53 protein-coding genes are annotated in these 52937 nt (G+C 42.1%); 36 read left to right on the top strand and 17 right to left on the bottom strand.

Going from position 1 to position 52937, the window contains the following annotated elements:
* Positions 1–45: 45 nt before the first annotated feature.
* The 3 genes from rpmG to ACE01R_RS14615 form a co-directional block, all read right to left on the bottom strand.
* Entirely contained in the window at positions 46–201 is a 156-nt protein-coding gene (gene rpmG / locus ACE01R_RS14605; protein ID WP_001205031.1) for a 50S ribosomal protein L33, read from the bottom strand.
* Between the two features lie 12 nt (positions 202–213).
* Positions 214–450 (bottom strand): 50S ribosomal protein L28, encoded by a 237-nt coding sequence (gene rpmB, locus ACE01R_RS14610; RefSeq protein ID WP_000048256.1) that lies wholly within the window; start codon positions 448–450, stop codon positions 214–216.
* A 162-nt stretch (positions 451–612) separates the two neighbouring features.
* Positions 613–2061, bottom strand: coding sequence for a coniferyl aldehyde dehydrogenase (locus tag ACE01R_RS14615; RefSeq protein ID WP_395552111.1), 1449 nt, complete (start codon positions 2059–2061; stop codon positions 613–615).
* A 116-nt stretch (positions 2062–2177) separates the two neighbouring features.
* On the opposite strand from ACE01R_RS14615, the gene ACE01R_RS14620 reads away from it, so the two are divergent.
* From ACE01R_RS14620 to ACE01R_RS14640, 5 genes are all read left to right on the top strand, one after another.
* Positions 2178–2879 (top strand): TetR/AcrR family transcriptional regulator, encoded by a 702-nt coding sequence (locus tag ACE01R_RS14620; protein WP_395552113.1) that lies wholly within the window; start codon positions 2178–2180, stop codon positions 2877–2879.
* 78 nt (positions 2880–2957) lie between these two features.
* Complete coding sequence (purU, locus tag ACE01R_RS14625) at positions 2958–3824, top strand: formyltetrahydrofolate deformylase (RefSeq protein ID WP_395552114.1); 867 nt, start codon at positions 2958–2960, stop codon at positions 3822–3824.
* A gap of 213 nt (positions 3825–4037) precedes the next feature.
* Positions 4038–4811: an energy transducer TonB gene (locus ACE01R_RS14630; RefSeq protein ID WP_395552115.1), complete on the top strand. Its 774-nt coding sequence runs from the start codon at positions 4038–4040 to the stop codon at positions 4809–4811.
* 20 nt (positions 4812–4831) lie between these two features.
* A complete protein-coding gene (locus tag ACE01R_RS14635; protein ID WP_395552116.1) occupies positions 4832–5452 on the top strand; it encodes a MotA/TolQ/ExbB proton channel family protein in 621 nt (206 codons plus the stop codon).
* On the top strand, positions 5452–5856 hold the full coding sequence (locus tag ACE01R_RS14640) for an ExbD/TolR family protein (RefSeq protein WP_395552120.1): 405 nt from the start codon (positions 5452–5454) through the stop codon (positions 5854–5856). Before ACE01R_RS14635 ends, ACE01R_RS14640 begins: the two co-directional genes overlap by 1 nt.
* A gap of 64 nt (positions 5857–5920) precedes the next feature.
* Here the strand turns inward: ACE01R_RS14640 and msrA are convergent, their stop codons facing one another.
* From msrA to thyA, 5 genes are all read right to left on the bottom strand, one after another.
* Entirely contained in the window at positions 5921–6445 is a 525-nt protein-coding gene (gene msrA / locus ACE01R_RS14645; protein WP_395552122.1) for a peptide-methionine (S)-S-oxide reductase MsrA, read from the bottom strand.
* 114 nt (positions 6446–6559) lie between these two features.
* Positions 6560–7021 carry an META domain-containing protein gene (locus ACE01R_RS14650; protein WP_395552123.1) on the bottom strand — a complete coding sequence of 154 codons (462 nt, stop codon included), beginning with the start codon at positions 7019–7021 and terminating at the stop codon, positions 6560–6562.
* A gap of 112 nt (positions 7022–7133) precedes the next feature.
* On the bottom strand, positions 7134–8183 hold the full coding sequence (locus tag ACE01R_RS14655) for a DUF4105 domain-containing protein (protein WP_395552124.1): 1050 nt from the start codon (positions 8181–8183) through the stop codon (positions 7134–7136).
* A gap of 28 nt (positions 8184–8211) precedes the next feature.
* Entirely contained in the window at positions 8212–8724 is a 513-nt protein-coding gene (locus tag ACE01R_RS14660) for a dihydrofolate reductase (RefSeq protein ID WP_395552126.1), read from the bottom strand.
* Positions 8725–8804: 80 nt separating this feature from the next.
* Complete coding sequence (thyA, locus tag ACE01R_RS14665; RefSeq protein WP_395552127.1) at positions 8805–9647, bottom strand: thymidylate synthase; 843 nt, start codon at positions 9645–9647, stop codon at positions 8805–8807.
* A 591-nt stretch (positions 9648–10238) separates the two neighbouring features.
* On the opposite strand from thyA, the gene ACE01R_RS14670 reads away from it, so the two are divergent.
* Positions 10239–10760, top strand: coding sequence for a CHAP domain-containing protein (locus ACE01R_RS14670; RefSeq protein ID WP_395552128.1), 522 nt, complete (start codon positions 10239–10241; stop codon positions 10758–10760).
* Between the two features lie 62 nt (positions 10761–10822).
* On the opposite strand, the gene ACE01R_RS14675 is transcribed toward ACE01R_RS14670, so the two are convergent.
* The 3 genes from ACE01R_RS14675 to ACE01R_RS14685 are packed head-to-tail and all read right to left on the bottom strand — an operon-like array spanning position 10823 to position 15563.
* Entirely contained in the window at positions 10823–12226 is a 1404-nt protein-coding gene (locus tag ACE01R_RS14675) for an efflux transporter outer membrane subunit (RefSeq protein ID WP_395552131.1), read from the bottom strand.
* An 11-nt stretch (positions 12227–12237) separates the two neighbouring features.
* On the bottom strand, positions 12238–14217 hold the full coding sequence (locus tag ACE01R_RS14680; RefSeq protein ID WP_395552179.1) for a MacB family efflux pump subunit: 1980 nt from the start codon (positions 14215–14217) through the stop codon (positions 12238–12240).
* Between the two features lie 2 nt (positions 14218–14219).
* A complete protein-coding gene (locus ACE01R_RS14685; RefSeq protein ID WP_395552132.1) occupies positions 14220–15563 on the bottom strand; it encodes a MacA family efflux pump subunit in 1344 nt (447 codons plus the stop codon).
* A 580-nt stretch (positions 15564–16143) separates the two neighbouring features.
* On the opposite strand from ACE01R_RS14685, the gene ACE01R_RS14690 reads away from it, so the two are divergent.
* Positions 16144–16593 (top strand): bacteriohemerythrin, encoded by a 450-nt coding sequence (locus ACE01R_RS14690; RefSeq protein ID WP_395552133.1) that lies wholly within the window; start codon positions 16144–16146, stop codon positions 16591–16593.
* Here the strand turns inward: ACE01R_RS14690 and holA are convergent.
* From holA to ACE01R_RS14710, 4 genes are all read right to left on the bottom strand, one after another.
* Positions 16590–17585 carry a DNA polymerase III subunit delta gene (gene holA, locus ACE01R_RS14695; protein ID WP_395552134.1) on the bottom strand — a complete coding sequence of 332 codons (996 nt, stop codon included), beginning with the start codon at positions 17583–17585 and terminating at the stop codon, positions 16590–16592. The two genes, ACE01R_RS14690 and holA, sit on opposite strands and share 4 nt — an antisense overlap.
* Before the next feature lie 17 nt (positions 17586–17602).
* Positions 17603–18139: an LPS assembly lipoprotein LptE gene (gene lptE, locus ACE01R_RS14700; RefSeq protein WP_395552135.1), complete on the bottom strand. Its 537-nt coding sequence runs from the start codon at positions 18137–18139 to the stop codon at positions 17603–17605.
* A gap of 230 nt (positions 18140–18369) precedes the next feature.
* On the bottom strand, positions 18370–20991 hold the full coding sequence (gene leuS / locus ACE01R_RS14705; RefSeq protein WP_395552136.1) for a leucine--tRNA ligase: 2622 nt from the start codon (positions 20989–20991) through the stop codon (positions 18370–18372).
* A 402-nt stretch (positions 20992–21393) separates the two neighbouring features.
* Complete coding sequence (locus ACE01R_RS14710) at positions 21394–21720, bottom strand: DUF4124 domain-containing protein (protein WP_395552137.1); 327 nt, start codon at positions 21718–21720, stop codon at positions 21394–21396.
* A 787-nt stretch (positions 21721–22507) separates the two neighbouring features.
* Between ACE01R_RS14710 and ACE01R_RS14715 the strand changes: the two genes are divergently transcribed.
* The 17 genes from ACE01R_RS14715 (at position 22508) to ACE01R_RS14795 (ending at position 39657) form a co-directional block, all read left to right on the top strand.
* Positions 22508–24235 carry an acetolactate synthase 3 large subunit gene (locus tag ACE01R_RS14715; protein WP_395552138.1) on the top strand — a complete coding sequence of 576 codons (1728 nt, stop codon included), beginning with the start codon at positions 22508–22510 and terminating at the stop codon, positions 24233–24235.
* Positions 24232–24723, top strand: a complete 492-nt coding sequence (gene ilvN / locus ACE01R_RS14720; RefSeq protein WP_086173954.1) for an acetolactate synthase small subunit — start codon at positions 24232–24234, stop codon at positions 24721–24723. Before ACE01R_RS14715 ends, ilvN begins: the two co-directional genes overlap by 4 nt.
* A gap of 108 nt (positions 24724–24831) precedes the next feature.
* A complete protein-coding gene (gene ilvC, locus ACE01R_RS14725; RefSeq protein WP_395552139.1) occupies positions 24832–25848 on the top strand; it encodes a ketol-acid reductoisomerase in 1017 nt (338 codons plus the stop codon).
* Between the two features lie 383 nt (positions 25849–26231).
* Positions 26232–27059: an XAC2610-related protein gene (locus ACE01R_RS14730; protein WP_395552143.1), complete on the top strand. Its 828-nt coding sequence runs from the start codon at positions 26232–26234 to the stop codon at positions 27057–27059.
* Positions 27060–27368: 309 nt separating this feature from the next.
* Entirely contained in the window at positions 27369–28652 is a 1284-nt protein-coding gene (locus tag ACE01R_RS14735) for a glycosyltransferase family 4 protein (protein ID WP_395552145.1), read from the top strand.
* Positions 28653–28683: 31 nt separating this feature from the next.
* A complete protein-coding gene (locus ACE01R_RS14740) occupies positions 28684–29235 on the top strand; it encodes a phosphatase PAP2 family protein (RefSeq protein ID WP_395552147.1) in 552 nt (183 codons plus the stop codon).
* Positions 29236–29324: 89 nt separating this feature from the next.
* The gene (iscX, locus tag ACE01R_RS14745; protein WP_092819025.1) at positions 29325–29525 is read left to right on the top strand and encodes a Fe-S cluster assembly protein IscX; all 201 of its coding nucleotides are present in this window, start codon (positions 29325–29327) and stop codon (positions 29523–29525) included.
* Between the two features lie 111 nt (positions 29526–29636).
* Positions 29637–30068 (top strand): nucleoside-diphosphate kinase, encoded by a 432-nt coding sequence (gene ndk, locus ACE01R_RS14750; RefSeq protein WP_078189614.1) that lies wholly within the window; start codon positions 29637–29639, stop codon positions 30066–30068.
* Between the two features lie 122 nt (positions 30069–30190).
* Positions 30191–31426: a 23S rRNA (adenine(2503)-C(2))-methyltransferase RlmN gene (rlmN, locus tag ACE01R_RS14755; RefSeq protein WP_395552148.1), complete on the top strand. Its 1236-nt coding sequence runs from the start codon at positions 30191–30193 to the stop codon at positions 31424–31426.
* A 60-nt stretch (positions 31427–31486) separates the two neighbouring features.
* Positions 31487–32248: a type IV pilus biogenesis/stability protein PilW gene (gene pilW / locus ACE01R_RS14760; protein WP_395552149.1), complete on the top strand. Its 762-nt coding sequence runs from the start codon at positions 31487–31489 to the stop codon at positions 32246–32248.
* Positions 32239–33030: a helix-turn-helix domain-containing protein gene (locus ACE01R_RS14765; RefSeq protein WP_395552150.1), complete on the top strand. Its 792-nt coding sequence runs from the start codon at positions 32239–32241 to the stop codon at positions 33028–33030. Before pilW ends, ACE01R_RS14765 begins: the two co-directional genes overlap by 10 nt.
* A gap of 24 nt (positions 33031–33054) precedes the next feature.
* Positions 33055–34170, top strand: coding sequence for a flavodoxin-dependent (E)-4-hydroxy-3-methylbut-2-enyl-diphosphate synthase (gene ispG, locus ACE01R_RS14770; protein ID WP_395552152.1), 1116 nt, complete (start codon positions 33055–33057; stop codon positions 34168–34170).
* On the top strand, positions 34167–35462 hold the full coding sequence (gene hisS, locus ACE01R_RS14775; protein WP_395552155.1) for a histidine--tRNA ligase: 1296 nt from the start codon (positions 34167–34169) through the stop codon (positions 35460–35462). Before ispG ends, hisS begins: the two co-directional genes overlap by 4 nt.
* Before the next feature lie 29 nt (positions 35463–35491).
* The gene (locus tag ACE01R_RS14780) at positions 35492–36193 is read left to right on the top strand and encodes a YfgM family protein (protein ID WP_395552156.1); all 702 of its coding nucleotides are present in this window, start codon (positions 35492–35494) and stop codon (positions 36191–36193) included.
* Positions 36193–37341, top strand: a complete 1149-nt coding sequence (bamB, locus tag ACE01R_RS14785; RefSeq protein ID WP_395552180.1) for an outer membrane protein assembly factor BamB — start codon at positions 36193–36195, stop codon at positions 37339–37341. The genes ACE01R_RS14780 and bamB overlap by 1 nt, the downstream gene beginning before the upstream one ends.
* A gap of 164 nt (positions 37342–37505) precedes the next feature.
* Positions 37506–38918, top strand: a complete 1413-nt coding sequence (der, locus tag ACE01R_RS14790) for a ribosome biogenesis GTPase Der (protein WP_086195373.1) — start codon at positions 37506–37508, stop codon at positions 38916–38918.
* Positions 38919–39009: 91 nt separating this feature from the next.
* Positions 39010–39657: a 4'-phosphopantetheinyl transferase family protein gene (locus tag ACE01R_RS14795; protein ID WP_395552157.1), complete on the top strand. Its 648-nt coding sequence runs from the start codon at positions 39010–39012 to the stop codon at positions 39655–39657.
* Between the two features lie 202 nt (positions 39658–39859).
* Here the strand turns inward: ACE01R_RS14795 and ACE01R_RS14800 are convergent, their stop codons facing one another.
* Entirely contained in the window at positions 39860–40279 is a 420-nt protein-coding gene (locus tag ACE01R_RS14800) for a hypothetical protein (protein ID WP_395552158.1), read from the bottom strand.
* A gap of 682 nt (positions 40280–40961) precedes the next feature.
* Here ACE01R_RS14800 and ACE01R_RS14805 point away from each other — a divergent pair.
* Genes ACE01R_RS14805 through ACE01R_RS14815 form a run of 3 tightly spaced genes read left to right on the top strand, consistent with a single transcriptional unit; the run spans position 40962 to position 45223 of the window.
* A complete protein-coding gene (locus ACE01R_RS14805; protein WP_395552159.1) occupies positions 40962–42467 on the top strand; it encodes a hypothetical protein in 1506 nt (501 codons plus the stop codon).
* Positions 42458–44518 (top strand): hypothetical protein, encoded by a 2061-nt coding sequence (locus ACE01R_RS14810; protein WP_395552160.1) that lies wholly within the window; start codon positions 42458–42460, stop codon positions 44516–44518. Before ACE01R_RS14805 ends, ACE01R_RS14810 begins: the two co-directional genes overlap by 10 nt.
* 12 nt (positions 44519–44530) lie before the next feature.
* Entirely contained in the window at positions 44531–45223 is a 693-nt protein-coding gene (locus ACE01R_RS14815) for a hypothetical protein (protein ID WP_395552161.1), read from the top strand.
* Positions 45224–45338: 115 nt separating this feature from the next.
* Here the strand turns inward: ACE01R_RS14815 and ACE01R_RS14820 are convergent, their stop codons facing one another.
* Complete coding sequence (locus ACE01R_RS14820) at positions 45339–46112, bottom strand: SDR family oxidoreductase (protein WP_395552164.1); 774 nt, start codon at positions 46110–46112, stop codon at positions 45339–45341.
* Positions 46113–46232: 120 nt separating this feature from the next.
* Here ACE01R_RS14820 and mazG point away from each other — a divergent pair, with 120 nt between their 5' ends.
* The 9 genes from mazG to yjgA all read left to right on the top strand — a co-directional run bounded on the left by mazG (position 46233) and on the right by yjgA (position 52882).
* Positions 46233–46994 carry a nucleoside triphosphate pyrophosphohydrolase gene (mazG, locus tag ACE01R_RS14825; protein ID WP_395552166.1) on the top strand — a complete coding sequence of 254 codons (762 nt, stop codon included), beginning with the start codon at positions 46233–46235 and terminating at the stop codon, positions 46992–46994.
* Positions 46995–47005: 11 nt separating this feature from the next.
* Positions 47006–47416, top strand: a complete 411-nt coding sequence (locus tag ACE01R_RS14830) for a ComEA family DNA-binding protein (RefSeq protein WP_395552170.1) — start codon at positions 47006–47008, stop codon at positions 47414–47416.
* A gap of 136 nt (positions 47417–47552) precedes the next feature.
* Positions 47553–49013 carry a polynucleotide adenylyltransferase PcnB gene (pcnB, locus tag ACE01R_RS14835; RefSeq protein WP_395552173.1) on the top strand — a complete coding sequence of 487 codons (1461 nt, stop codon included), beginning with the start codon at positions 47553–47555 and terminating at the stop codon, positions 49011–49013.
* A complete protein-coding gene (gene folK / locus ACE01R_RS14840; protein ID WP_395552174.1) occupies positions 49010–49498 on the top strand; it encodes a 2-amino-4-hydroxy-6-hydroxymethyldihydropteridine diphosphokinase in 489 nt (162 codons plus the stop codon). Before pcnB ends, folK begins: the two co-directional genes overlap by 4 nt.
* A 47-nt stretch (positions 49499–49545) precedes the next feature.
* Entirely contained in the window at positions 49546–50355 is an 810-nt protein-coding gene (gene panB, locus ACE01R_RS14845) for a 3-methyl-2-oxobutanoate hydroxymethyltransferase (protein WP_395552175.1), read from the top strand.
* 2 nt (positions 50356–50357) lie between these two features.
* Positions 50358–51203: a pantoate--beta-alanine ligase gene (panC, locus tag ACE01R_RS14850; protein WP_395552176.1), complete on the top strand. Its 846-nt coding sequence runs from the start codon at positions 50358–50360 to the stop codon at positions 51201–51203.
* Positions 51204–51228: 25 nt separating this feature from the next.
* Positions 51229–52080 (top strand): RNase adapter RapZ, encoded by an 852-nt coding sequence (rapZ, locus tag ACE01R_RS14855; protein ID WP_395552177.1) that lies wholly within the window; start codon positions 51229–51231, stop codon positions 52078–52080.
* Entirely contained in the window at positions 52077–52346 is a 270-nt protein-coding gene (locus tag ACE01R_RS14860; protein WP_086198359.1) for an HPr family phosphocarrier protein, read from the top strand. The genes rapZ and ACE01R_RS14860 overlap by 4 nt, the downstream gene beginning before the upstream one ends.
* A 2-nt stretch (positions 52347–52348) precedes the next feature.
* Positions 52349–52882, top strand: a complete 534-nt coding sequence (gene yjgA / locus ACE01R_RS14865; RefSeq protein ID WP_395552178.1) for a ribosome biogenesis factor YjgA — start codon at positions 52349–52351, stop codon at positions 52880–52882.
* Positions 52883–52937: the final 55 nt, after the last annotated feature.

Raw genomic sequence — 52937 nt, forward strand, 5'->3', positions numbered from 1 at the left:
AAAAAAAAACACGACCCAGAGGGCCGCTTTTTTAAGAAGTCAAAATTATTTAATTTTAGCTTCTTTGAAGATTACGTGTTGACGGATTTTTGGATCAAATTTTTTGATTTCCATTTTTTCCGGCATAGTACGTTTGTTCTTAGTCGTAGTATAGAAATAACCTGTACCAGCTGAAGAAACTAGGCGAATTTTATCACGCATTGTACTGACTCCTTAGATCTTTTGACCTTGAGCACGAAGATCAGCAACAACCTTTTCAATGCCCAATTTGTCGATAATACGCATACCCTTAGTGGTTAAACGAAGACGTACGAAACGTTTTTCGCTTTCTAACCAGAAACGGTGGTGATGCAGGTTCGGCTCGAACCGGCGTTTGGTTTTGTTATTGGCGTGCGAGACGTTGTTGCCAACGACTGGACGCTTGCCGGTAACTTGGCAAACCTTAGACATGGTGAACTCCATTGCTAGACAGCACCGATTGTGCGGCTAGTCATTAAAAGTAAACGGATGAAATCATTCAAGGGGCGTTTTATACCAAAAATACGCTTAAAAGACAAGCGAATTTAAGAAAAACGCGGCATGATCAGGTGTGATAGATCATGCCTTGATCAGTTATCGAAGAAGGGTCTTGGAAATCAGTTTGTGAATTGGCTTATTAAACGGTGGGAGAATGAATTTTAAGCTATAGAGCTTTGGCTTAGACATCACTGACCGTTCATGCGACAAACTGAAGAATCCTTCTGGACCATGATATTTCCCCATACCTGAAGCACCGATCCCACCAAAAGGTAAGTCATCCTGTGCCACATGGGTCAATACCATATTCTGCCCGAAATGCCCTGAATGAGTATGCTGTGCGACATAGTCAGCACGCGCCTGATCAAAGTCGAAATAGTATAATGCAAGTGGACGCGGACGGCTATTAATAAAGTCAATCACATCGTCAATTTGATCATATTCTAGAATAGGAAGGATCGGGCCAAAAATTTCCTCTTTCATAATCCGCATTTCCGTGGTGACACCGGTCACAACGGTTGGCGCAATTTTCCGGACTTTGCTTAAATCTTCATGTGCCGGATTTAATTCAATAATTTTAGCACCTTGAGTACGGGCATCTGCCAGATAGCCTTGCAGACGGTTGTATTGTTTGTCATTAATAATGGAGGTGTAATCCTGATTGTACTCAATACTCGGATACATCTCGTCAATACAGGCCTTATAGTGCTCAATAAACTCAGCAGTTTTACCTTTAGGCAGGAACATATAATCTGGAGCTACACAGGTTTGACCTGAATTCCAGAGTTTACCCGCAGCCAGACGCTGTGCAACATCTTCTAATTCAATAGAAGGGTGAACCAGTACTGGAGATTTGCCACCCAGCTCTAAAATCACCGGCACCAGGTTTTCTGAGGCAGCCGCCATTACTGTTTTACCGATTTCGGTTGAGCCGGTAAAAATAATTTTATCAAAGGCTAAATGGCTAAAGGCATCGGAAACTGGTCCACCGCCATTGATGACGGCAACAAGTTCAGTCGGAAATGCCTCGCCTAAGGCTTTTTCCAGGGCACGACCAAAATGGCTTGAAGCACTGGAAATTTTGATCATGGCATGGTTGCCGGCCGCGATTGCACAAATCAGTGGACCAACCGACAATAATAATGGATAGTTCCATGGGGCAATAATCCCGATCACGCCTAGGGGTTGATATTGAACCCAGGCTTTTGCCGGCTGATGGATAATTCCAATATGGCGTTTGGAAGGTTTCATCCAACCGGTTAAATGCTTGCTATAATATTTAATCTGTTCAAGACAGGTGAGTAGTTCCCCGATTTTGGTTTCGCCCACAGAACGGTTACCATAGTCTTGATTAATTGCTTCAGCAAATTGATCTTGATATTTAACTAAGATACGCTTGAGACGCGCTAAACGATCGATACGCTCTTTTGCCGATGGAAAAGAATGACGTAGATAAGCGTGCTTTTGCTGTTCTAGCACGTCGTGTAAGTGCTGAATATTAAACGAATGTGGTGTCATTGAAGTTGTTTTTGTTTGACTGTTCATGACCTGCTACCATTAAATAAAAAGCGATTAATTTAATTTTTAGAGTAAAAGCTCTAAATAGTCAAGTTACTTTATGTGTTAGCTCGCTAACCTATTGAATGAATGGTTACTTTAGGATGTCTCACTCCAAAACGGTGAAAACCAAAGAACGTATTTTACAGCTCAGCTTACAGTTATTTAATGAGCGCGGTGAGCGTTCAGTAACAACCAATCATATTGCAGCTGAGCTGAATATGAGTCCGGGTAATTTGTATTACCATTTTCGTAATAAAAACGAAATCATCAAAGAGTTGATGGAACAGTACCAAAGCGAAACTTTGGAGATGCTGGCATTGCCTGATGATCGTTCGCTCGATGCCAACGATAAAATTCGCTATTTCCAGGTGCTGAGCAGTCAGCTTTGGGCCTATCGCTTTTTACATCGTGATGTTTATCATTTAGTTGAAAATAATGAAGATTTTCGAAAAATGTATCCACGCTTTGCCGGTCAGGTGATGCAGCAGGGGCAAAAAATCTATAAGGCCTTTGTGAATGCAGGCTTAATGGAAATGACGGATTCAGAAATTGAAGCCTTGATTATCAACTTGTGGATTGTTTTGACCAACTGGACCAACTTCCTGTACATGTCAGGTCATATTACCGATTCGAACCATCTGGAAGAAAAGTGGGTGTGGCAGGCATTGCGTCAAATGGTGTTTCTGGAAGGGGCTTACTTACGTGGTGAAAGCCGTCAAACCTATGAACATTTACTCGAAACACTGGGTCCGTCAGAGCTTTTTGAAAGTTTATCGTCCAGTAAAAAACACGATGCGGGCTAGCCTATTTAGAAAGCATGAAAAAAGCGTTAGAATACTCGGCTTGTTTTTCAATTTAACTGATTAGTGATATTAACCAACATGAATATGTCCACTGCTAACACAGCACGTTTACTGATTACTTGTGAAGATAAGCCAGGTATCGTGCAAGCTGTTTCGAGCTTTTTGTATCATCAGGGAGCAAATATTACCGCACTTGATCAATACGCAACTGAAGCTCAGGGCGGGCGTTATTTCATGCGTGTTGAGTTTGAACTGGACAATCTGCAAAGCCGTAAAGAAAATCTGCCCCAGACTTTTGCAACCAATGTTGCCGAGCGCTACGACATGCACTGGCGTCTGGCACTGGTTAGTGATGTGAAAAAAGTGGGTATTCTGGTTTCTAAAGTGGATCACGCCTTGCTAGAACTGTTATGGCGTCATGCACGTGGCGGTTTACCATGCGAAATCACCAAAGTGGTATCCAACCATGAAACCTTGCGTGAAGCCGTAGAAAACTTCGGTATTCCCTTTGAAGTTGTTCCAGTCAATAAAGAAAACAAACGTGAAGCCTATAGCAAGATTGATGAAATCATGCAGGGTAACGATTTACTGATCCTCGCGCGTTATATGCAGATTTTGGACGAAGAGTTCGTGCAAAAGTGGGAAATGAAAATTATCAACATCCACCATTCCTTCTTGCCAGCGTTTGTCGGTGCAAACCCGTATAAACAGGCCTATGAAAAAGGGGTGAAACTGATTGGTGCAACAGCGCATTATGTGACTGCTGACCTGGATCAGGGCCCGATCATTGAACAGGATGTAGAACGTGTAAATCATGATTTTACCGTTGAACAGTTGCGTGAACTGGGACAAGATGTGGAACGAAATGTTTTGGCCCGTGCAGTAAAATGGCATCTGGAAGATCGTATTATTGTCGATGGCAATAAAACCGTAGTCTTCCAATAAAACAACATTGACTAATTTTTAAAGAAAGGCATACTTAAAGTATGCCTTTCTTGTTTTATTGATTAAAAAAACTCATCAAAACTTACGATTTAATAGTTGCAAATGAAAACACTTCTCATTTATTATTGCGGTGCTTTAATTGTACTAACCGATGAGCTTGATTGCTGAAATCTTAATTGATCTACAATCGCTTTAATTAGGTAACTGATTTTAATGAGTCAATCTCCCGCTCTAAATATGCAAACTCCCAATCCGATGAAAAAGAAAATTATCACAGCGCTTATCGCCGTTGTGGTCGGTCACATGGGCGTGTTGTGGGCGGTGGGGCAAATGAAAACCCCTGAACTGAAACCGATTGAAAAAGAACCGTTAAAGGTTCGGTTTGTAAAAATTCAAGAACCTCCAAAACCATTACCGCCTAAGCCAAAAGCTGAACCAAAAAAAGAGCAGCCAAAGCCTAAAGAAGTGAAAAAAGTTGAAATTGTCAAAAAACAACTTTCACCACCACCGAAAAAGGTTGAAAAGGTTCAACAAGTTAAAAAAGCAGAAACACCAAAACCCGTGATCAAACCGGTGGAAGCACCACCTAAACCTACAGTGACCACCACGATTTCTGAAACCAAAGTGGTTAAACCTGCTCCGGTGACACCGCCTGCACCAGCACCGGTAGCACCGCCTGCGCCGCCATCACCAAAAAATGTTTCTATTGGTGGTTCTGGAGTGCAATGGAGCCGTTCGCCTAAACCGTCTTACAGCAATAGCGACTTGGAAGGTCAAACGCGTACTGCCATGGTGTATATTGAAGCGAATGAAAAAGGGGTGATTACCTCAGCGCGTATGGTGCGTTCGACGGGTGTTCCTGCTTTAGATGAAAAGATTTTACGCTCAGTGCGTAGTTCCAAATTCAAACCGTACAAAGAAAATGGTGTGGCTTATCCAATCAAGGCTAACCTCCCATTAGAATTGACAGTGAATCCACGCGGCTAACATTTATTAGGAGTTCGAGTATGAACTTTTCAGTTTATTGGCAACATGCTGATGCAGTGAGTAAAACACTGTATTTCGTGTTATTGGCAATGTCGATTGCGACATGGACCATCTTCGTTTTACGTATAATGGGGACTCGCCAACTGAAGCAACAAGCTTATGCTCAACTTTCCCAAGCGTTAAGCAAGTTAAAAGCAAAATTTGCCCCTTTGAATTTTGAACAACGTAAGGCTGTGGCAGAACAGGCGTTATTGCGTCAAATTTCAGCTGAAAAAGCCAATGCTGAAAAAGGTGTGGCAGTGCTTGGTACGATTGCTTCACTGGCACCGTTTGTGGGTTTGTTTGGTACGGTTTGGGGTATTTTCCACGCGCTGGTTGCGGTAGGTAAAAGTGGTCAGGCCGGTTTGGCTCAAGTGGCGACCCCAGTGGGTGAAGCCTTGATCATGACCGGTTTAGGTTTGGCCGTGGCGATTCCTGCAGTACTGGCCTATAATATTTGTACGCGTGTTAACCGTGGTTTATCGCATGAGTTACAAGACCAGGCACACAGCTTGTTGATTGATACCATGTTGCAACAGGACAGTGCAGCTCAAGTAGCGACTAAAGCAACAGCAAACAATTTGGTTGGAGGTCAAGCTTAATGGGCTTTCAATTGGGCGAAGACAACGATGTAGGTATGAATGAGATGAACCTCATTCCCCTGATCGATATTATGTTGGTATTGATGATCATCTTCCTGGTGACAGCAACCGTTGCTAACCCATCAATTCCATTAACCTTGCCAAAAACAACGGCAGATATTATTGATTTGCCACCTAAAAATGTGACCATCAGTATTAATGCAAGTGGAGATGTTGCCTGGAATGGCAAAGTACTCACGCTTGATGAATTACAGACAAAATTTAACGAAGCTGGTCAGGAAGAGCGTCAGCCGACCATTGTTCTGAAAGCAGATAAAGAATCACGTTATGATACTGTTGCTCAAGTGATGTCCCGTGCGAGCGAAGCCGGGCTCAGCGATATTGCTTTTGCGACTGATAACTAATCTGAACCTTTAAAAAAGCGACCGTTAAGGTCGCTTTTTTATTTCTGAGATTGGCAGGACTAAACTATTCAGATTTCAGAAAGTCCTGAAACTTGCTGCGCAATTTCATTAATTTCGGTGGAATGGCGAAATTGCAGTAGCCTTGAGCTGGATTGCGGGCAAAGAAATTCTGATGATATTCTTCTGCCGGGTAGAACTTCGGTGCAGGACTCAGTTCGGTCACAATATTTAGACCTTGCGCTTTTAAATGCTCAATAGTTTGCTCTGCCTGCTGTTGCTGTTCAGCATTCAGATAATAAATCACTGAGCGATATTGAGTACCGATGTCATTGCCTTGACGGTTTAAAGTGGTTGGATCATGAGTGGTAAAAAATACATCCAAAAGCTGAGCAAAGCTAATTTGCGTTTCATCATAATCAATCAGAATGACTTCGGCATGGTTGGTATCGCCACGGCAAATATCATCATAACTGGGATGTTCAGTATGGCCGCCAGCATAACCACTGACCACTTTTTCCACACCTTTCAGCTGTAAAAAAACGGCTTCGACACACCAAAAACATCCACCACCCAATAAAGCTTGTTGCATGATCTTATCCTGTATTTGTTTATTATTTTTAATATAGGGGCTTTCTATGAAGCGACAATGAATTTATACATTTTAAACATAAAAGCCTGAGGTCTCAGGCTTTTATTTAGGCAATTAACGTGGTTGCACCGGGCTGGTAAATTGCAGCACCATATTGCCATGACGATCCAGCAGTTTAAGCGTTTTTCCAAATACCTGATAGTTTGCCACTTTCGTTAAAGCTTCATTGAATTGTTGGGATACATTGTTGCGGTCTAAACAGGCCATCTTGGTGCCTGCCATTTGACTGAGTGTCAAAGTATCTCGACCCGCTTCATAGCTGCCCATAATGCGATTGCAACCATCAGCACCGCTAACCCGTTTGGTGGCAGCATCAAACTGTAAACTTGGAATATTATGTGCAGTCGGTGCTGTTTTGATTTCAGTATTGCCAATATAGGTGGCAATCCAGGTCCGATTTTGCAGTTGCACCAGGTTTGCAGCCTCAATATTAGATGCAGCATTGGGTGTAGTTTGACAACCGCTTACAGCAATCGCAGTGCCCAGTATGCCAACAGCAAACATTTTTTTTAACATGTTGGAATTCTCATTCTTGGTTTCACCTGATCTATATAAACAAAAAAATGGTCATTTAACTAGGGATAAATCTATGTTTTATATATTTTTACATTTTTAATTATCATAATTTTTAGGGCGCTGACTTGGGGAGGCCTTGGCGAATCAGGCGTGAATATTGCGTACTGGAGATATTCTTTAGCTTGCTGACACGCGGGTTAATGTAGGCCATCTCATACCACTGTTTCAGTGTAAAACCATGTGAAATGGCATTCAAATCATAGAGGTAATTGGGTAAATATCCTGAAGCCAGCAGGCGATAATCTGTCGGGAAAGGTCTTTGGGATATCGCCTGAACCATATCAAACACCAGCGTGGTACAGTTGCTGGTCAGGCTGTTATACCATTTTGGCTGATGTTTTAATTCATCGGCCTTACGCAGATATTCTTCAAACAGGGCCCGTATTTCGTTTTTCGACATATTGACCGGAAAGAAATAAACGTGTTCACCACGAATATTGCTGCGAGTATAAATCAGGTCCTTTTCATCTGCTGCAATCAGACTGAGTTCATATTTTCTGAAAAAACCGCCATAAGTAGAAAATTCTTCATTTTTCTGTTTGCGAATTTCAATAGAAAAAGTCAGTGGCTGGCTGTTGGCAAAATCAAAACTAACCAAGGTATGGGCGATGCGGGGGCCCATCCAGTAGGAAGTAATAATATTTACACCGGTGATTTGATTTAAATCAAACTGACGGGTTTCCCAACGCTCATCATAACTGCCATCTGCATGCCAGTTAAAATGACGCACATTGTGCAGCGTGACCAGATTGCCCTGTTGTTCATAAGACAGTACTTGGGCAACTTCCGGATTCCAGTCGCGATCTTGCTTGGCTTCCAGGCCAAAATACCAGAATAAGCCGATAAGAAAAAATAGAACATAAATCAGGACATCAGTCTGACGGTTCAAGACATATTGGGTGATATAAAGGCCGAGAATGCTTAAGGCAAAAGCGATCCAGATGCCGATTAGTGCGCGGGCTGCAAACCCGCCAAAGGGTTCCTGAAACCATAACGCCAGGCACAGCCAAATAGAGGACACAATAACGAAAAGACCGAACAGGCCATGCAGCAGACCCATGCCCAAGGCAGCAATGAATCCGCTTTTTCCAATATGATGCATATTTGACTGTTATAAATAATTATTGCCTTTATTTTCGGTATGTTGCGAACTCAAAAGCAATCCCGGTTTTGTCGTCAATATGTTGTTCTGAGGCAACCTTTTTAAATTCAGCTGGAATTTCCGGATAGTAGGCATCACCTTGAACATCCAGTTCAACATGGGTCAGTTCCAGACGGTCGGCAATGTTCATGGTCTGTTTAAAGATCTCGCCACCACCAATCACAAAGATCGCATCAGGTTTTTCTGATGCTTTGACATCAGCAACCGCTTGAGCCAAGGCATCTTCAATCGAGTAGGCCACTTTGGTGCCTTCAAATGACCAGTCGGTGTCTCGGGTAATGACCCAGTTGACCCGTTTTGGCAAAGTGCGACCCATAGACTCTAAGGTCTTACGTCCCATGACCACCACACCGCCTTGGGTAATTTCTTTAAAGTGCTTTAAGTCAGCTGAAATGTGCCAAGGCAAGTCATTGTTTTTGCCAATGCAGCGCTGTTGATCCATGGCCACGACATGCACAACTTCTAAATTTTGGAAGCTCATAAATTTTTCCCTGTATTTTTTATACTCAGATAAGTTTTCCCCCCTTGGTAAAAGAGGGAATTAAAGGGGGATTTTAGAAATTAAACTGCTACAGGTGCTTTAATGCCGGGATGCGATTCATAGCCAACAATTTCGATATCTTCAAATTTAAAATCGAAGATGCTTTTCACTTCAGGATTCAATTTCAATTGGCAAAGTTGCATTGGCTCACGGCTGAGTTGTAATTGAGCTTGTTCAAAGTGGTTGGCATATAAATGGGTATCACCACCAGTCCAGACAAAGTCACCTACGCCCAAACCGCATACTTGCGCAATCATGTGCGTAAGCAGGGCATAGCTGGCAATATTAAATGGAACGCCTAGGAACACATCTGCACTGCGTTGATAGAGCTGGCAAGACAGTTTGCCGTCCTGTACAAAAAACTGGAACAAGGTATGGCATGGTGGCAGGGCAACATTTCCAGCTTCATTCGGGTTCCAGCCCGACACGATTAAACGGCGTGAATTGGGATTGGTTTTAATTTCGTTGATCAGCCATTTGATTTGATCAAAACCATCTTGCTCATATAAGCCATTTTCTTTTTTAGTTGCGCCAAAATTACGCCATTGATGACCATAAACTGGACCCAATTCGCCTTCAGGACGGCCAAAACGCGCCGTCTGTTCTGCCGTTGACCATTCATCCCAAATAGTCACTTTATTGTCTTGCAGATATTTAACGTTGGTATCACCTTTTAAAAACCACAACAGTTCAATCACGATGGAGCGGAAATGAACTTTTTTGGTGGTCAATAAAGGAAAACCCTGAGAAAGATCAAAGCGCATTTGGTGACCGAATACTGAACGCGTACCTGTACCTGTGCGGTCGCCTTTGTCGCCACCGTTGTCAAGGATGTGTTGTAAAAGGTCTAAATATTGACGCATGTCTCTCTCATAATATTGTGAATTTCTTGTGGCACATATTAGCCTTTTTTTATAGGTGAGGAAACTGCTCTCATCACATGGAGAATGTTGATGAAATAATTTGATTTTGATTTATAAGATTTTGATTTATATATTTTATTAAAATGCTTTTAATTTTAATTATGACAATATTGCCTTAAATTCTGAAGTGTTCATAAGTATGAAAAAAATTGTAAAACCCGATATGCAGGGTAATGTCACAGCTAAACCTGAATTTGATCCGTAGATATCTGAATGGCGATCAGCTTTAAGTTAACAGGGAGATGGATTTTGTCTCGGGAAGCAAGACTCGTTTGAGGTGGTGAAATGTGGGTAATGCTGATGGAACAAGTCTGGAGGTCTTTTTAGGGTGATTTATTGGTTTTTGAAAATCAGTTTATGCTTTCCTAAGCATCCAAATAATTAAAAAATAGTCAGTTAGGCTAAAATATGAGATATGTATAAAAATTATTACATTTTTTTCATGAAATATCTTATTTAAAGCAGTAGTATTTGGGGCTTCGAAATAAGTGAAAGGCCCGTGGTTTCAAGGGTAGGAGTGTTTAGTAAAGAATGGCTTATGATCATAATGTAAACTTGAGTGAAGTTCATGCTCCTGTTCAGACCAACATCATAATTCGTTCCCAATCCGGTAAAAATTCCAATAAATCGTCAGAATTGCCTTCCTTTCAATCGAACTCCCAAAAGAAAATGATGGCTCAAAATGGCCAGCGAATTGATATCAGTAAATTCACCGATTTCTTGCAGGCCGTTTCTTCAACCAGCAGTTCACAAAAATGTGCCAAAAGTATCAGACTTGCTTTGGAATCGGCGGGTGCAAGATTTCAAAGTCACCCCGTCGCTGCGGCAGACTGGGGAAATACCCTGATGAAAATTGGTTATCGACAAATTAATCCCAAGTTTGATGCACCTAGAGAGGGTGATATTTATATTATTGATCGAACCGGCAAGCATACTTATGGGCATATTGCCGGATTTACCGGCAAGCAATGGGTGTCTGACTTTAGGCAAAGAAGTTATGATGTCTATAATGAAAAAGGTCTGACCTATAAATATTACCGCCCAAGTTTTTAAATTTTCCCTTAAAAACTGCTGAAATAAAAAGCCTCCGTAGAGGCTTTTTTTATACTTTAACTTTAAGGTAACTGTTTGACTGGACTGCCACCCAAAGCCTGCATCAAGGTGACATAGGCATTGTATTGGCTCTGTTTGGTTTGTACCAAAGACAAACGGGCATTTCGCGTCGTTTCCTGTGCATCGAGCAGGTTTTTAAGCGCGATAGCACCATTACGGTAGCGTACTTCAGTTAAACGCTCGGTTTTCTCGGCAAGTTGTATATTTCGTTCCTGCAAAGCGACCTGTTTGTTTAATTCAGTACGCGCAGACAGGGCATTTTCCACATCGGCAAAAGCCTGATATAAGCTTTGACGATACTGGACAATGGCTTTTTCATAATCCAGGTCACTGATCGCCAGATCTTTTTTCATGTCGTTATATTGCAGGAACGGCAGGCTGAGGCTGGCACCCAAAGTTAAGGCCGGGTTCTGCAACAGGTTGCTTAATGAGGTACTGGAAGAGCCTAAATTACCAGTCAAGTTGATCGATGGATAATAACTGGCTTTGGTGGCATCTTTGTTGGCCAAGGTTTTACGTAAGCGTAATTCAGAAGCCTGCAAATCCGGACGACGTGACAGCAAGTCAGCTGGCAAGCCGGCAGCAATAGTCGGCAAGGCTATACGCGGTAAGCGCTGCGGTTCGGCTATATTCAGTTGCTGAACTGGCATGTTGAGTAAAACAGCCAAAGCCGTTCGTGCTTCCACACGCTGCTGTTCAATCTGACTTAAGCTCGCTCTCTGGCTTTGAACGGATTGTTCTGCGGAGGTGAGGTCCAGACCTGAAACCGCTCCAGCACGATATTGGGTGCGTACCAGTTCATAAGTCTTTTGCGTACTGGCTAGGTTTTGCTGTGCAACGGCATAACGCTCGTTCAGATAACCCAATTGCCAGTATAAATTGGCAGTCGTAGCCACCAAGCTTTGTGCGGTACTTTGCAAGTCCTGTTCGGTGGCAAGCGCTTCCCATTTGCTGGCTTCAGTTTGACGTGCCAGTTTACCAAACAGATCTAGTTCATAGCTTACGCCACCACTTAAAGACAAGCCGCGTGAAGCATCATCGCCTGAATTCAGGTCAATACTATGTCCGGCCGATACACTGGAGCTGACCCGTGGTCCCTGTTTATTTTGAGCCAAGCCCGCCTGTAAACGTGCCTGTTGCAAGTTAATGCCTGCAACAGCCAGATCGGTATTTTGAGCCAGAACCTGATTAACCAGCTGATTCAGATGTGCATCTCCAAACAAGGTCCACCATTGATCGGCATAAACATCGGCATGCACCTCCTGGTTCATGGCTTTGCTATTTTGGAAATTGTTTGGAATATTTACACTTGGTTGCTCATATGGTGTTTTAACCACCGCAGCACAACCCACCAATGATCCAGTTAAAATAAGACTAGCGATAAGCTTGGTAAAATTCATTTGCATTTTCAGTATCCTTATTCGCGAGAAAGAGCATCAACAGGATTTAACTGTGCTGCATTACGGGCAGGGATAAAGCCAAAGATAATCCCGATCATGCTGGAACAGACAAAGGCTGCAATAATCGAAGTGGTTGAATAGGCCATCTGGAAGGTACCACTGGCAAAATGGCTAATTAGCTGGCCAATGCCTAAAGATAGAAGCACACCCAGGATCCCGCCTAAAATACAGACCAGTACGGCTTCAATCAGGAACTGCTGCAAGATGTCACTTTGACGGGCACCCACAGCCATACGCACGCCAATTTCCTGAGTTCGTTCAGTGACCGATACCAGCATGATGTTCATCACACCAATCCCGCCGACAATCAGGGAAATAACCGCAATTGCAGAAACCAGTAGAGTCATGGTTTGGGTAGTTTGCTGAATGGTTTCACGGATACTGTCTGCATTCTGGGTAAATACATCCTGTGCGCCGTGACGTTGTACCAACAGGTTCAAAATTGCATTTTCAGCTGCCGCACTTGGATATTCATCTTTGACCCGGACAATGATGCTACGCACATTGGCCTGACCTAACATGCGGCTCATCACAGTGGAGTAGGGCAGATAAACATTCAGGCTGTCTGAATTCCCCATCATTGATTTTTGTGCTTCAACCACGCCAATAATACGACTCGGCACACTGCCCAATAAAATGACCTGACCGACAGGATCGGTACCATCACTAAAAAATGTCTTTTTGGTATTGTCATCAATCACCACATCTTGGGCACGTTCAGTAACACCTTCTTTGTCAAAAGGCTGCCCTGAGGCAAAGTTCATACCTTTCACATAAAAGAAGTCTTCACTGACACCATTCACTGTGGCAGAAGCTTCGGTATCTTTAAAACGGGCAGTGACGCTGCTATTGACTGAAGGACTGACCCCATCGACATAGGGTTGTTCAGCCAAGGCTTCAGCATCGGCAGGAACCAGAGTTTTGGCCTGAGATGTTTTTGAGTTGTCACCAAAACCACGACCCTGATAAACGGTAATAGTATTGGTACCCAGACTACTGATATTTTCCAGAATCTGTTTCTGAGAACCATTCCCCAGTGCTACTACCGATACAACAGAAGCGATACCGATAATAATCCCGAGCATGGTCAGGAAGGTCCGCATCCGGTGTGCATTCATGGCTAGAAGTGCCATGTGGAAGGCTTCGCCTAGTCGGTCGGCAGCAGAGCGCCAAGAAGGCGTTTTCTTTTGCGGTGTCGCTTCTAGCTGCTGTTTTTCCAGCACTTCGCCATCATTTTCAGGCACATTGGCCTGATCCGAAATAATATTCCCGTCACTGATTTCAATAATGCGCGAGGCATTTTTCGCCACATTATGATCGTGGGTAACAAGGATGATGGTATGACCTTTGGCATTTAGTTCACGTAAAATACGCATCACTTCAATACCACTGTTTTTATCCAGTGCACCGGTCGGTTCATCGGCCAGAATCACATCACCACCGTTCATCAAGGCACGGGCAATCGATACACGCTGCTGCTGACCACCCGAAAGCTGACTGGGACGGTTCTGGGTTTTTTCAGCCAGCCCCAAGTCCGAAAGCAACTGGGTTGAACGTTGCTGACGCGCAGAGGCATCGACACCTGCATAAATGGCTGGAACTTCAACGTTGCCCGCAGCGCTTAAATCACCCAGCAGGTGATAACGCTGGAAAATAAAACCGAAATATTCACGGCGCAGTTGTGCTAGTTCATCCGGTTCTAATTGACGTGTTTCACGCCCTTTAACCTGATAGCTCCCAGAAGTCGGCTGATCCAGACATCCCAAAATATTCATCAGGGTGGATTTACCCGAACCGGACTGCCCGACAATGGCGACCAGTTCTCCCGGGTAAATCTCAAGATTAATGCCCTTTAAAATCTGAATGGTGCTTTCCCCAGCGGGGAATTCACGAGTCAGATCTGTGACCTTGAGCAAAGGCTGTTGATCTTGACTCATCATTACATTCTCACTGGACCGGCACCACCACCTACACGGTTACTGCGTTTGGCAGCATCATTTGATGTATCTGAAGCATCTGCAATCACCACTTTGTCACCTGGCTTTAAGCCTTTAATCACTTGAGCAGTGACACGGTTGTTCAAGCCGACCAAGACAGGTTGCGGTTTGGCCGTACCATCTGCCTGAACTACACGAACCATCGACATGGAAGCCTTGCCTTGTTCAATCAGTGATTTTTCTTCCGCAGACAGTTGCAAGCGTTTTGGACGTTCAGTCTTAGCCTGATCGGCATCGACTGGCTTTTGTTCTTTCGCTTGGTCTGCATTACGATCACCACGTTTGCCTTGCGGGCGATTTGAGCTTTGTAAGGCTGCTGCGGGGACAGTTAATACATTTTTTGCTTCAGCCAAGACAATATAAACCTGTGCAGTCATATCAATACGCAATTTGCCATCTTCATTGGGTACATCAAACAAGGCGTTGTAGTAAACCGCTGTACTTGATGATGAAGTCGAAGAGTTGTTGCTTTCAGTATTGATTGAATTCGGTGCCGGTTCTACCTGGCGCAGTTTTGCATAATGTTTTTTGTCGCTATTGCCCAAAGTGGTGAAATAAACAGTCTGACCTTCTTCAACTTTCATCACATCAGCTTCTGAAATTTCAGCCTTAATGGTCATGTTGTCGAGCTTGGCCAGTTTGACAATGGTCGGTGCGCTTTGGTTGGCGTTTACGGTTTGACCTTCTTCAGTCACAATCGCCACAATGGTGCCATCCATAGGCGCAACAATCCGTGTGTAGCCCAAGTCTTCTTTCGCTGTTGCCAGAGTTAAGCGAGATTGTTCAATCTGGGCATTAATGGCCAAAATGTCAGCTTGTGCTGTTTTATAGCTGGCCAATGCTGACTCGAGTTCAGCACGTGAAGTTGCATCTTGTGCATACATGGCTTGCTGGCGTTGATATTCAGCTTGAACTTTTGCCAAGTTCGCTTGTTTGACTGCCAGTTGAGCCTGTTGATTTTTAATGCTCGCTTCAGCCGTTTTAAGATCATTTTCCTGACGGATCGAATCAATTTGTGCAATCAGTTGACCCTGTTTCACCTGGTCTCCCAATTGTACATACATTTTTTTCACCTGACCGGATACCTGCGCACCGACGCTGACCATTTTGGTGGCTTCAAGTACACCGGTTGCAAGTACCGAGTCTTCAATATCGCCACGAGTGACTTCACTGGTAATGTATTGCGGCGGTTGCTCTTTGGATTTTAAAAAGAACCAGGCTGTGACTGCAATGGCAAGGATGCAGACTATGGCAACAATGATTTTAGAAGGCTTTATTTTTGGCATAGTGCGCTGATAAATGAGGAAAATTAGACCAATTATAAAAGCTAAATAAGGATAAAACGTGAACTTTTTAAAAACAAATGAGAATTATTTTCTATTTGGGGTTCTCTTGTAAAAGCCACTAAAGAGATTGTGAAGTTATTTTTAATGAACTTTTTTAGCATGATTCATAAAGGATAGGCATTTTATTAAATTTCGATTCCATCAAATTTCTAAAACGTGATTTTCAGCCTGATTGTTGATTTTTACAGAAACACTGCTGCGAGAAAGCATGTTCACCAACTGATCTCAGGCACCGATAGCCTATTAGATTTTAGTCGAATGATACTGGATTTATTTCATAATTTTTATTTGAATAATTTTTCATGTTCGGCATTTCCATTTGTTTTTTATCTTACCGCCTTGAGTTTCAAACTGGTACACATAATTTTAAAAATCTTTGTTTTATCTCTAGATTTAAGTAAAAAAAGTTTGTAGTATTAAATCCATAAAATAATTATGGGTTTAATAATAAGAGCATTAATCCCCATAATTATGTGAAAAAAATCATGACTTTAATATGGAAAATTGTAAGGGGTAAGTGATGGAATGGAATGAAACTTATAATATTGGGATTGATGTGATTGATAATCAGCATCGTCAGATATTGGATTACATTAATGCGCTGGAAAAAATCAGAGGGAGTGGGGATCGCAACCAGATTAAAGAAGTTCTGGATGATTTAATTGACTATACCCAATCGCATTTTAGCTTTGAAGAAAACCTGCTTGAGCAAGTGCATTATCAGTATTTGCCTTCTCATAGAGGCATACATGAGTTATTTGTTAAACGGCTGAATGATTATCGTCAAAAATTTGACAAAGGTGAATCGGTTGAAAATGATTTATATCGATTATTGTCAAAGTGGTTGATTAATCATATCCAGCATGATGATCAGGATTATGTAGATGCAGTGCGTGACAATATGCTGCACTATCTGCGTGCTCAGGAACAAAAGAAAGGTAAAAGCTGGTTTTCACGGTTTTTTAGCTAAGCATTTGATCCAAATAAGGTTTGACCACACATGCTGCTAATGGCTTGCAAGACCAGATGTTCAGGGTTTTCTTTGCTCAAACCTTTAATGGATGCATCAATACGTAACAACAGAGAAGGCCAAATCAGAAAATTGTTGGGATTCAGTCTTCTCAATGCTTGTTGATATGCACTGACTTTGTTTTTCCAGATCCCCAGTTGCAAGGCATTTTGCGGCTGTTCAAACAGTTGCATCAGTAAACGCATTTCTTTACTGATGCTCCATAAGATCAGGCTCATCGGTTCGCCTGAAGCAATCAGATATTGGAAAATTTTAATCGCCTGAGCCAGATTGCCTGCAAGCAAAGCATCATTTAAATCATAAGTGGTGTAGCGTGACTGGTCCTGTAAACATGAATACAAATGATCAATCTGAATCACATCTACATCTGCAAAAGTATCGCTGACGCGCATTAAACTATTTTTGGCTGCCAGTAGATTGTGCTCATGATGTTGTTCCAGCCAGGCCCAGGCATCATTCGCCAGTTTAATGCCGAGCTTTTCTGCTTCAATGCTTAAAATTCGCTGGCGGTCTTGCGGATAATTGGCGGTGAGTGGCACAGTGACACCGTTAGCATCAATGACCTGAAAGAAACTTGATTTTAAACTGCTGCTGTCCTGTTTGGGCATCACCACCAAAAGCAGGTTTTGCTCATTATGCTGGATATAGCTTTTCAGTTGCTTGATGCCGTTGGCATCGGGCTTGATATTGCCATGTACTTCAATAGCAAGTTGAGTGGAAAATAAGGACAGGCTATTTAAAGCATTGAAGACATTTTTCCAGTCACTGACATTGCTAATATCGTAACGCTGACGTTCAATTTCCTGTTCTTGCCAACTTTGACGAAAAGCATCGAGTAAATTCTGTTCGAGCAAAGGTTCCTGACCATACATAATCCAGGCACCGCGAGCTTCATCAACACGTTTTAGGGCTTGGGTATAGTCAAGTTTCATAGCGCTATTTTCTATATTTAAGGTTGGGTGGTTGATGCCACTGGTTTGGTCACGACTTTGGGTAAACGGTTGGATGAAATCTGACGCACAATTTGTTGTGCCACATCATCAACAATCACTTGATTGAGGTATTTCTGTTCCTGGTCATCCGTGTTGACTGTGGCCACATCATATTGATAGCTGCGTGAAGCTGTAATGGTACGTGGTTCAGTGACCGGATTACCTTGTGTATCTTCAATACGGAAAGTCACGGTTAAACGAAGCAGGGTTTCGACTAGTTTGCCATTCAATTCATGACGTTGTGGGGTGTAATCCAGTACACGCAACACATAGGCATCAGGACTGTTGCTAAGCTGAATACCTGTTGCACTTAAATAAATCGCAAGTTTTTCATGCAATTGTCCTGCATTATTCGGCAATGCTAATTTCATTTTTGAATAAGCCACAGGAGCAGTTGACGGGCTGGTGCCTTTTAAATGGAAGCCACAACCCACTAAGCCTGCACTTAGACCACAAGTTAAAACAATTGCTGCTAAACGTTTGCCCAAATGCATGCGTTGTCCTCTGTATTGTTCTTCAAAGCAAAAAAGGAAGATTTAAAATATTTAGTGATTGTATGTGCAAAGCCCGTTGATTGACAACGGGCTTTGTTTGGGAATTGTTGTAATCCTTAAATTCCCTCTCCTTAAAGGAGAGGGTTAGGGAGAGGTCTATTTGTGAATAACCCTCATCCCAACCTTCTCCCTGAGCCATATATGGCGTAAGAGAAGGAGCTATAAAGATATTAAACCACCAAGTTCACTAACTTGTTCGGTACCACAATTTCTTTCTTGGTAGGACCCGTCAAGAATTGTTGAACTTCTGGCAATGCTTTTGCTTGCGCCAAGATGTCATCTTTAGAGGCATCTACAGAGACTTCTAACTTGCCACGAAGCTTACCGTTGACTTGGACCACGATGGTTTGTGTATTACGGGTTAATGCAGATTCATCCACTTGTGGGAATACAGCAGTCGTTAACTCGATACCAAACTGAGCCAATAAAGTTTGGCTTAAGTGTGGTGCAAACGGAGCCAGTAAAGTAAGAAGAGTTGTAATCGATTCACGTGCAACCGCAACATCGTTGTCATCTTTTGCTTCAAACTTATTGTTGGCATTTAACAATTCCATCATCGCAGCAATTGCTGTGTTGAATGAATGACGACGTTCAATGTCATCACCCACTTTTTGGATGGTTTCGTGTGTTTTACGACGTAAATCTTGTGCAGCAGATGAAAGTTTTGCTGTATCAATCGCAGATGCTTGATTGCCATTTTCAAGAAAACCTGCAGCCAAACGCCATACGCGTTTCAGGAAGCGGTTTGCACCTTCAACACCAGCATCAGACCATTCAAGTGATTGATCTGGTGGCGCAGCAAACATCATGAACACACGTGCAGTATCTGCGCCGTATTGGTCAATAATGGCTTGCGGGTCGATACCGTTGTTTTTCGATTTAGACATTTTTTCCTGACCGCCAACCACAACTTCTTGACCGTCGCCTGTGTATTTTGCAGAAAGTACACGGCCTTTTTCGTCTTTTTCAAGCTCGATGTCAGCAGGGTTAAACCATGTTTTCTTGCCTGATTCCGCTTCACGATAGAAGGTATCTGCAAGCACCATACCTTGAGTAAGCAAGTTGGTGAATGGTTCATTGCCTTGTACCACGCCTTCATCACGCATCAATTTGTGGAAGAAGCGTGCATAAAGTAAATGCAGAATCGCGTGTTCAACACCACCGATGTATTGGTTCACTGGAAGCCAGGTTTGAGCAGCTTCCGGTTTCACCATACCGCCAGTAAAATCTGGAGATGCATAACGTGCATAGTACCAAGATGATTCTACGAAGGTGTCCAAAGTATCTGTTTCACGACGTGCATCGCCGCCACAGCATGGACATTTGGTCTCATAGAATTCAGGCATTCTATTCAGTGGGTTACCAGAACCATCTGGTACCACATCAGTCGGTAGAATCACTGGAAGTTGTTCTTCAGGAACAGGTACCTGACCACATTTTTCACAGTTGATCATTGGAATTGGACAACCCCAATAACGTTGACGAGAAACACCCCAGTCACGTAAGCGGAACTGAACTTTGGTATTTGCAAGACCTTGTGGTTCTAATTTTGCAATAAATGCATCAAAAGCATCCTGGAAGTCTAAGCCGTCAAACTCGCCCGAGTTCACCAGTTTACCTTCTTTAGAACCGTACCATTCCTGCCATTGGGTTGAATCAAAGTCTGCATCATCTGCACCTTTGGCATCAATCACTTGCTTGATGGTTAAACCATATTTATTGGCAAATTCGAAGTCACGTTCATCGTGTGATGGAACAGCCATCACCGCGCCTGAACCGTATGACATCAATACATAGTTAGCGATCCAAACCGGAACAGCTTCACCTGTTACCGGATGCTTAACAGAAAGACCTGTTGCCATACCTTTCTTTTCAGCAGTAGCAAGGTCTGCTTCTGCAACAGAACCCATACGGCATTCTTCAATGAAAGCAGCCAATTCAGGATTTGTTTCAGCAGCTTTAAGCGCCATTGGATGTTCAGCTGCAACCGCAACATAGGTCACACCCATCAAGGTATCACCACGAGTGGTATATACAGTTAAATCATCGGCATATACTTCAGGGTTTGCTGAAGGGAAGGTGATCTCCATCCCTTGTGAACGACCAATCCAGTTACGTTGCATGGTCAACACTTGTTGAGGCCAGCCGTCTTTCAGGGTATCCAGGTCGTCTAATAATTCTTGCGCATAGTCGGTAATGCGGAAGTAGTACATTGGAATATCACGTTTTTCAACCAATGCACCTGAACGCCAGCCGCGACCATTTTCAACCTGTTCATTAGCCAATACGGTTTGGTCAACCGGATCCCAGTTTACGGTTGAAAGCTTGCGGTAGATCAGGCCTTTTTTATACAGCTGAACAAATAACCATTGTTCCCAGTGATAATACTCAGGTGTACAGGTCGCGAATTCACGATCCCAATCGACTGAAAGCCCTAATTTTTTTAACTGATTACGCATGTAATCGATGTTTTCAAAGGTCCATTTTGCCGGTGCAACTTGATGTGCAATTGCAGCATTTTCAGCAGGAAGACCGAAAGCATCCCAGCCCATCGGTTGTAGTACGGTTTCACCTTTTAGACGGTGAAAACGGCTGATTACATCGCCAATGGTATAGTTACGCACATGACCCATATGCAGTTTGCCACTTGGGTAAGGGAACATCGAGAGGATATAACGACGTGGACCTTCTACGGTATCGGCAACTTTAAAGGCTTTGCGAGTTTCCCAGTCTTGTTGGACGGTAGGTTCAATCGCACTGGCTTGATATTCAGGGTCAATGTGAGTAGTCATAAACGTATATAAGAACAATGGTTAAAAAGTTTGTTGCACAGCATAGCGCAAATTGCTATGCAATGTCAGTTTCCAGATTAGGATTTTATCTTTCTGGTCATTAGAAATGGAACTTTTGGAAATATCATTTAATGATGTGATGCTTTTGAATTCGCGAGTTTCTCTTTGTTTTTTTATAAGCCACTTTTCTTGAGGTGTGGATATCTGGTTTTTGTTAGAGTATCTAACATACTCGTGTAAGTTGTTTTCTTGTTTTCTTGTTTTCTTGTTTTCTTGTTTTCTTGTTTTCTTGTTTTCTTGTTTTCTTAGGGTTGTGTTGCCGCTCTTTTCATCTTTATGATTTTTTAGTCTATAGAGAGAGTGATTACCCAGCTCGTAATCACTCCTGGTCACACTATAAGATTACTGGACTTTAGGTGTTGCAGGAATGCTGCCTTCTGGAATTACAGGAATTGTTGAATTCACTGGCTTGTTTTCTTGGGCAGTATTCTTGGCTTCTTTCGTAGCATTATTATTTTCTTGAGTCGCATGGCTAGAAGAACCCGTCGTGCCATAAGTATCCACTTTACCTTTCTTCTTTGCAGATTTTGGTGGTGGGGTGGTGGTGTAATGTGTAGACCCTTTGGCATCCACCCATTTGTAATATTCTTTAGCAAAACTCGTGGTTGAACTTAGACTGAAGCTAAAGCATACAGCCATGAATCCAATTTTGATGAAAGATGATGCCATAATAATCAAGTCCTTATTGTCATAATCAGTTGGATAGAGTGAGGGAGAAATAGAACTCCTGATTGCGTCAGTATTTTATATGATCTGGATCGTTTTGCAGAGAAAAAAGATAAACTGTCCCAAAATGCAGATAAATGAATTGTATTTAGGCAATCGTACTATTTGATGGTTAATTAAATCAGAAAAAATTTTCTTTGATCACCTAGTGGATCATTCTTTGAATATAAAAATGTATCAAGATACAAAATCAGAGTATAGGAAATAGATTTAAATTGATAAAAACATTTTTCAGTAAAATAAATATTCATTCTTTTTTATTATGATTTTTATATTTATTTTTTATGAAAAATATTTGTTATTTTATTGAAATATAATAATATTTTTAATATGTGTGATTATTGTGTGAACAGCTAGATGCAAAACGGGTGAATAAAAAGTGAATAATTCAAAAATAATGCATAAAAAGCTAATTTTTAAACTTGACTTTAATACTCGAAACCACAAAAATGCTGCTTTAGTTTTATATGCCTTAGATCGATCACCCTTCGAATAAGTGCCTTTTAGCAATGGACTTCTTCTCTAGCCGAGAAGCTGAACAAAGCCAACAAAATATGTTTATCCCAACATGTTTTAGACCTCATATTGCTCAAACAGCAACCAGGTCAGATTTTTTTCTTATTGCTATGAAAACTATGAAATTTGTGTGCTATAACAGAGCCACAGTTAATGAATTAATCACCACAAATGCCCTCCATTTGTGCGTGAAAAAAGATTAGGGTGAATCACGTTGGAACTTTTATCTGGTGGTGAAATGCTTGTTCGCGCATTGGCGGACGAAGGCGTTGAACATGTTTTTGGATATCCAGGCGGCGCAGTATTACATATTTACGATGCGCTCTTTCAACAAGACAGAATCAATCATTACCTCGTACGTCATGAACAAGCTGCTGGTCATATGGCAGATGCTTATTCACGTGTGACAGGTAAAACTGGTGTGGTACTCGTCACATCAGGTCCGGGTGCGACAAATACCGTAACGCCAATTGCAACTGCTTACATGGACTCAATCCCAATGGTGATTTTGTCTGGTCAGGTTGCAAGCCATCTTATCGGTGAGGATGCGTTCCAGGAAACCGATATGGTGGGTATTTCTCGTCCAATCGTAAAACACAGTTTCCAAGTGCGTCACGCCAGCGAAATTCCTGCGATTATTAAAAAAGCATTCTATATTGCATCTTCAGGCCGTCCGGGTCCTGTGGTTGTCGATATTCCTAAAGATGCGACCAATCCTGCAGAAAAATTTGCCTACGAATATCCTGAAAAAGTGAAGATGCGCTCTTATCAGCCACCGCATCGTGGTCACTCAGGTCAAATTCGTAAAGCGATTGATGAATTGATCAGTGCTAAACGTCCAGTAATTTACTCTGGCGGTGGTGTGGTACAGGGTAATGCATCAGCATTATTGACTGAACTTGCGCACTTGTTGGGCTATCCGGTGACCAATACCTTGATGGGCTTGGGTGCATTCCCGGGTAACGATCCTCAATTTTTGGGGATGCTCGGTATGCATGGTACCTATGAAGCCAACATGAGTATGCATAATGCAGACTTGATCCTGTGTGTAGGTGCACGTTTTGATGACCGTGTAACCAATAATCCAGCTAAGTTCTGTCCAAATGCCAAGGTTATTCATATTGATATTGACCCGGCAACCATTTCTAAAACCATTATGGCGCATATTCCAATTGTGGGTGCGGTAGAGCCTGTACTTCAAGAGATGCTGGTACAGTTGAAACAAATGAATGTTTCGAAACCAAATCCTGAAGATATTGCAGCCTGGTGGAAGCAGATTAATGAGTGGCGTGCAGAGCACGGCTTAAAAGTTGTGGCACCAACTGATGGCACGATGAAGCCACAGCAAGTCGTTGCAGCTTTAGATAAAATCACCAATAGCCAGGCCATTATTACTTCTGATGTTGGTCAGCACCAGATGTTCGGTGCGTTGTATTACAAATACACCCGTCCACGTCAATGGATCAACTCAGGTGGTTTAGGCACCATGGGCGTAGGCTTGCCTTATGCCATGGCTGCGAAACTGGCATTCCCGGATCAGCAAGTGGTGTGTATTACCGGTGAAGCATCTATTCAGATGTGTATCCAGGAACTTTCTACATGTAAGCAATATGGCTTAAATGTGAAGATCCTTTGCCTCAATAACCGTGCCTTGGGTATGGTGAAACAGTGGCAGGATATGAACTACGAAGGTCGTCACTCAAGCTCTTATGTTGAATCATTGCCTGACTTTGCCAAGTTGATGGAAGCTTATGGCCATGTCGGTATTCAAATTGACCATGCCGATGAGCTTGAGTCCAAACTTGAAGAAGCCATGGCAATCAATGATAAATGCGTATTTATTAACGTAATGGTTGACCGTACCGAGCATGTCTATCCTATGCTGGTTGCAGGTCAGTCAATGCAAGATATGTGGTTAGGAAAAGGGGAGCGCACTCAATGAGACATATCATCTCTGTTCTCGTAGAAAACGAAGCGGGCGCGCTTTCTCGTTTGGTGGGTTTATTCTCTCAACGTAATTATAACATTGAGACTTTAAATGTTGCTCCAACCGAAGATCCAACCATGTCGCGTTTGACCCTAACCACTTATGGTGATGATCACAAGATTGAACAAATCACCAAACAGCTTAATAAACTGGTTGAAGTGGTTAAAGTGGTTGATTTGTCAGAAGGTGCGCACATCGAACGTGAATTGATGTTGATTAAAGTGAAATCACTTGGATCAGCACGTGCTGAAATCAAGCGTACAGCTGACATTTTCCGTGCCCAAATCGTAGACGTCACACCAACGACTTATACCATTCAAATTGCCGGTACAACTGAAAAGCTCGACGGTTTCATCGATGCACTTGCAGAAAACACTATTCTTGAAGTAGTCCGTTCTGGTGTATCGGGCATCGCACGTGGCGAAAAAGTTTTAACAATCTAATTTTTAACACATTCTACTCATCGTAAAGATGAGTATCCAGGTCAATGAATACCAATAACATCATTGACTTGGATAAAAGGAAACATAAGCATTTAAGCGGAGACAGCAATGCAAATTTTTTACGATAAAGACACAGACTTATCTATCATCCAAGGCAAAAAAGTAGCGATCATTGGTTACGGTTCACAAGGTCACGCGCATGCGCTTAACCTTAAAGATTCTGGCGTTGACGTAACTGTAGGTTTGCGTGCTGGTTCTACTTCTTGGAAAAAAGCTGAAAATGCTGGTCTTAAAGTTTCAGAAGTTCCTGCTGCTGTTGCTCAAGCTGACTTGGTAATGATCTTGACTCCAGATGAGTTCCAATCTCAACTTTACCGCGATGTAATCGAGCCAAACATCAAGCAAGGCGCGACTTTAGCATTTGCTCACGGTTTCTCTGTTCTTTACAACCAAGTTGTTCCACGCGCTGACTTAGACGTAATCATGGTTGCGCCTAAAGCACCTGGTCACACTGTACGTTCTGAATTCCAACGTGGTTCAGGTGTTCCTGACTTAATCGCGATTCACCAAGATGCTTCTGGTAACGCGCGTAACGTTGCTCTTTCTTATGCTTCAGGTGTAGGTGGCGGCCGTACTGGTATCATCGAAACTTCATTCCGTGAAGAAACTGAAACTGACCTATTCGGTGAGCAAGCAGTTCTTTGTGGTGGTGCTGTTGAACTGGTTAAAATGGGCTTCGAAACTCTTGTTGAAGCTGGTTATGCTCCAGAAATGGCGTACTTTGAATGTCTACACGAACTTAAATTGATCGTTGACTTAATGTTCGAAGGCGGTATCGCGGACATGAACTACTCAGTATCTAACAATGCTGAATATGGCGAATATGTAACTGGCGTTGAAGTTATCAACGAACAGTCTCGTGAAGCAATGCGTAATGCGCTTAAACGTATTCAATCTGGTGAATATGCGAAGATGTTCATCCAAGAAGGTGCATTGAACTACCCATCTATGACTGCTCGTCGTCGTCAAAACGCAGCTCACGGTATCGAAGTAACTGGTAATAAACTTCGTGCTATGATGCCTTGGATCCAAGCAAACAAAATCGTTGATAAAGAGAAAAACTAATTTCTCGAATCAATTGATTTGATGCGAAAACCCACTCAGTTTTGAGTGGGTTTTTTTATAGTCATTCATTCGTGCCTTGTACTTCATTCAAAGCGTTGCTTTTCCTCCTTGCACTTCGTTCAAAACAGTGTTTTGAACTCGTTCATACCTTAGATTTAAACGAACAAAATCGTTGATAAAGAGAAAAACTAATTTCTCCAATTAATTGATTTGAAGAGAAAACCCACTTTTTTTGAGTGGGTTTTTTTATTGCATAGATTCTCAGATGAAGATCCGTCTATTAACAACTTGCAACAAAACACAGGGGTTAGAGATGGATTAGATGTAATTTTAACTGTGATAGAGTAGACATAATTTATTTTATTGTTGAGTGTGGCTGAGCAATGAAAACTCAAATTTTACTATGTCTTACTACTTTATCACTTTCATTTTTAAGTTTTGCAGAAACAGTTCCTGCATCAGGCACTGACAACCTGAAATCTTTCACTAATGTTCGTGTTTCTATGCAACGAATGTTGCGTTCGGACGATGGACGCTATTTTCTGGATTTATATGCTGGTATCTGGAATCCGCACGGCACCCTCCATGATTTGACCGATCAAAAAGCGATTGCTTTTAAAGGCTTACAAAAAGGAGATCAGCTTAATCTTAAATCGGTAAGTGTAAATGGTGATGTAGCAGTATCTGAACAATATCAGTTAAATGGAAATTTAAATGCAAATACTGGAGATATGTCAGCAGTTTTCATTACGCCAAAGAACAATGAAAATATACCAATTCAATTCGGGCCTGCATTTACAACAGTAGAAAGGCCGTTATTCATATTTAAATTTTATGGTTTGGAAAATGCCCAACAACCTTATGGAAGAGCCTTAAAACAAGTAGATGTGTGGAATAAAATCACCAATAAAGTGGTCCAAAGCCTGACAGGATTTACCGCTTATCCCAAGAGTATTGGCTATATGGATATCAATTTGGATGGCTATTACGACATCGTTCTGTCTGATACTTCAAATGAACGAAAAATTGAAGATAAGCGTTTTATCTACTGGATGTATAATCCTAAAACCCATCAATTTCAACGTTCACTCCAAATGGAAAATATTACTGGATTCCCTGCGATCCGGGGAGAAAAACAGCAAATTGATTTTGGCTATGGTCAGGTCTATCAAATAAAAGATGGCTTATTAAATCGGGTTGAAGGGAATTGATAAGATATTATAAAAGTGCTTTAAAAAAATAGTTGTTGTAACCTAAAAATAGGATAGTGCTATATCCTATTTTTATAATTATGGCCTGTAAATAGTTGGAAGTAAGATTTAATTTTAAATTTATTGTCTCTTATAATCATAAAAAAATTAATTGAGTAAACATTTGAATAGCCACCACTCTCCTAGACGAATTTAGTCTATTCTTTTTACATGGAAGTAGATAAAAATATATTAAAGTGATGGCTAATTATCATCAAACTGAAAGAATCAACATCTATGCTGAATTAAAAATAATGATATAGGTGTTGTATGACAAATGTGTATGCGACAGATCTACTAAAACAACAAAATTTTCCAGAGAATTTTCAATTTTATTTTAAAAAAAATAAGCAAGATCGCATTTGTGATGATATCGCAACAATTAAGGATTTAATCCGTCCACGGCTAAAGATTGCGATTGTGACAGAAACCTGGTCTCCAGAAATTAACGGTGTCGCCCTGTCTTTATTGCAACTATGCAAGGGCCTGCAAAAGCAGGGTCATAAAATTTTACTGATTAGGCCGGAGCAAAAGCAGACATGCTATCAGTTCCTGCCAAATCAGGAGTGTTTAGTCAAAGCCCAAGCTATTCCTCAATATCCAAGCTTGCAATTTGGCTGGCCACAATTTTTAAAAGTCTCTCAGGCATTGGATCAGTTTGCACCAAATGTCGTGCATATTGTTACGGAAGGGCCATTAGGACTCAGTGTTTTGCAGACTGCAAAAACCAAGGGTATTCCTGTTTCAAGCGGTTTCCATTCACCTTTTCAAGAATTTAGTCGCTACTTCGATTTGGCCTTTTTAATTAAGCCGATTCAGCGCTATTTACGTTGGTTTCATAACAATACACAACTCACCTGTATTCCCAGTAAAGATACGGAATATATTTTGAGACAGTTTGGTATTTGTTGCCCATTGGTGGTTGTAGGTCGTGGTGTGGATATTGCATGTTTTTCTCCACAACATTGTTCAAATGCTTTGCGCCAACAATGGGGTGCGACATCCACCACCAAAGTCATGCTGTATGTGGGACGTTTGTCACCTGAAAAGGAAATTGATGTGCTGATCAAAGCCTATCTCTGGATGAAGGAAAATATGCAGCAGGATATCAAACTGGTGATTGTGGGGGATGGTCCAGAGCGTAGTCGCCTCGAAATGTTATGCCAGGGTCAGGAGGTTGTGTTTACAGGAAATTTATCGGGTTTGAAACTTGCTCAAGCTTATGCAAGTGCTAATGTTTTTGTGTTTGCCAGTCAGGTTGAAACCTTTGGAAATGTGGTACTTGAAGCAATGGCCAGTGGCTTACCTGTGATTGCTTATAATTATGCCAGTGCGCATTTGCATGTCAAACATGGCGAAACGGGTTGGTTAAGTAAATTAGGTGATACCACGAGTTTAATTCAGTCGATCTATCGGCTGCCGAATAATCAGCAATTGAAACAGATGGGGATAAAAGCTCGAGAGGCTGTACAACATATAGGTTGGCAGTATCCCGTACAACAGTTTGAGCAAGCACTGTATGGGGTCGCAATGGAGACGAAAATGACATCCTAAATTTTAAGCAAAGACTTAAAGGAGCATCATCATGAATTTAAAAAAAGCAAAAATAACGATGTTGGATCTGGATTTAAAAGGCTGTTTGTATCTGAATAATTTTTCACATTCACAAGCGGTTGCCTATTTTTTTAAAATGATCAGCCGTTTAGGCAATGGCATGTTTTGGTTTGTTATGCTGGCCAGTCTGTGGATGCTGCAAGGTGCATTCTATATTGTGCAGCTGTTATATTTACTGATTAGCGGATCAATAGGCACAGCCATTTATAAAATATTAAAAAATAAAACTGTTCGTCCTCGCCCTTATCAAGTGCATCAGGTGATTCGCTTGCAAGAACCACCACTCGATCATTTTAGTTTTCCTTCCGGGCATACCTTGCATGCCGTGATGGCGAGTACGGTGATGGGGTATATACAGCCTATGCTTCTTGTTCTGATGTTGCCATTTACCATTTTGGTGGCAGTATCGCGTATGGTGCTCGGTCTGCATTATCCCAGTGATGTGCTGGTGGGTGCATTGATTGGGGTAGTGGTGGCCAGTGGGATTATTATGAGCGCGCCATTTTTTAATATCATGTTGTAAAAATACATGCCGATAAATCAGGAAACTCATGCGATTTTTCTAAAATTTGCTAAAGTATCGCCACTGATTTGAAAATATTAGGAATAGCTATGGGTTTGCGTTGGACAGATACTATTGATATTGCGATTGAGCTTTCTGAAGCACATCCAGATGTAGATCCGCAATGGATTCGTTTTACCGACTTACATGCCTGGGTATGTGCATTACCAGACTTTAGTGATGACCCAACCAAATCGACTGAAGGTTTGCTGGAAGGGATTCAAATGGCCTGGATTGATGAAGTGCGTTAATCACTACATCGAAAAAAGCAATTTTTTTACATATCAAAAGCGGAAAAAAGTCCATTATTCGGTATAATGCGGCAAATTTTCATGTCAACAATTGACTTAAGGAGCCAATCAATGGCTATTGAACGTACATTATCTATCGTAAAACCAGACGCAGTTGCTAAAAACCACATCGGCGACATCTTTGCTCGTTTCGAGAAAGCTGGTCTTCAAATCGTTGCAACAAAAATGAAACACTTGACTCAAGCTGAAGCTGAAGGCTTCTACGCTGAGCACAAAGAACGTGGTTTCTTTGGTGACCTAGTTGCATTCATGACTTCTGGTCCAGTTGTAGTTTCTGTTCTTGAAGGCGAAAATGCAGTTCTTGCTCACCGTGAAATTTTGGGTGCAACTAACCCTAAAGAAGCAGCTCCTGGTACTATCCGTGCAGACTTCGCTGTAAGCATCGACGAAAACGCTGCTCACGGTTCTGACTCTGTAGCATCTGCTGACCGTGAAGTTAACTACTTCTTCGCTCAAACTGAGATTGCTCCACGTACTCGTTAATTCGCAGTATTCAAACCAGATAAGTGGTATACTGCTTATCTGGTTTTTTTATTCCCTGAATAATTCTTTGCTCACATATTGAGCTTCTCCTTTCATTCTTCGACATGGTTTAGGTAATACACATGAGTACTGAAGTAGTCGCTACATCAGCAATTTCTGATGCACAGCAACCATCTCCATCCACTCCCACGCAGCAAAATTCTGTGGAGAAAGTGAATTTACTTGGCATGTCACGTCCGCAAATGGAAAAATTCTTTGAGGACATGGGGGAGAAGAAGTTTCGTGCCGGGCAGGTGATGAAATGGATTCACCAATTCTTCGTGACCGACTTTGCTGAAATGACCAATATTTCCGGCAAACTGCGTGAAAAATTGGAAAAGATTTGTGAAATTAAAGCCCCGGAAGTGGTGCATAAAAACTATTCCAAAGATGGTACCCGTAAGTGGGTGTTCCGTGTCGGCGATGGTGATGGCTCTTTGGTTGAAACCGTATTGATTCCTGCAGAGGACAAAACCGGTTCACGTAAAACCTTGTGTATTTCTTCGCAAGTGGGTTGTGCGCTTGACTGTTCATTCTGTTCTACAGGTAAACAGGGTTTTCAGCGTGATTTAAGCCAGGCTGAAATCATTGGTCAGTTGTGGATGGCAAATTTCTCTTATATGGAAGATGTGCCTGTAGCTGAACGTGAGCGTTCAGTGACCAATGTGGTGATGATGGGTATGGGCGAGCCTTTACTCAACTATGATGCCGTACTGAACTCTATGCGCATTATGCTGGATGACTTTGCTTATGGCATGTCTAAGCGCCGTGTAACACTTTCAACTTCCGGTGTGGTACCGAAAATCGATCAGTTGGCACAAGACATTGATGTAGCTTTAGCCATTTCTTTGCATGCAACCAATGATGAACTTCGTAACGAACTGGTTCCAATCAATAAAAAATATCCATTGGAGCAATTGATTGCAGCTTGTCAGCGCTATATTGGCAAAGATGGCAATGAAAGCTCACGTAAACACGTGACTATTGAATATGTGATGCTGGATGGCGTGAATGATCATCCTGAGCATGCACAGCAAATGATTAAGCTGTTAAAGAACTTGCCAAGTAAAATTAACCTGATTCCATTTAACCCGTTCCCGCATGCACCATATGGGCGTTCAAGCCGTAATCGAATTATTTCTTTCCAAAAAACTTTGTCTGATGCCGGTTTTGTGTGTACGATTCGTCAGACACGTGGCGATGATATTGATGCCGCGTGCGGACAGTTAGTCGGACAAGTTGCTGACCGTACCCGTCGTGCGGAACAGTGGAAAAAGAAAGTGGCGCAGCAAAATGAGATTCTGCGCACTCAGGGATAATAAAGGGGATGTCAATTGAGAAAGCCCACATATAAATTAGCTTTTATTACAACAATTTGTATGTCCGCTATTTTTGTTACTGCGTGTCAGACACCAGCAACAATAGGGAAGAAAGACCCTGAAAAAGCAGTGAAAGTTCGCACTCAATTGGCGGCAGAATATATTAAGTCGGGTGATCTGGATTCTGCCAAGCGTGCTTTAGACCAGGCACTTGAAGTAGATTCACGCGATTCAACTGCAAATATGATGATGGGGGTTTTACTGCAACAAGAGGGCAGTAAAATCAGTCTGGATAAAGCAGAAAGCTATTTTAAGCGCGCTATTTCTGCCGACCCGAAAAATGCACAAGCGCGTAACAACTACGGTACTTATTTGTATCAAATTGAGCGTTATAATGACGCGCTTGAACAACTCAATGTGGCTGGGACTACATTGGGCTATGAGCAACGCTACAGAGCATTGGAAAATGCAGGGCGAATTTATTTAAAGCAAGGCGATATGGTGAATGCTGAAAAAACATTCAAGCAGGCCCTGCAAGTAAATCGTGACTCGTATGTTTCAATGTTAGAGTTGTCAGAAATTTTTTATGTCAAACAGCAGACCGCTGCCGCAACACAATTGTATGAACAGTTTGTGCGCAGTGTCGGTCAAAAGAATCAAGGTGCGCGTGCGCTTTGGATTGGTATCCGAATTGCGCGGGCAAATAGTGACCCAATGGGAACGCAGGTTCTTGTGAATCAATTGCGTGCGCTTTTTCCTGAGAGTCCGGAATACCAACGTTATCTGCAATTACAGCACAGTACTGAGGCCGTATGGAAGTAAATCCTAATTCACCGCAATCGAATGGTTCAAGCGTAGTACCCACTGCATTAGGAAATGTTCAGCGTCCAGGCGAATACTTGCGTCAAGTTCGAATTGCACAAAAGCGTGAATTAAGTGAAGTTGTCAAAGATTTAAACATCCCTGTAAAAACTTTGACTGCTTTGGAACAAGATGATTATAAAGCTTTGCCAGAAGCCACCTTTATTAAGGGGTATTATCGTACCTATGCGAAATACCTGAAGGTTGATGCAAGTTCTATTATTCAACGTTTTGATGATATTTATCAAAATGATACCGGCTTGTTACCGAATCATGCCTTAAACAATTCACCGATTAAAATCATGGGCAAGCTGCCAGGTTCTAATAGTGACCGTAACAAGAAATGGTTAAAACGCATTCTGGTTACTTTGGCGGTACTGGTTGCAATCGCTGTTGCAGTTATGGCGATACAAAACTGGTCATCCAGCACAGAAAGTGATAGTCAGGAAGTTGCAGCAACCGAATCCGATGTACAGGTGCTGAATATGGATAACTCGACTGTGGTTTCAGGAGATCAGCTCGAGCTTGAGTTTAGTCATCCAACTTCTGTACATATTGTGGATTCAACAGGTAAAGTGCTGGCAACAGGTCGTCAATCATCTACTTTGAAGCTGAATGGTGAAACACCATTCCAAATTCGTCTGGATGATGCATCGGCAGTTACTTTAACCTTAAATAATGAAAAGATTGCATTGTCACCTTATACCGTGAATGGAAAGGCAGATTTCCGTTTGTCACGTTAATGGGTCAAGAATAGAGCGATATCAATGATTGAAAATCCGATTAAGCGCCGTCCCACTCGTAAAATTCGTGTAGGTTCTGTGTATGTGGGTGGTGATGCACCGATCAGCATCCAGAGTATGACCAATACTGAAACCTGTGATGTTGCTGCAACCGTGGCGCAAATCCAGCGTTGTGCAGATGCCGGTGCGGATATCATGCGTGTTTCTGTACCATCAATGGAAGCGGCAGCAGCATTCGGAGAAATCCGCAAGCAGGTCAATGTTCCGTTGGTTGCCGATATTCACTTCGACTACAAAATTGCTTTGGCGGTTGCCGATCTGGGCGCAGACTGTTTGCGAATTAACCCGGGCAATATTGGTTCTGAAGCGAAAATTCGTGAAGTGGTTGCAGCGGCAAAACATCATGACATTTCCATGCGTATTGGCGTGAATGCCGGTTCACTGGAAAAAGACATTCAGAAAAAATATGGCGAACCTACAGGTCAGGCTTTGCTTGAATCTGCGATGCGCCATATCGATATTCTGGACCGCCTCAATTTTCAGGAATTCAAAGTATCGGTAAAAGCATCGAACGTATTCCTGACTATGGATGCTTACCGCCTGTTATCACAACAGATTGATAATCCATTACATTTGGGTGTGACCGAAGCCGGTATTTACCGTACCGGTTCGGTGAAATCAGCGATTGCACTTGGCGGTTTGCTGATGGAAGGCATTGGCGATACCATGCGTATTTCCCTGGCTGCTGAACCTGAAGAAGAAGTGAAAATTGGTTTTGATATCTTAAAATCATTGGGACTTCGTTCGAACGGCATTAACTTTATTGCCTGCCCAAGTTGTTCACGCCAGGAATTTAACGTGATTAAAGTGATGCAATCACTGGAAGAGCGTTTAGAAGATATTCGTACCCCAATGGATGTGTCCGTCATTGGGTGTAAAGTGAATGGTCCGGGTGAAGCCAAAGAAGCCGATATTGGCGTAGTAGGTGCAAGTCCGCGTTCACTGGTGTATCGTAATGGCGAGAAAAGCCATTTAATCGATACCAATCAATTGGTTGATGAAATCGAAACTATGGTTCGTCAACGTGTTCAAGAGCTTGAAGAAGCTAAATCTAAAGAGATCATTCGTAGTTCATCATGAGTTCAATTGTCGCAATCAAAGGTTTTAATGACATTCTTCCAACGCAAACCCCTGCGTGGAGACGTCTTGAGCAACATTTAGCATCACTTATGGATGCTTATGGTTACCAGCAAATCCGTTTGCCGATGGTTGAGCAGACCAATCTGTTCAAACGTTCAATTGGTGATGCAACCGATATCGTCGAAAAAGAAATGTACACTTTTCTGGACAAAGGTAATCCACCTGAGTCTTTGACTTTACGTCCAGAAGGGACTGCAGGCTGCGTGCGTGCCATGCTTGAGCATAATTTGCTGCGTGGTGCGACTCCGCGTGTGTGGTATATCGGGCCAATGTTCCGTTATGAAAAACCGCAAAAAGGTCGCTATCGTCAGTTCCACCAATTTGGTGTGGAAACTTTTGGTGTGGCAACGCCAGACCAGGATGCTGAACTGATTCTGATGACTGCGCGTTTATGGAAACGTATGGGTGTTGCAGATAAAGTACAGCTTGAATTGAATACACTCGGTGAGTCTGATGAACGTGCAGCTTATCGTGCAGCCCTAGTAGAATTTTTAGAGTCACATAAAGCAGATTTGGATGAAGATTCACAGCGTCGTTTAACCACGAATCCACTGCGTATTCTTGATTCTAAAGATGCGAAAACTCAGTCGATTCTTGAAAATGCGCCTAAATTGCATGACTTTATGGGTGAAGAAACCTTGGCTCACTTTAGCCAATTGCAACAGTACTTGACTGATGCAGGCGTAAGTTTTGTCATTAACCAGAAGCTGGTTCGTGGTCTGGACTATTACAACAAAACTGTATTTGAATGGACAACGACGCATTTGGGTTCACAAGGCACTGTATGTGCCGGTGGCCGTTATGATGGTCTGGTGGGTCAATTGAAAGGCAAGGCTGATCAATCGGTCCCTGCGGTGGGCTTTGCCATGGGTATGGAGCGTTTGTTGCTGCTACTTGAACAAGTGGAAGACAACACACCCGTGCGTGATTGTGAAATGTTCTTGGTTTCAGACTCAGCGACCCAAGGTCAGGCTTTAGTGCTTGCAGAACAGATCCGTGACCAGCTTGAAGCTACCAATAGCACAATCCGTTTGAAAACCGGTTCACAAGGTTCAATGAAATCTCAGATGAAAAAAGCCGATCAGGCGGGTGCTGTTTATGCTTTAATCTTTGGTCAGCGTGAGGCGGAAGCTCAGCAAATTCTGGTCAAGGAGTTGGCGACAGCAGAACAGACTGAAATTGCGGTGGCTGACTTTGTGCCATTTATCATTGAAAAATTTTCTTCAAAATAAGCCGAATAACATAAGGAAAAGGTAATCCCATGAACGCATTGAGTGATGCAGAACAACTTGATAGCTTAAAATCTTTCGCTAAAAAATATGGTTCTGCCATGATGAGCGGAATTTTAATTGCGTTGATTGCCTTTTTCGGCTGGGAATATTGGCAGAAGAAAAACTTGGCTGAATCACAAATGGAAACAGCCAAGGTTCAACAGTTGATGGATGATGCAAAAAGTGCTTCAGGCGATGCCAATGCATTTAATGCCTTATCTGCAACTGCGGACAAGATTGTCAAGGAAGCGCCAGATTCTGTTCAGGCCATTCAAACTCAATTGTTGATGGCAAAACTGGCCTATGACAAAGCTGACTATGCACATGCGGAACGTGCATTGAAGAAAGTTGAAAATTCTAAACTGGATGATGCCGGTCTGGTACAGGTTGTTAAGCTGCGTTTGGCTTATGCTCAGCTGGCACAAAAAAAATATGACGATGCTATTAAAACATTGGCTGCGGTAACAGATCCTGCATTTAAGGCAACTGCTGATGAAGCACGTGGTGATGTCTATGTGGCTAAAAATGATATAGAAAATGCTAAAAAATCGTACATGAGCGCATGGGATGCGTTGCTTGAACGTAAGCAAGAGCGTCAAATTTTACAAATTAAACTCGAAAGTGTCGGCGTTTTAGTTGATGATCCTGATGTTGAACGCCCAATTTTAGAAACACAAGTGGATGAGTCATGATGGATAGAAAATACAAAATACCGTTTGCACTAACAATTTTAACATTTGCACTTGCTGGTTGTTCTACCAATAAAACCAAGGTGGAAGAGGTTAAACCAAATCCATTACCTAAATTGGTGCAAGCAAAAAATCTTGTTCCTGTATTTTCTCAAAGCGTTTCTTCGACCAGTAAGGCAGACCCGTTACGTCTACGATTAGATGCCGATAACGGTGTGGTTTTTACTGTTGATCCAAATGGTGAAGTGGCTGCCTATCAAGGTAAACAACGCTTATGGAAGCAAAAAGTTTCTAAACAGGGCCTAAGCTCGGGTATTGAAGCTGGCGAAGGTATTGTGGTTGTTGGCAATAAAAAAGGTCAGTTGTTTGCTTTAGATCAGGCGACAGGTGAACAAAAATGGACGACTCAGTTGTCGGGTGCCGTATTATCTGCGTCACTTATTCAATCTGGTCGTGTTATTACCATCACTAATGATGATACTGTCTATGCGCATGATCTTGCTACAGGTCAGCAGGTCTGGACCTATAATCTGCCAAATGTACAGTTCAGCTTGCGTGGTACAGCAACTCCGGTTGCCCTTGATCCGCGTACTGTCCTGATTGCATCATCAAATGCCTATATTTATGCACTGGATATTATTAGCGGCGTGCCGCGTATGCAGCGTCGTGTAGCTGTTAGTGAAGGGCGTTCGGATATTCAGCGTCTGAATGATCTGGATGGCGATCCTGTGGTTGCTGGACAATTCCTGGTAACGACCAGTTTTCAGGGGCAGGTGACAGTGATGGATCTGGCTGCACAACAAATTGTGTGGAGCGAAGATGCCAGCAGCATCCAGCGTCCTGAAGTGTTTAATAACACCGTCTATGTTGCTCAAGCCGATGGCAAAATCACCGCTTATGCTCTGACCACGGGGCAGCAATTATGGCAAAATGACAGCCTGCTGAATCGCCAGTTAAGTAATCCGGTGATCTTGGGCCAAGATCTGGTGGTGGGTGATCTGGATGGTGTATTGCATTTAATTGACCCGGCAACAGGCCAGTTGATTGGTCGTTCAAAAACCAGTGGTGAAGTGCGTACACTGCGTGTGATTGATAATCAACTTTATGTGGCGACCCGTAAGGGTGCTTTAAGCATCTGGCAGAACCGTTAAAATTTTTTTCAGCCTTATGTTAAACTAAGCTAACCGTATTTTTTTACACGGGGGATTGAGTATTCAATGCCCCGTGTTTTATTTATTTTTGGCTAATTATTTCTTCCATTGTTTCTGATTGTTCAGACCAGACCTACTGGCTGATCTTGAATAAAGGTTAATCTATGAAACCCGTAATTGCGCTCATTGGTCGTCCGAACGTCGGAAAATCAACGTTGTTTAACCAGATCACCAAGAGCCGTGATGCGCTTGTTGCTGACTTTGCCGGTCTGACCCGTGACCGCAAGTATGGCGATGCGACATATCAAAATAAATCATTCATCGTTGTTGATACTGGTGGTATTGGCGAAACTGAAGGTGGAATCGACTCCTACATGGCTGAACAGTCCAAAACAGCCATTCATGAAGCCGACATGATCATCTTTGTGGTAGACGCACGTGCCGGATTACTGGCATCTGATGAGCAGATTGCACGTGACCTGCGTACCCTTGGCAAAAAAGTATTCCTGGTTGCCAACAAGGTAGATGGTGTACATGCTGAAGCCGCACTGGTTGAATTCTACAAACTGGGGATGGGTGAGCCATTACAAGTTGCTGCCAGCCATGGTCGTGGTGTACAGCAAATGCTTGAAGATGTGCTTGCTGATGTTCCTGAAGATGAAAACCCTGATCAGCACGATAAAGACACCGGTTTACGTTTAGCGATTATTGGTCGTCCCAATGTGGGTAAATCGACATTGGTCAATCGTCTGCTGGGTGAAGACCGTGTTGTAGCATTTGACCAGCCGGGTACCACCCGCGATTCAGTATATATTCCATTTGAACGTGATGGCCGTAAATACACCTTGATTGACACTGCTGGTGTACGTCGTAAAGGTAAAGTAGATGAAATGATTGAGAAATTCTCAATCGTGAAAACTTTACAAGCGATGAAAGATGCCCATGTTGTGGTGATTGTGGTCGATGCACGTGACGGGATTGTTGAGCAAGACTTGCACTTGATTGGCTATGCGCTTGAAGCGGGACGTGCTATGGTGATCGCGATCAACAAATGGGACAACATGTCTGAGTATGATCGTAAGCAATGCAAGCTGGATGTTGATCGTCGCTTTGACTTTATTCCTTGGGCGAAGATTCACTTAATCTCTGCACTACATGGTACAGGGGTAGGCGATCTCTATCCGTCAATTCACCGTGCCTATGATTCTTCACACTTGAAAGTATCTCCGGCAAAAATCACGCAAATTTTGAATGACGCAACCGACGCGCACCATCCACCGATGGTACAAGGTCGTCGTATTAAAATGCGTTATGCCCATATTGGCGGTCAAAATCCACCAACGATTGTCATTCATGGTAACAAGGTGGATAAAACTCCTGCAGACTACCGCCGTTATTTGGAAAACGTATTCCGTAAAGTGTACAAGCTTGAAGGTACACCAGTAAAAATCGAATTTAGAACGTCTGAAAACCCGTTTGAAGGGCGTAAGTCACAAATTGATGAACGCACGGCAGCACGTAAGCGTCGTTATGTGCAGAAGTTCAAGAAAGCCGAGAAGAAATTTAAACGTGGTTAAGCATCCGCTTTAAATGGAATTTAAAAAGCCCAAAGTGATCTTTGGGCTTTTTTCTTTTAAGATAGGCTTCTATTTTTGAAAGGTGATCTTAGTGAGTAGACTGATACGGGTGGATGTAAATGCACTGGAACAGATCGTTCATTTGGATAATGCACTCGATCGCAAAAGCAAAATTCAGTTGCAAAAACAACAAATTCATCACTTTCGCAATCAATTACTTTCCGAGCAATTAAAGACCGTAATTCAGCATGAGCAATTGGCAAATACTGAATACGGTAAGCCATACTTGATTAATTTTCCTGAATTTTATTTCAATCATAGTCATAGCCAAAAAAATTATGCTTTAGCCACCAGTACAAATATGCCGGATATCGGGGTAGATATTGAAGATCTGGACCGGCAGGTCAGATTTGAAGCATTGGCGAATCATGCATTTCATCCTGATGAATTAAAATATTGGAATGAATTGCAACATGAGCCAGAATATTGGTTTAAAGTCTGGACCACCAAAGAAGCAGTATTGAAAGCTGCCGGACTGGGCGTGCGCTTAAATTTAAATGAGTTAAATACTTTCGTCCATCCAGTGCATAATGGCGGATTGTGTAGTCATCCTTTAATTGGAACATTTGCTTATCAAAACTTTCATTTGGGTCAAGTCATGCTTACGGTTGCCTGGCGTTCAGAAGCCTCTTGTAAGGGTTTTAGCTTTCCTGAAATAAAAATATTTTTATCCTCTTAAAAGATGTTGTTCTTATTCATGTCCCTATAAGATCGTAACAGCTTTAAAGTCCAAGATTCATCTGGATAAACACAAATCAATAAAGATCAATAGGGTAAAAAATCAGCGACTTGTATAGCCTGTTTTAAAATCAAAACAGGCGTTTTTATTTCAATAATCAATAGTGATCAAGGTTTAGCGAGTGGGTGAAAAGATACACGGATTATTGAAGGCCATCTTCACTACGATCCACTTCGATTCGATATAATTTGGTTCCATTATTGGCATAGATTAAGCGTCCAGCCTCTTTGTAGTAGGTTTCAATACGAAATTGATCTTTAGAAAAAGCACCTGCGACTGGAATCCAGGCTTTCACTGTCTGATAGCTTCTTTGATCTGTTGAAGCACCGACTAAATCTTCTACCTGCCGCTTAGACATACCAATTTTTAACTGGGAAAATTTAGAATTCTGGTAATCGCCAACAATTTCACCCGTATAGCTGCCATCAATCGAAACCTCTTTGGTGGCATTGTTATTCGGCTCCGAATTTAATGAGTTATTTTGAGTCTGTTTATTGGAAGGCATAGTAGAACAAGCCATTAAACTTAAGCTGCCGATTAAAATAAGAAGAGTATTTTTCATTATTATCGCCTTATTGAATGAATATTGAATGGGAGATAAAGATAATTTTAGTCAAAATAGTGCATTGCCAATAGTTGTTTTTTTAGTAAAGTTTTACCAATTGTTATGGGGGAGTGGGGACTTCATTGTTCTGATCAAATTTTTGCAATTTTAGGTTTTTTAAAGCAGATATAAGAACGCACATCCTATTTTTCTATTCATTCAACATATTCTCTAAGTGACCCATAAACTGTGGTCAGGCTTTTGATGGATTAACCCCAATGTTTTTTAAGACTATGCATCTGTAGGTGGGGGAGTATCGAGTCTTTCATCTAAGTTTGCTGATAACGCTGCAAGAAAATAATTTCAACCGCCCTATCTTTAAGGATCATTCTTTAAAGCCTTATTTGTTATTTTTTAAATAAAATTAATTGAATTTTATTTAAATGTTTATTCAAAATTACCCATAAAAATAGATTGATTAATTTGTGTCTGGTAAGTGGATTTATCATAAATTTTATTTATAAAATCACATTATTAATTAAATAATATAGAAAAATCAATAAAAAGTAAGATTATGTGATGGAGTTGCTCTTATTTTTTGTTATTATTTGTACGTTTTTTGTATTTAAAAATCACGTTAAAAATATCTAAATTTTATTTATTAGTAGATCAAAAACTTTAGTGAAAAAGGGTGGAAATGATGAAAAAAACCATATCAGTACTCATGTGTTTGGGTGCGGTTCAAGTCACCAATGCGGAAATCATTAAAGTGAATGGCGAAGGTAAAGCAGCCATTATAAAAAAAGATCCAAATGCTACACGCAATCAAGCATTCAACAATGCGAAAACAGATGCTGTCATTGCAATGATCAAAAAAATAAATGGCCCTCAAGCTATGGCTGAGGCACAACAGCATCTAGATGAAATTGTTAAGCAAGTAGACTCTACTTATATTATTAATCGTGGCAGCTCGACACAGGGCAATAATGAATTGGTGACTCAAGTCAGTCTGGAAATGGATGATCAAGAGTTTCGTTCAATTTTAAATGATCTTGGACTTGCGAAAAAAAATAGCCGAACCAGTCCCATCATGATTGTGATGGATGAATACTTTGGTGTTCCTAAAGATAATTCCAAGCCGGTCAAAGAGTTTACCTCTTATTTTTCTGACCGTAGTTATAGCTATGATGAAGATGCCAGTTATAAGGCAAGTGAAAGTGCCAAAGCCAGTGCTTCAGACTCTTATTCATCTAAAGGCCGCTCATCTGCTGCATCAGGCTATGCTTATGGTAATTATTATGGTGCTGGTGCAGGCGGTTCTGCGCGCTCGGCGAGCCACAATAATTCGGGTAAATCATCATCTTCAAGCAGCTATAACGCCAATGAATCGGCTAAATATAGCCAATCTGAACGGCAAAACGACATTCAAAGTTTTGTGAAATATGTGGAGTATCAAACGCCAAGTACCAAGGCCGAACGCGATAACCAAACCTTGAATGCGATTGCAGAGTCAGCGGTTCGTTATGACCTGCGCTTACTCGATTCTGACCGTTTCCGAAGTCAGTATTTGAATGGACGTAGCATGACCATTCAACAGCTAATGAGTGATGCTGAATTGAATAAACTGGTCACTGCAGCACGTAAAGAAAAAGCTGACTGGTTTATGGCCGGCAGTTCTTATATTTATGATCGTGGACGTTCACAGGCTACCGGGCAATTTGTATGTGATGGCGCAGTAAGTTTTAAAATTTATTCCGTAGATGATTCGACTTTAATGGGCGGCCAAACCCGTACTGAATCATCAACTGGCGCGACGACAGATGCCTGCCGAACCAATGTAGCGGCCAAACTAGGCGAGCTGGCGATTAGCCAAGTTGGGCCACAGATTTTAGGTTATGCAAAAAACCGTTCTATGTATGGTAAAGAAATTACCATTTTTGTGAAAAGCGTTTCAGGCAATGTGTCTTCACGTCTAGGAGATGATTTGTATATTGCACTGGATGAAATGGGCGGTGCAGAGAATATCGATATTCGTACTCAAGATGGCAAACTGGTTGAAATGACCATGACCTATAAGAGTGAAAAGCCGATTAGTGCTGAATTGGCCAAGGCACTGCGTAAGGTCAATCCGACCCTATCTAGCGCTGAACGTTTACAAGCAGGAAATACTATCACCTTGTGTATTGGTGGTACCCAATGCAAGTAAAACTTAAAGCCTTATGTTTGGCTATGCCAATGCTATGTTCGGCAGCGGCACATGCAGATATTCAGATTTATCCATCAAAAGGGATTTTTGGTCTGGAGCAAGGTTGCCGTGCTGACCCGAACAAGTATGAAGCCAATGGTACTTCAATCGTCTGTGACTTTAGTCAGGCGATTGATAATGATGTGATTCGTAAGCAAGCCGAGCAATTGTTTGTACAAGGTTTAAAGCAGAGCTTGGGTGAACAAATTGTCGATACCATTTCGCAAAAAACCAAACATCGGACTTATGTCGCTTCACTTGATGTACTGCGTGCCAGTGAGTATGTGGTCAGAAAAGATTCTACAGCAGAAATATTTTTACCCGTGACCTTAAGCTTAAAACTCACCAATGTGTTATCTGGTGAAGTGATTTACAGTGACAGTAAAACCTTGTCTCAACCCATTCAAGTCTTAAGTTCCGATATTGAGTCTGCTGCAACCAAAGCTGCTATTCAACAGAAGTTTCAAAGTAGCTTGTTGAGCTTGACGCAGCAACTCACTCAAGACTTGAAAACCAAGCTGCAAGTGACAGAAATTGATACTCAGGTGATTGATCAGTGGAAATCTTATCTGGTGCTGGATAAAGGTTTTAAACAGGGTATTGCGATACAGGATGAACTCAGTTCTGCCGAAGGGGATCTGATTCGTGTGGTGCATGCAGACAGTGATTATGCTGTAGCTGTACCGGTGTTGATGCAGGGCAATAGCAAACGCTTTAGCAAAATATCGACCAATACGCGTCAGGCCATGAATAAACCCAAAGCCTTGGTGGTGGATGTCCTGACCTATCAAGGTGAGTCCAAAGATCTCATTGAACAGATTTTTTCGGATGCGGTCGGTGAGCAAGCCTCTTTTACTTTGACGCCAGTCAACCGTCGTTATAGTGCTATGGCACAAAGTATCAGTGAACAGACTGCTTTGGCACAAAGTACTGACATTAATCAGCGCGAGCTGCCGGAATTCTTTATTCGGATTAATGTGATTCCAGTGATTGCCTATCAGCAGCAGATTGGAAAAATGACCCAGCAGCAGATCTTTCATAGTGAAGTCTTTGCTGAAATGATCGACCGTTCTGGTCGTGTGATTTATTCCGCCCATGCAACCGATGATATTAAAGATGTGATTTCAGAGGGGATGGGTTTTTCTTTAGACGCACGTAAAGAAGTCGTGCTGAAAAATGCCCTGTTGAAATTGGGTCAACAATTTCAAAAAGGGATTCAATTTACCCGTTCAGACTTAAAAGTTTCTGATTCAAGTTCGAAAAGTATCACTATTGATGATGCAGGTGAGCGTTTAAGTACCGGCATGAAAGTTCATATCTATCATCAGGATAAAGCTGCAGGACGCGACATCCTGATTCCGACATGGGAAGCAACCGTGTTGGAGCGCCAAGGCGGGAAAGTAACGGCACAACTTGATTTTCCTGTCAGTAGTAGTGACCGGCTCCCTGTCCGTTCGGGAGATCGTATTTTAATGGATAGTTCTGCACCTGTGGGTGATTCCAAACAAGCGCGAGTGCTCTGTCCAGGCTTGCATACCGAACAGGTGGGTGAAATACCATTTTATGGTTTTGGCCCGCTGCTTTATCACGCTTTTACCAGCCAATCGAAACGACCTTTTTATGCCACAGGTTCCGGTTTTAAAGGCCAGACCTTATTGAAAGATGCTGTCGTTCGCATGACCGAAAATTCCGGTTTTAAAAAGAATATGGATGTGAATTTCTATCTTCCAAAAGATGAATGTTTACAGCCTGTATTTAAGATCGAAGTTAAAGAAGACTCGGTGAAATGCAATAGCGATAAATCCAACTGTGATGCCACATTGGTCATGACCAGTGGTGCGCGCAGATTCAATCAAAAGGCTGAAAAAATTGGGGCGTATGGTTTGCAGCAAGAAATTCAGCTGAAAGGCATTGTGCAGCAGCATCGTCATGAAATGTATAACATTCAGATGTTTGATGCTTTACCAACAATTTTAAATCAAATCGTGCAAAAAGCCGATTCCACACAATAAGGGTAATGACGTATGAAAAAAATTGCGATTGTTTTATCGATAGCAGCATCAATGGGGGCATCAAATGTGTATGCAGGTTTTGGTTCACTCAGTAGCCTTGCTTCGACATTAACAGAATCTGCTACCGGCGTATCTTCTTCAAATATGGATCTTAATGGCTTCTTTACTCAAGCCAAAGCAACCAATGCGATGTTTATTCAGAGCCGTAGTGCTTTAGCTTCATTGCTTGCAAGCAAAAAAGATTCAGATGAATTAAAAGCAAAACAGAAAAGCCTGAAAACGACTTCTGATCTGAAAGAAAAAGAAGCCATTCAAAAAGAAATTGTAGCGATGTCTAATGCTGTTTTAGACGCTTCTAAAAAGGATGAGGAAGCAACTGTCGCTAAACTTTCAGCATTGAATGTAGAGCAAAAAAAATACTTGTTGGATTCTGCAACAAACTTTGTCATTGCAAGTTTAACCGCTCGTGAATTGGCTGTAGGGGCTAAACAGGTGAGTACCAATTTGATCACAAACCCAGCCAGCTTGACCAATACGGGTATGTCTTTAGTTGATGCGAAAAATGTTGTTGGAGATATTACTGGTATTGCTAAAAATTCAAGTATGGCCTTGGTGGAGTATCCTAAACTGTTTAAAAAAGCTGGTATTGAATTTAAAATGCCAACTAGCTCAGCAGATAAACCAAGAGTTCTTAACGATATTTAAAAGTTGATTGAAACCTGTATATTTTCAAATAAGCCATACAATTGCGATGGATAATTGAAGCGGTTTCAGACCTAAAAAGAGCCTGTACATCAGGCTCTTTTAATTTTTCTTTTATTTATTCCCTTTTCGCCAAAAACATATTACTCATCCGATTTACAAACTGCGGACTCATTTTAGACAGGCTGAACAGGATTTTAGATTTGAAGCCTACAGGTTGGTGAGTCGGGGTAAATATGCTGTCTTTGACCTGAACTTGTTGATAGATCTGATTTGCTACATCTTCTGCGCTTAAGTGTACCCCCATATTTTTAATGCTGCCGGCATCCATATCTTTAACCATGGCCGTTTGTACAAAGAGCGGCATCACATCTAATACCCGAATGCCATATTTTTGCCACTCAATATCTAATCCTTCAGTAATGCCACGTACAGCAAATTTGCTGGCTGAATATGTCACCAAATCCGGCTGGCCATAAATGGCAGAGGCAGAAGACAGATTAATCACACGAGCAAAGGAGGCTTTTTGTAAATAGGGCAAGGCGGCATGACAACCATTCAATACACCTTTGACATTAATATCGATAGTTCGATGATGTGCGGTAATATCGGTCTGTTCAAAAGCACCTGAGTAGAGAATGCCTGCATTGTTGACTAAGACATTAATTTCACCGGACCAGGCCTGAAATTCGCTTAAAGCGTGCTGCCATTGGCTATAATCAGAAACATCGAGTAAACCGGCCTTGGCCCGTGAGCCTAACTGTTGAGCCAGCGCTTGGGCCTGATCAATATTAATATCATAAATGCCCACTTTATAACCGTGTTGATAAAACAGTGTTGCAATAGCAGCCCCAATGCCTTGTGCTGCACCACTAATGAAGATACTGTGCATCTAAATTTTCCTTTTCGTTTTGTATTGTTGTGCTTCATTTTTAATGAATTTATCTTCAGCATAACAGAAATGGAGTGTGTAAATAGTTGTTTAATCTGAAAGGATGGGAGTGTTGAAAACATGGATAAATTATTGGCAGTGATGCGAGAGCTACGTGAAAAATGTCCATGGGATCAGCAGCAAACACCGCAAAGCCTAACCCGCTATGCTATAGAAGAAGCTTATGAAGTCGAAGCGGCAGTCAGAGCAGGAAACGTAAATGAAGTGCGCGATGAACTGGGCGACTTGTTGTTACAAGTAGTATTTCAGTCACAGATGTATAGTGAACAAGGCGCATTTGATTTCAATGATGTGGTCAATGCCATTACCGAAAAATTGATCCGCCGTCATCCGCATGTATTTCAGGCAGAGCAATATTCACAACTGAGTGCAGAAGATGTTTCCATACTTTGGAAGCAAATTAAACAGCAGGAAAAGCAGGGTAAAGCACAATCACGCTTAGATGACATCAAGCATGGTCCTGCAATTCAGCAAGCACATGAAATTCAAAAAAATGCGGCGAAAATTGGCTTTGACTTTCCAGATGTGGCAGGTGCTTATGGCAAACTGAATGAGGAGTTAGGCGAATTACAACACGCCATGCAAAAGCAAAATTCCGACGAAATATTCGACGAATTTGGCGATTGTTTATTTTCACTGATCAATGTTGGACGTAAACTAGGACTTTCTAGTGAAATGGCACTGTTAAGTACCATTCATAAATTTAGAACACGTTTTGCTTTCATTGAAGATCAGGCTCAGCAACAACATAAAAATATTGAAGCCCTATCATTAGAAGAAATGGATCAACTGTGGGAGCAAGCGAAACAACAATTAAAATAATAGGTTTCCCAATGAAAAAAATAATACCTATCCTGAAGGGGATTTTTTATATTTTTGGTTTGCTGTCTTTGTTGAGTGCATCCAGTAGTTATGCTCAACAGTTTGACCAGCAGTATTTAAAATGGAAGGCTGAGCAGGAGGCCCAGGATGCACGGTTAAAAATACCACGCGTCTCAACACGGGATTATTATTTGGCCAGGCCTACTGTAAATTCTGCGACTTCAGCGACCAACAAGATCAATCTGAATCAAGCCAATGCTGAACAGTTAAAAGAACTGTCCGGGGTAGGTCAAAAGAAAGCGGAAGCGATTATTTCCTATCGACAAAAAAATGGAAAATTTAAAAATATTGAAGAATTGCAACAGGTCAAGGGTATTGGACCTGCGCTATTTAGCAAGAATAAAGACCGTTTGGGCCTGTAAAGCACGAGTATAGCCCCCTTAGAATATTGAACAAAGTATTGAGCATCGAGATAATCAAATTGCCCTTTGATTGTGTTAGAGATATGATTAGCGTCATCTTAGATATTTTACGTTCAGACGTAGGAGACAGCGTCTTTTGCAAACTTTGCGCGCGTCAAAATGTGGTTTATCAACCGCTCAATTACCTTCTTCCATATTAGATGTTATCGATGCTTTAACCAAGGCTGGCTATGAAGCGTATATCGTCGGTGGGGGTGTCCGTGACTTAATTTTAGGTCTGAATCCTAAAGATTTTGATGCGGTAACCAATGCAACTCCGGCTCAGGTGAAAGAAGTCTTCGGACGACGTTGCCGTATTATCGGACGACGTTTTGAGCTTGCTCATGTCTATGCCGGTCGTGAGTTGATCGAAGTTGCTACTTTCCGTGCACCGCCTAAAAAAGCAGTCACTTCTGCTTCAGGCATGATTTTACGTGACAATAACTGGGGCACCATTGAACAGGATTTTGCCCGCCGTGATTTTTCCATTAACGCGATGTATTACCAGCCGCGTAAAGGTATTGTGCTGGATTTCTGTCATGCCATTGATGATATAAAAAATAAAACCCTACGCTTACTTGGTGACCCGACCTTACGTTTTGAAGAAGATCCGGTACGGATGCTGCGCACATTGCGTTTTGCTGCAAAATTGAATTTTAATATTGCACCTGAGATTTTAGAGGTTTTTACCCCTGAAATGACCCAGTTGCTGCGTGATATCTCTCCGCACCGATTATATGATGAATCACAGAAGTTGTTCACCATGGGGCATTTGAACCGCGTTCTGCCGATGTTGATTGATTTTGATATTTGGCGTCAGCTGTTTGCAGACATCAGCCCGGATATTTCAACCTTTATTGAACGTGCTGCGATTAATACCGACCAACGTATTCAAATTGGCAAGACCATCAATCCTGCATTCTTCTATGCGGTATTGTTGTGGAAACCGTTCTTGGAGCGTTGTAATTTTTATTTAAATAAAGGTGTTGTTCCGGCAGAGGCAAGAGCACAAGCCGGTTTGGATGTGTTAAAACGTCAGGCCACCCGTACCATCATTCCACGTTTTGCCGAAACATTTATTCGTGAAGTGTGGGAAATGCAAACGCGTTTGCTCAATCCGAAGCCGCAACAGATTCAGGCTTTATCGACCCATGCGCGTTTCCGTGCCGGATTTGACTTTCTGTTACTGCGTGAAAAATCAGGTGACGACACCACTCAGGGCATGGGCCTATGGTGGGACGCATATCAACAGATGACGACGGATGAAAAAGAACGCGCCATTAGTCAATACAACCGCCAACGTGCCAAAAGCCGTCGTAAAACCACTACGGAAGATGTGGTGGAAACGAAATCAGTCGCTGCAGTTGCTGAAATTGAGCCTTTGGTGAACGAGCCTGAACCACGTAGTCGCCGTGAACGTAAGAGCAGGACAAAATCTGAAAGACCCGCTCAGCCTGCTTCATCAAATGGCTCGGAAATTGGCTATGATCATCCAATTTTAAAACGCAAACGGGTAAAACGTGACTTAAGCCAGGTTGTTTTTGGACCGACACAATGAGCACAGTAACCTACATCGGCTTAGGCAGTAATCTGGGTGATTCGCGTCAAATTCTGACCGAAGCAGTTCAAAAACTGGCGACTTTGGGATCAGTGAAAACATCCAAGTTGTATCAAAGTCCTCCAATGGGGCCACAAGACCAACCCAATTACTTAAATGCGGCTGTACAGCTGGTTACAGAGTTGGAGCCACTGGCTTTGCTGGATGAATTGCAGCGTTTTGAACAGGAGTCAGGTCGGATTCGACTGCGCCGTTGGGGCGAACGGACTTTGGACCTGGATCTACTGATTTATGGTGAAGAACAGATTCATAATGAACGTTTAACCGTGCCACATATTGGCGTCATGGAGCGTGATTTTGTGCTGATGCCATTGCTCGATTTAGAAGCAAATTTACAGCTCAAAGGACAATTATTAAAAGATTTACCGATATTGCAACATCCATCGCTTACAGTGCTGGATGATGGAAATTGGGCAAATATTTAATTTTTTGAATGACCGCTTGAGAAAGTCGTCATAAGAGGAATATCCGGATGATTAGTCTAAGTGACTTAAGAAAATTTAAAGCGCAAGGCCGCAAATTCTCCTGCCTGACTTGCTATGATGCGAGCATGGCGAAAGCGATGGAAGTTGCTGAAATTGACACAATTTTGGTGGGTGATTCTTTAGGAATGACCATTCAGGGCTGTGATTCAACCTTGCCTGTGACAGTTGAAGATATGGCTTATCATACCGCAGCTGTTCGCCGTGGTAATCAGCATGCCTTTATTTTGACTGATTTGCCGTTTATGAGTTATGCCACGCTGAATGATGCATTAATCAATTCTAAACAAGTGATGCAAGCTGGCGCACACATGGTGAAAATTGAAGGCGGCGCATGGCTGGCCGAAACCGTTCAGGTCTTAACCCGCAACGGTATTCCAGTGTGTGTACACTTGGGTTTAACCCCACAATCTGTGCATGTGTTTGGCGGCTATAAAGTTCAGGCACGTACCCGTGAAGCTGCCGATCAGCTGATTGCTGATTGTAAGGCTGTAGTGGAAGCGGGTGCGGCGGTACTTCTACTGGAATGTGTTCCGGCACAGGTGGGTAAGGAAATTAGTGAATTATTTCCACATACGCCTGTTATTGGCATTGGCGCAGGCGCAGATACGGACGGTCAGGTGCTGGTAGTTCAAGATATGCTTGGATTGACCGGTGGCCATGTGGCTAAATTTGTGCGTAATTTTATGAAAGAACAAGCAGGAGAAACTGCAATTCTGGATGCTTTTAAAGCCTACCATGCTGCAGTGCAAGATCAATCTTTTCCTGCTAAAGAACAAACTTTTCAAGTCGAGCTGTAAACATGAAAACAGAAATCACCATTCAGGGATTAACCGCTTCACTGAGTCCAGCTCGATCGGCACGCAAAATTATTGGTTTTGTTCCAACCATGGGGAATTTGCACGAAGGGCATTTAAACCTGGTGCGTGAAGCAAAAAAAATCTGTGATGTTGTCGTGGTCAGTATCTTTGTCAATCCGATTCAATTTGGGCCAAACGAAGACTTTGACAGCTATCCGCGTACTTTGGAGCAGGATAGTCATCTGTTGGCAGATGTCGGCTGTGACATTATTTTTGCACCTAGCGTTGAGCAAATGTATGGCAATAAGCCACGTTTAACCAATATTAGCGTGTCTGATATTACCAATGACTTATGTGGTTTACAGCGTCCGGGTCATTTTGATGGCGTGGCTGTAGTGGTCACTAAACTGTTTAACATTGTGCAGCCGAATTTTGCCTTCTTTGGACAAAAGGACTATCAGCAACTGGCAGTGATTCGTCAGTTTGTACGTGACCTGAATATTCCGCTAGAAGTGATTGGGGTACCGATTACCCGTGCTGAAGATGGTTTGGCACTCAGTTCGCGTAATGGTTATTTGAGTCAAGAGCACCGTGCCATTGCTCCGACCATTTACCAAAGTTTAACTGCTGCTGAACAGGAACTGCACAGTGGTGTCAGCCTTGCGGAAGTGTTAGAAAATATTAAGCAAAAGTTGACACAAGCTGGTTTTATTGTGGATTATGTGGAAGCGCGTACTCCAGAATTACAAAAAATAGAAGCATTTGATCAGGATGTTGTGCTGTTTGTTGCTGCCAAATTAGGCACAACCAGACTGATTGATAACTTGCAGGTTAAGCATACTGTATAACTTCGCTATTAAGGACAGCCTTGCCATGAAGCGTATTTTAATCGTTACAGGACAATCCGGATCAGGAAAATCATCTGCCCTGCAGGTGCTTGAAGATTTGGGCTATTACTGTATTGATAATTTACCGCTGGCATTGCTGCCGGAAATTGTGGAAAAACTGGATCGTGACAATAATTTAGAGCAACTGGCACTGGGCGTAGATGTACGCAGTACCCGTGCAGATTTGCAAGAATTTGATCATGTTTTTGAGCAATTACAGAGACATGGTTCGGTGGATATCATTTATTTGACCACCCAAGACCAAGGGCTGATTTCGCGTTTTAGTGCATCGCGGCGTCCACATCCTTTGGCCAGTCGTTTTAAAAGCTTAAATGAATGTATACAGGAAGAAAAAACCTTACTGCTTCCCATACAATTGCGTTCAACGGTACATATTGATACCACAGATAAAAGCGTGCATGATCTGAAGCACACCTTATTGTCTAAACTTGGACAATCAGATAACCTCATTTTAATTTTACAATCATTTGGTTATAAACACGGTATTCCACTTGATGCTGATTATGTATTTGACGTACGTCATTTGCCTAATCCACATTGGGATCTGGAATTGCGCAAATATTCAGGTTTAGATTTGCCTGTACAACAGTTTTTGCTGCAAAGTGAACAAACCAATGAGATGTTCCAAGACATTTATCATTTTTTAGATAAGTGGTTGCCTGCTTTTGCAGAAGGGCATCGTCACTATATGACGGTATCCATTGGTTGTACTGGCGGGCAGCATCGTTCAGTATATATCGTAGATAGACTCAAAAAAGCCCTTGAGGAAAAATGGTCTATCCAAGTCCTACACAGAGAAATGAAGCACTGGTCATGATTGACACAACTGTTGACGTAATTAATAAACTAGGTTTACATGCGCGTGCATCTGGAAAGCTAATTGAAGTTACCACCAAATTTCGTTCATCGATTCAAATTGGTAAAGGTAGCAAATTGGTAGATGCAAAAAATATTATGTCCTTGCTGATGCTCGGTGCAGGCAAGGGCACAACTTTACGTTTAGTGCTTGAAGGTGCAGATGAAGAACAGGCTTTATCTGAAATTCAGGCATTATTTGCAGCAAAATTTTACGAGGCAGATTAATCGTGGCACGTCGACCGAACCGTTTTACTGAAGATGACTTTGAAAGTTTAGAAGGGCGGGCGAGTAAAACCGAACAGAAAAAAGCAGTTCAGCGTATGGCTGCTTTGGGTGAGCAACTGGCTCAGTTGAGTATTAAACAAATTAAAAACCTTCCTGTGGAAGAACGTTTGATTGATGCTTTACTGGATGTGCAAACCATTACCTCACATGAAGCGCGTCGCCGTCAGTTTCAGCGTGTAGGAAAATTATTACGTAATGAAGATGAAACCATGATTTTGTCTTACCTAACCCCACAGCAAGGTGCGAAAAAAACCGCGCAGTTGCAACGTTGGGTCGATCGTATGATCGCGCAAGGTGATCCGGTGATTAAAGAATTCATGAAAGCGCATAATGCTGCTGAGTATCATGCGATTCGTCAGCATATTTTGCGTATCCATCGTGATATCAAAAATCAGGCAACAGAAGAAGAGCTGGCTGCATCCAAGTTAAAACTGTTTAACTATATTCAGCAAGTGGCTTTGATTTCAGACAATTGATTTCTTGGCTTTCTACTAAAACTAAAAAAGCGACTCAATCGAGTCGCGTTTTTTT

The organism is Acinetobacter sp. BSP-28 (assembly GCF_044130285.1).
Taxonomy (GTDB): Bacteria; Pseudomonadota; Gammaproteobacteria; order Pseudomonadales; family Moraxellaceae; genus Acinetobacter.

What these genes read in the sequence shown, in the direction of transcription:
- pilW (WP_395552149.1), top strand. Translation starts at nt 31,487, where the DNA reads ATGTCCGCTATTTTTGTTACTGCGTGTCAGACACCAGCAACAATAGGG.
- ACE01R_RS14670 (WP_395552128.1), top strand. Translation starts at nt 10,239, where the DNA reads ATGGCTTATGATCATAATGTAAACTTGAGTGAAGTTCATGCTCCTGTT.
- rapZ (WP_395552177.1), top strand. Translation starts at nt 51,229, where the DNA reads ATGAAGCGTATTTTAATCGTTACAGGACAATCCGGATCAGGAAAATCA.
- ACE01R_RS14630 (WP_395552115.1), top strand. Translation starts at nt 4,038, where the DNA reads ATGAGTCAATCTCCCGCTCTAAATATGCAAACTCCCAATCCGATGAAA.
- ACE01R_RS14650 (WP_395552123.1), bottom strand. Translation starts at nt 7,021, where the DNA reads ATGTTAAAAAAAATGTTTGCTGTTGGCATACTGGGCACTGCGATTGCT.
- ACE01R_RS14620 (WP_395552113.1), top strand. Translation starts at nt 2,178, where the DNA reads ATGTCTCACTCCAAAACGGTGAAAACCAAAGAACGTATTTTACAGCTC.
- ACE01R_RS14640 (WP_395552120.1), top strand. Translation starts at nt 5,452, where the DNA reads ATGGGCTTTCAATTGGGCGAAGACAACGATGTAGGTATGAATGAGATG.
- ilvN (WP_086173954.1), top strand. Translation starts at nt 24,232, where the DNA reads ATGAGACATATCATCTCTGTTCTCGTAGAAAACGAAGCGGGCGCGCTT.
- ACE01R_RS14730 (WP_395552143.1), top strand. Translation starts at nt 26,232, where the DNA reads ATGAAAACTCAAATTTTACTATGTCTTACTACTTTATCACTTTCATTT.
- rpmB (WP_000048256.1), bottom strand. Translation starts at nt 450, where the DNA reads ATGTCTAAGGTTTGCCAAGTTACCGGCAAGCGTCCAGTCGTTGGCAAC.
- ACE01R_RS14805 (WP_395552159.1), top strand. Translation starts at nt 40,962, where the DNA reads ATGAAAAAAACCATATCAGTACTCATGTGTTTGGGTGCGGTTCAAGTC.
- der (WP_086195373.1), top strand. Translation starts at nt 37,506, where the DNA reads ATGAAACCCGTAATTGCGCTCATTGGTCGTCCGAACGTCGGAAAATCA.
- hisS (WP_395552155.1), top strand. Translation starts at nt 34,167, where the DNA reads ATGAGTTCAATTGTCGCAATCAAAGGTTTTAATGACATTCTTCCAACG.
- mazG (WP_395552166.1), top strand. Translation starts at nt 46,233, where the DNA reads ATGGATAAATTATTGGCAGTGATGCGAGAGCTACGTGAAAAATGTCCA.
- ACE01R_RS14685 (WP_395552132.1), bottom strand. Translation starts at nt 15,563, where the DNA reads ATGCCAAAAATAAAGCCTTCTAAAATCATTGTTGCCATAGTCTGCATC.
- ACE01R_RS14815 (WP_395552161.1), top strand. Translation starts at nt 44,531, where the DNA reads ATGAAAAAAATTGCGATTGTTTTATCGATAGCAGCATCAATGGGGGCA.
- ACE01R_RS14675 (WP_395552131.1), bottom strand. Translation starts at nt 12,226, where the DNA reads ATGCAAATGAATTTTACCAAGCTTATCGCTAGTCTTATTTTAACTGGA.
- panB (WP_395552175.1), top strand. Translation starts at nt 49,546, where the DNA reads ATGATTAGTCTAAGTGACTTAAGAAAATTTAAAGCGCAAGGCCGCAAA.
- ACE01R_RS14740 (WP_395552147.1), top strand. Translation starts at nt 28,684, where the DNA reads ATGAATTTAAAAAAAGCAAAAATAACGATGTTGGATCTGGATTTAAAA.
- iscX (WP_092819025.1), top strand. Translation starts at nt 29,325, where the DNA reads ATGGGTTTGCGTTGGACAGATACTATTGATATTGCGATTGAGCTTTCT.
- ACE01R_RS14655 (WP_395552124.1), bottom strand. Translation starts at nt 8,183, where the DNA reads ATGCATCATATTGGAAAAAGCGGATTCATTGCTGCCTTGGGCATGGGT.
- thyA (WP_395552127.1), bottom strand. Translation starts at nt 9,647, where the DNA reads ATGCGTCAATATTTAGACCTTTTACAACACATCCTTGACAACGGTGGC.
- msrA (WP_395552122.1), bottom strand. Translation starts at nt 6,445, where the DNA reads ATGCAACAAGCTTTATTGGGTGGTGGATGTTTTTGGTGTGTCGAAGCC.
- ACE01R_RS14635 (WP_395552116.1), top strand. Translation starts at nt 4,832, where the DNA reads ATGAACTTTTCAGTTTATTGGCAACATGCTGATGCAGTGAGTAAAACA.
- ACE01R_RS14660 (WP_395552126.1), bottom strand. Translation starts at nt 8,724, where the DNA reads ATGAGCTTCCAAAATTTAGAAGTTGTGCATGTCGTGGCCATGGATCAA.
- folK (WP_395552174.1), top strand. Translation starts at nt 49,010, where the DNA reads ATGAGCACAGTAACCTACATCGGCTTAGGCAGTAATCTGGGTGATTCG.
- ACE01R_RS14860 (WP_086198359.1), top strand. Translation starts at nt 52,077, where the DNA reads ATGATTGACACAACTGTTGACGTAATTAATAAACTAGGTTTACATGCG.
- bamB (WP_395552180.1), top strand. Translation starts at nt 36,193, where the DNA reads ATGGATAGAAAATACAAAATACCGTTTGCACTAACAATTTTAACATTT.
- rpmG (WP_001205031.1), bottom strand. Translation starts at nt 201, where the DNA reads ATGCGTGATAAAATTCGCCTAGTTTCTTCAGCTGGTACAGGTTATTTC.
- ACE01R_RS14765 (WP_395552150.1), top strand. Translation starts at nt 32,239, where the DNA reads ATGGAAGTAAATCCTAATTCACCGCAATCGAATGGTTCAAGCGTAGTA.
- ACE01R_RS14735 (WP_395552145.1), top strand. Translation starts at nt 27,369, where the DNA reads ATGACAAATGTGTATGCGACAGATCTACTAAAACAACAAAATTTTCCA.
- holA (WP_395552134.1), bottom strand. Translation starts at nt 17,585, where the DNA reads ATGAAACTTGACTATACCCAAGCCCTAAAACGTGTTGATGAAGCTCGC.
- ACE01R_RS14800 (WP_395552158.1), bottom strand. Translation starts at nt 40,279, where the DNA reads ATGAAAAATACTCTTCTTATTTTAATCGGCAGCTTAAGTTTAATGGCT.
- ACE01R_RS14680 (WP_395552179.1), bottom strand. Translation starts at nt 14,217, where the DNA reads ATGAGTCAAGATCAACAGCCTTTGCTCAAGGTCACAGATCTGACTCGT.
- ndk (WP_078189614.1), top strand. Translation starts at nt 29,637, where the DNA reads ATGGCTATTGAACGTACATTATCTATCGTAAAACCAGACGCAGTTGCT.
- ACE01R_RS14615 (WP_395552111.1), bottom strand. Translation starts at nt 2,061, where the DNA reads ATGAACAGTCAAACAAAAACAACTTCAATGACACCACATTCGTTTAAT.
- leuS (WP_395552136.1), bottom strand. Translation starts at nt 20,991, where the DNA reads ATGACTACTCACATTGACCCTGAATATCAAGCCAGTGCGATTGAACCT.
- purU (WP_395552114.1), top strand. Translation starts at nt 2,958, where the DNA reads ATGAATATGTCCACTGCTAACACAGCACGTTTACTGATTACTTGTGAA.
- ACE01R_RS14710 (WP_395552137.1), bottom strand. Translation starts at nt 21,720, where the DNA reads ATGGCATCATCTTTCATCAAAATTGGATTCATGGCTGTATGCTTTAGC.
- ACE01R_RS14690 (WP_395552133.1), top strand. Translation starts at nt 16,144, where the DNA reads ATGGAATGGAATGAAACTTATAATATTGGGATTGATGTGATTGATAAT.
- ilvC (WP_395552139.1), top strand. Translation starts at nt 24,832, where the DNA reads ATGCAAATTTTTTACGATAAAGACACAGACTTATCTATCATCCAAGGC.
- lptE (WP_395552135.1), bottom strand. Translation starts at nt 18,139, where the DNA reads ATGCATTTGGGCAAACGTTTAGCAGCAATTGTTTTAACTTGTGGTCTA.
- rlmN (WP_395552148.1), top strand. Translation starts at nt 30,191, where the DNA reads ATGAGTACTGAAGTAGTCGCTACATCAGCAATTTCTGATGCACAGCAA.
- panC (WP_395552176.1), top strand. Translation starts at nt 50,358, where the DNA reads ATGAAAACAGAAATCACCATTCAGGGATTAACCGCTTCACTGAGTCCA.
- ACE01R_RS14820 (WP_395552164.1), bottom strand. Translation starts at nt 46,112, where the DNA reads ATGCACAGTATCTTCATTAGTGGTGCAGCACAAGGCATTGGGGCTGCT.
- ACE01R_RS14780 (WP_395552156.1), top strand. Translation starts at nt 35,492, where the DNA reads ATGAACGCATTGAGTGATGCAGAACAACTTGATAGCTTAAAATCTTTC.
- ispG (WP_395552152.1), top strand. Translation starts at nt 33,055, where the DNA reads ATGATTGAAAATCCGATTAAGCGCCGTCCCACTCGTAAAATTCGTGTA.
- ACE01R_RS14810 (WP_395552160.1), top strand. Translation starts at nt 42,458, where the DNA reads ATGCAAGTAAAACTTAAAGCCTTATGTTTGGCTATGCCAATGCTATGT.
- ACE01R_RS14830 (WP_395552170.1), top strand. Translation starts at nt 47,006, where the DNA reads ATGAAAAAAATAATACCTATCCTGAAGGGGATTTTTTATATTTTTGGT.